The following is a 57,671-nucleotide window of genomic DNA, read 5'->3' on the forward strand; positions in this document are numbered from 1 at the left end:
TTCGGTTCGCGCGGCCTCGTATGGGCCGCACTCGGCGCCGAACTGATCGCATCGCAACTCGAAGGCGAGCCGTGGCCGCTCGAACGCGAACTCGCCGATGCCGTCGATCCCGCACGCTTCCTGATCCGCGCATTGCGCGCGCGCCGCGTCAGCCAGGCCGGCTGACCGGCCACTCCGGCCGATCACAGTTTCCCGATTTTTTCGCGCAAGGTTATCCACTCGACGCTGTGGATAACCGCGCGGAATCCGCGCGCACTTCGTGTGCAATCACAGTGGACGTAAACTGGGCAACTCGGCACAGCTGTGAAGCGGCCCGAAAGTTGCTCAATCGAAACTTCTGTGCACGAACAGCCTGTGCAACGGGTTATGGGCTCTCCAACGCCTTGATCCGTCGACGTAAACCGAAGTTATCCACAGAACTGTGTGCGCCTTGTTAACTTCTACTACGTATATATACAGGTAAACCTTTGAAACCAAAGACCTGAGGTGCCGCACAGCGCCGCGAGTCGAGTCAATGGGTTCCAGACCGAAAAAGCTGTGGCACAATCGGTTTCCTTCGCGTTCATCCGGCCAGGCGCCGGACATGCTTCAATGGAACGGTCGGCACGATTTCGAATCTGAATCTTCGAGACTGCGCAGTCCGTTCACACACCAGGCCGACAATCCAGATCGGCAACCTGAGCGACTTTCCGCCCTGTGGCGGAACAGGCGGATCCCATGTCCCGCCGTCGTCGACACAACAATCACATTCGGGGCGATACCCAGCCGGCGCGCATCCATTTCTGACGCTTGATCCTGTGTCGCTGGCGGTCGCTTCCAAAGGAGAAGTCACCACGATGAAGTCGGCGTTCTCATTCCTGCCCAACTGGCCGCTTACGCCGGATGCCGTGTTCTGGGCCGGGCTCGCGCTGTTCGCGGCCGGCCTGTGCGGCGAGCTGTGCTATCGCGCATGGCGGCTGCCGCGCATCACCGGTTATGCGGTGATCGGTCTTATCGCCGGATCGTTCGGATTCGGCGTGATCGATGCAAGCACCGACGAAACCTCTCGGCTGCTGATCGACGTCGCGCTCGGCCTGTTGCTGTTCGAGCTCGGCAGCCGTCTCGACCTGCGCTGGATCCGGCGCAATCCGTGGCTCGTCGCGTCGAGCCTCGCCGAAGCCACGCTGACGTTCGTGCTGGTGCTGTTCGTGATGCTGGCGCTCGGCGTATCGGGGATGGTCGCGCTCGTGCTGTCGGCGATCGCGATCGCGACATCGCCATCGATGGTGATCCAGCTGAAGACCGAACTGCGCGCGGAAGGGCAGGTGTCGCAACGCCTCATCACGCTCACCGCGCTCAACAGCGTCTATGCGATCGTGCTGACCAAGCTCGTGACGAGCTGGCTCCACCAGGAAGCGTACGGCAACGTTTTCGCGACGATCCTGCAGCCGCTCTACCTGCTCGCCGGTTCGTTCATCGTCGCGTATCTCGTCGCGCGTTCGTGCAATTTCCTGTTCCGCCACATGACGTCGACGATGCGCGACGAGCATTCGTTCGTCGCGCTGTTCGGGCTCGTGATGCTCGCGATCGCGGTGGCCCAGGCACTGAAGCTGTCGACGCTGCTCACGCTGCTGCTCGCCGGCATCATCGTGAAGAATCTCGAGGCCCGCCCGCAGCTGTGGCCCGAGCATTTCGGCACGGCCGGCTGGCTGCTGACGGTGGTCCTGTTCGTGCTCACGCTCACGTCGTTCACGTGGGGCGACATCGCGCTCGGCGGGTTGCTCGCGATCGTGCTGATCGTCACGCGGCTCGTCGCGAAGCTGGCCGGTGTCGTCGCGTTCGCGAAACCGAGCGGCATCGGGATGAAGCAGGGCATCGCGCTCGGCATCGCGCTCACGCCGATGTCCGCGCTGTCGTACCTGCTCGTCGACGACACCTACCAGCTCTATCCGAATTTCGACCCGCACCTGCGCGCGATCGTGATGTGCACGATCGTGATCCTGCAGCTCGTCAGCCCGTTCATCGTCTACCGCTGCCTGTCGGCGGTCGGTGAGCGCAGCGACAGCAACTGATTCCGGAACCTGCCATGGCACTCGAAACCTTCGTCAATTCCGAGCCGTTCACGTTCGGCGTCGAACTGGAGATCCAGGTCGTCAACACGCACAACTACGACCTGACCAAAGCGGCATCCGACCTGATGCGCCTGATCCAGGGCGAGACCTTTCCGGGCAACATCACGCCGGAAATCACCGAGAGCATGATCGAGCTGTCGACCGGCATCTGCCATTCGCACGAGCAGGCGGTGAGCGAGCTGCACGCGATCCGCGACGTGCTCGTGAAGGCGGCCGACCAGCTCAACGTCGGGCTGGCCGGCGGCGGCACGCATGCGTTCCAGCAATGGAGCGACCGGCAGATCTACGATGCGCCGCGCTTCCAGTACATCTCCGAACTGTACGGTTACCTGGCCAAACAGTTCACCGTGTTCGGCCAGCACGTGCACATCGGCTGCCCCGATCCCGACAGTGCGCTGTTCCTGCTGCACTCGATGTCGCGCTTCATTCCGCACTTCATCGCGCTGTCCGCGTCGTCGCCGTTCGTGCAGAACGTCGACACCGGTTTCCATTCGGCACGCCTGAATTCGGTGTTCGCGTTCCCGCTGTCGGGCCGCGCGCCGTTCGTGCTGACCTGGGACAGCTTCGAGGAGTACTTCACGAAGATGGTGAACACGGGTGTCGTCAACTCGATGAAGGACTTCTACTGGGACATCCGCCCGAAGCCCGGCTACGGGACGATCGAGGTGCGCGTGATGGACACGCCGCTGTCGGTCGACCGCGCGGCGGCGATCGCCTGCTACATCCAGACGCTCGCGCGCTACCTGCTGACCGACCGGCCGCTGAAGCTGTCGGAGGACGACTACCTCGTCTACACGTTCAACCGTTTCGAAGCGTGCCGCTTCGGGCTCGAGGGCACCTGCGTGAATCCTCAGACGGGTGAGCGCCGTACCATCGCCGAAGACATCCTCGATACGCTCGACCGGATCGCGCCGCACGCGGCCGCGCTCGGTTCGCGCGCGGCCCTCGACGAGATCGGCGCACTGGCCCAGGCGCGCGTGAACGACGCCTCGTGGTTGAGAACCGTTTTCAAACAGGAAAAATCGCTCAACGAGACGGTCCGCCAGCAGTGCTTACGTTGGCGCGAGTGAAAAAATGTTTTGCAGATTACGGGGTCGACCGAGTCGCGATTCACTGAATGGCTGGCGGCCTCGATTGACGCCGAAATCGTTGCCGGTTGTCCTGAAAATCTGTGGATAACCCGATATTCCGCTGCAAAGTCAACGATCTGTACACGGGATAACCCGGTGGATCATAGCGGTCGGCCCGATGGCCGATCCGAACAGGAAAATGTCCCGACACCCCGCCGCGCGGGCGTTCGGCATTGCAGGCACAACGAAAAATTTTGGTTATCCAGTGATTTTCCACAGAATGAAGGGGATAACTTAGCTGTGCGATTTTCCGCTCTCGCTTAGAATGTCGGCTTTGCGGACACCGGAACGATGCGTGTCTTACCGGTCGCCGCGAACGCGACCGCCGCGTGTGCCCTCGCGACGGCCGTGCTGACGCACTCGCAAGAGCGTGTCTGTTTTGAGATAGACATTCGATCTCCACACTACGGCCGCTCGGCAAACCGGGCGGCGGCAAAGCGAAAAGACTATGAGCGAAGGCGTTTACGGGAATCAGGCTTCGGGACGTGTGACCCACAGCCTGCTGCGGTTGAGTACGGCCATGCGAAGCCAGGCATGGGATTGGGCGGAAGGCGCTGGCCTCACGCCGACGCAGGGCGAGATTCTCGTGCTGCTGCTGCAACGCAAGGGCCCGATGCGGCTCGGCGAGATCGCGCGCGAGACGCAGCTGACCGCGGCGACCACGAGCGATGCGGTCAGCACGCTCGAGACGAAGGGTCTCGTCGAGAAGCGCCGCGCGCTGGACGACGGCCGTGCACTGGCCGTGCGCCTGTCGGCCCGTGGCCGCACGGCCGCGAAGAAGGCGCTGCAATGGCCTGAATTCCTGACGAAAGCCGTCGGCAAGCTTGGCGCGGACGAGCAGGGCGCACTGTATCGCGCGCTGCTGAAGACGCTGCGCGAACTGCAGGTGGCCGGTGCGACGCCGCCGCAGCGCATGTGCCTGACGTGCGCCCACTTCCAGCCGGGCAAGCTGTCGAAGAAGACCGTGCATCACTGCGCGGCGCTCGACATCTCGATGTCCGACAGCGATCTGCGTCTCGACTGCTCGGTGCAGGAAGAAGCCGACGCGGCAACGCAGAAGAAGACCTGGAAGATTTTCGCCGGCTGACGTCCGTCGATCGACCGGGAGGCCGATGATGAACGCTGAAGTCGTGGCGATCCGCCACGTGCACTTCGAGGATCTCGGGAGCTTCGAGCAGGTGCTCGGCGAACGGGGGCGGCGGGTGCGCTACGTCGACGTCGGGTCATCGCGCTTCGAGGTGCTCGACGTACTCGAACCGTCGCTCCTCGTCGTGCTCGGCGGGCCGCTCAGCGTGTACGACGACGCGCAGTATCCGACGATCGCGCCGCTCGCGGCGCTCGTGCGCACGCGCATCGACGCCGGGCTGCCGATCCTCGGCATCTGCCTGGGCGCGCAGTTCATCGCCCGGGCGCTCGGCGCGCGCATCTACCCGGCCGCTCAGCACGAACTCGGCTGGGCGCCGCTGACGCTCACCGATGCCGGCCGCGCATCGCCGCTGCGCCATCTCGATGGCGCGGCGACGTCGATGCTGCACTGGCATGGCGACACGTTCGACCTGCCGGGCGGTGCGATTCATCTCGCGTCGACACCGGCCTGCCGCCACCAGGCATTCGCGTGGGGCCAGCACGTGCTGGCGCTGCAATGCCATCCGGAAATCCGCACCGACCGCTTCGAACCGTGGCTGATCGCCAACGCCGGCGAAATCGCGGCCACGCCCGGCATCGACGCGCGCCAGTTGCGCGCCGATACCGCGCAGCACGGCCCCGCGCTCGAGGCGGCCGCGCGACGGATGTTCGCGGAGTGGCTCGACGGCGTCGGGCTCTGACGCGGCAAGCGGCGCCGCCGTTTGCCGCGAAGCGGTTGCCCGGCCCGCGTCCGTTGCAGGCCGGCGCATCGCCGTATGCGCGCGGTTTGCCGCGTCGCCGGCAACCCGCCTCGGGCCGTACCTGACCATCCGCTTACTGCCGCACGCGCCGTCAGCACGCTTGCGGCCTGCGTGCTACGCTCGTTCGCTCTTTCCTTTCCTGGCGAGCGGCCTCCATGACTGCGCTGTTTTCCCCGTTCACGCTGCGCGGCGTGACTCTTCCGAACCGGATCGTGATCTCCCCGATGTGCCAGTATTCGGCCGAGCGCGGTGAAGCGACCGACTGGCACATGATTCACCTCGGCCATCTCGCGCTGTCGGGCGCGGGGCTGCTCTGCATCGAGGCGACCGCGGTGGAACCCGACGGGCGCATCACGCATGGCGACCTCGGCCTCTGGGACGACGTGACCGAAGCCGCGCTGAAGCCCGTGCTGGCCGCGATCCGCAAGCATTCGCCGATCCGCGTCGCGATGCAGTTGTCGCACGCGGGGCGCAAGGCGTCGAGCAACGTGCCGTGGCAGGGCGGTCAGCTCGTGCCGGTCGCCGACGGCGGCTGGTTGCCGCACGCGCCGTCGGCGGTGCCGCACAAGGACGGCGAGACGCCGCCCCTCGCCCTCGATGCCGCCGGCCTTAACCGGATCCGTGAAGCGTTCGCGGCCTCGGCGAAGCGTGCCGCTCGGCTCGGCATCGACGCGATCGAGGTGCATGCGGCACATGGCTACCTGCTGCACCAGTTCCTGTCGCCGCTCGCGAACCAGCGCACCGACGAATACGGCGGCTCGCTCGAAAACCGGATGCGCTTTCCGCTCGAGATCTTCGAGATCGTGCGCTCGGCGTTTCCGGAAGACCGGCCGGTCGGCGTGCGCGTGTCGGCCACCGACTGGGTCGAAGGCGGCTGGGAGCTCGACGATACGATCGCGTTCGCGCACGAACTGAAGCGCCGCGGCTGCGACTGGATCGACGTGTCGTCCGGCGGCGTGTCGCCGTTGCAGAAAATTCCGCTGTCGCCCGGTTACCAGGTGCCGTTCGCGCAGGCGGTGAAGCGTGCGGTCGGTATGCCGACGGTTGCCGTCGGGCTGATCAACGAGCCCGCGCATGCGAACCGGCTGATCGAGGCCGGCGATGCCGATTTCGTCGCGATGGCGCGTGCGATGCTGTACGACCCGCGCTGGCCGTGGCACGCGGCGGCCGAGCTCGGTGCGCAGGTGACGGCGCCGCCGCAGTACTGGCGTTCGCAGCCGCGCGAGCACAAGGCGTTGTTCGGCGACGTCGCTTTCGGCCAGCGTTGAGCATCGCACGCGCAATATTGCGTGTGATGTTGAACGAAGCAATCGTGAACGTGTAGGATGCGGGTGATTCGCCGCATGCCCCGACGCGGCACCGACCGGTGCCGCGTTTTCGTTTTGCGCGGCGCGAGGCCGCGATCGCGGCCGCCCCCATTCAAGTCGTTTTCACAAGGATTCGGTCGATGAGTTCACGCAGGATCGCGGTGCGCCGCTCGGGAGTACACGGCAAGGGCGTGTTCGCCGTGGCGCCGATCAAGGCCGGCGAGCGCGTAGTGGAATACAAGGGCGAACGAATTTCGTGGAAGGAAGCGCTGCGTCGCCATCCGCACGACCCGAGCGAACCGAACCATACGTTCTACTTCGCACTGGACGAGGGCGGGGTGATCGACGGCAAGATCGACGGCAACAGCGCGCGCTGGATCAACCACTCGTGCGCACCGAACTGCGAAGCCGAGGAAGTCAAAGGCCGCGTGTACATCCACGCGCTGCGCGACATCGGGCCGGAAGAGGAGCTGTTCTACGACTACGGCCTCGTGATCGACGCGAAGCTGACGAAGTCGCTCAAGCGTGAATACGCGTGCCATTGCGGCGCAACGTCGTGCCGCGGCACGCTGCTCGCGACGCCCGACGACGGCGGCAAGAAGAAAAAGAAGAAGGACAAGAAGGACGGCAAGTCCGAGTCCCGTTCGAAGGACAAGAAAAACAGGAAGTGACGCAGGCGGCGGCGCATCGTGCGTTGCCGTTGCCGTTTCAGCGCCCGGCTGCCGCATCATGCGGCTTGCTGCCGGGTTTTCCGCCTTCGTCATCCGGCGCGCGGCCCGGCCAGGGGCCGCCCGCCGCGAATCGCTCAGTGCGTCGACTCGGCGGCCGGGGTTTCGCTGGCCGGCTTGTCCGTGCGTGCAGCCAGCGGCACCCTCACCACGAAGCGCGAGCCGCCTTCCGACGCATCCTCGTACGATACGGTGCCGCCGTGCATCGCGATGATGTCGTGCACGATCGCGAGGCCGAGCCCGGCGCCCGTCTCGACGCCGTTGCCGTTTTGCGCGTCGCCGCGGAAGAATCTCTTGAACAGGTCGGCCTGCTGGTTGGCGGGCACGCCGGGGCCGTTGTCCTCGACGACGATCTCGGCGGCCGGCTGGCCGCCCTCGAGCGCACCGCGCGCGACATTCACCGTGATCCGCGCACCGTCCGGCCGCGCGAGCGGCACGTACTTCAGCGCATTGTCGAGCAGGTTCGCGATCACCTCGCGCAACAGCACGGGGTTGCCGCGCACGACCAGCTTCTCGTCGTCACCCGGATCGTCGGTACGCTGGAAGCCGAGGTCGACGTGCGACGCGAGTGCGCGCGGCACCCATTCGGCGCCCGTCTCGAATGCCATCGCCGCGAGGTCGACGTCGACGAACCGCGCGGCCTGTTCGCCCGGTTCCGCGCGAGCGAGCGACAGCAACTGGTTCGACAGTCGCACCGCGCGGTCGGCGGCCGCGCGCAGCTCGCGCACCGCGGCGAAGGTCTGGTGCGGGTCGCGTGCAACGGCCGCTTGCTCCGCGTGCAGCTTCACGGCCGTGAGCGGCGTGCGCAACTGGTGCGCGGCGTCGGCGATGAACTTGCGTTGCGCGTCGAGCGCGGTTTTCAGGCGGCCGAGCAGGGCGTTCATCGCGCTCGTCAGCGGCCGGATTTCCAGCGGCACCTCGGTTTCGTCGACCGGTTCCAGCGACGTGTGGGTCTGCCGGTTCAGCGAATCGGCCAGATGCGTGAGCGGGCCGAGCTGCTGGTTGACGACGCGCCACACGATGCCCCAGCCCGCGAGCAGCAGCAGCAGCAGCGGCATCATGATCGCGACGAGGAATTCGGCCGCGATCCGGTAGCGGTGCCGCACCGGCTGCGCGACCTCGACGACCATCGGCTTGCCCCCCTCGACGTTGTCGACGCGCACCTGTGCGACCCGTACCGCGCGGTTGTCGTATTCGGCCTCGAACACGTATGCGTGATGCATGCGGCGCACGTTGATGCCCCGCAGCGGCAGCTTCGGATCGCCGGCGAGTTCCTGTTCGCCGTCGCTGATCCGGTAGATCAGCGCTTCGGCGGGATCGGAGAACATCGCCTGCGCGAGCGGCGGCACCGTGAACGGCGCGTCGGGGCCGGCGATCTGGATCTGTTTGGAAATGGCGGTCGCGAGATCGGCGAGCGAGCGGTCGATCACGTGCTGCGTGTATTGCCACGCGAGCCAGTAGGCGATCAGGCCGCTCATCAGTGCGAGCATCGACAACGGGGCGGCGAGGCGCCGAAGCAGCGAGCGGCGCAGGCTGGTGGTCACAGCCGGATCAGGTGACATTTCGACGGGCAAATGGATAAGCGCCGCTCACGGGGAGCGGCGCGGTCGTACGCCGGGCGGCGATGCGGGCAGGGTGGGCGCGCCGGCGGGCGAGGCCGGCCGGTGCGCCGCACCGCCGTTCAGACGCTCGCCGTCTGGCGGATTTCCTGCAGCAGGTAGCCGAAGCCGCGCACCGTGACGATTTCGACGCGGCACTGCTCGAGTTTCTTGCGCACGCGGTGCACGTAGACTTCGATCGCGGTGTCGCCGAGATCGCCGCCGAAGTGCGTGAGGTGATCCTGCAGCTGGGCCTTGCTGACGACGCGGCCGTGACGCAGCAGCAGCATTTCGAGCACCGCGAATTCACGCGGCGACAGTTCGAGCGGCTTGTCGTCGTTGAAGATGCGGCGATCGACGCCCGACAGGCGGACGCCGCCGAGCGACACTTCCGGGCGCGGCATGTCGCTGTGCGGGCCGCTGCGGCGCATCACCGCGCGGATGCGCGCTTCGAGCTCGGCCGGCTCGAACGGCTTGAGCATGTAGTCGTCGGCGCCGGAGTTCAGGCCCTGGATCCGGTCGTTCAGCTCGTCGCGTGCGGTCAGCACGATGACGGGCGTGTGGCGGTTGGTCTGGCGGAAGCGCGTGAGCAGCGTCATCCCGTCGATGCCCGGCAGGCCGAGGTCGAGGATCACGAGTTCGTGGCGGTTTTGTGCCAGCGCCTGTTCGGCAAAGATGCCGTCATGCACCATGTCGACGGTGAAGCCAGCCTGCTCGAGGCTGCTCTGGATACCGCGTGCGATGGGGCGGTCGTCTTCGATCAGAAGGAGTCGCATGAAGTTCGCTCAAGTACAATGGGTTGGCGGTTCAGGCACGCGGACAGCACGACGCCGTTTCCACAGGGGTGCCGCGACACCTGACATCAAGCATGGCGGCCAGCGAACGATTAAATCCAATCATGTCCGATATTTCGATCAACGACCTAGAAGCCGCGATCAATTTCTGGCGCGCCCGCTCGCCGTCGAGCGGCGACGAACTCAAACTCTGCGAAGAGGCCAGCGCGCTTTCCAAGCCGTATGCGCTGCTGATTGTACAGCGCCAAGGCGCGCTGCAACTGGAAGGTTTGGACCCCAAGGCACGGAATGCGTACGAGACTTACGTGCGCCTTAAGGATGGCTTGGAAAGCTGAAGGCTTTCGCTGACTACATCCTAGAAAACGTTCATCGAAATGAAAAGTTGACGCGCCGCGCATCGAAGGACGCGCGGCGGTAGAGGAAAGTGTCAGGCGGCCGGTTTCGCGTGCGCGCCGGCAAGGTCGATGAAAAGCGCCAGTTCGATGTCGCGTTCGGTCAGGCCGTCGGCGTCGTGGGTCGACAACGTGATGTCGACGCGGTTGTACACGTTGAACCATTCCGGATGGTGGTTCATTTCCTGCGCCTTGATCGCGACGCGCGTCATGAAGCCGAAGGCTTCGTTGAAATCGGCGAAGCGCAGGCTGCGCTGGATCGCGTCGCGGCCCGGTACGGCCGACCAGAGCGGCAGGCCTTCGAGCCGGGTCTTGCGTTCTTCTGATGTGAGCTTGTGGATCATCTTGCACCTCTCGTTCGGTAACGGCGCCCGCGCGCGGCTGCGCCGCGCGACGAAGCCGGCACCGGTCATTGTTTCATAGTTGTGGGACGGCCATCCGGCGACGGGCATCCGGGGACGGCCATCCGGGGACGGCCATCCGGCGACCATCGGCGCCCGCTCGCGGGTCACGCGTCGGCGTCGTCGGGCCAGCCTTCGCCGGTGCCGAGATGCAGTACGCGATCGGTATCGAGCACCGCGCCGGCCGCGAACTCGGGCAGCGCCGCCAGCCGGTCGGCCAGCGCGCGGCCGTCGACGTCGGCGAGCGCAAACAGCTGCGCGAAATCGTCGATCACGAAGTAGGTCTTCTGGAACGTGTCGATCCGGTACTTCGTACGCATCACGCGCACGAGGTCGAAGCCGAGCCGGTTCGGCGCCGCGCTTTCGAGGCTGTACAGGCTTTCGCCCTTGCTCGACACGATCCCGGCGCCGTAGATCGACAGGCCGTTCGTGCCGCGCGGATCGCGGATCAACCCGAATTCCACCGTATACCAGTAGAGTCGCGCGAGCCGCGCCAGCGCTGCTTCGTCGTCGGCGACCGCGAGCGCGGTGCGGCCGTACGCCTGCATGTAGTCGGCGAACACCGGGTCGATCAGCAGCGGCACGTGGCCGAAGAGATCGTGGAAGCAGTCGGGTTCCTGCAGGTAGTCGAGCTGGTCGGGGCGGCGCATCCACCAGGTGACCGGGAAGCGCCGGTTCGCGAGATGCTCGAAGAACACGCGGTCGGGCACGAGGCCCGGCACGGCGACGATCTCCCAGCCCGTTGCCGGCTTCAACTGGCGGTTCACGTCGGCGAACGACGGAACGCGATCGGCCGGCAGGTCGATCTTCCCGAGCCCCGCGACGAACGCGTCGCACGCGCGCCCGCGCAGCAGCGCCGACTGGCGTGCATAGAGCTGCTTCCACACCGCGTGGTCGACCTGGCCGTATCGCGCGAGCGGCTGGTCGATGGTGAAATCGGCGCGGGTTTCGAGGCCCGCATCGAACTGCTCCTGCAGTTTCGCGGTGACGACGGTGGACATGATCTGGCTCTGCACGTGGCGGTTGTGAACCATGCAAGTGTAGAGCGGGCTGCGCGCGGAATGGGCGCAATATTGGCGTCGATTCGCGTGATGATGCGATAATCGCGCATAAAATCAGGAATCAATGCGGAGAATGCTCATGCTGGAACTCGATCACTTCGATCTCGCGCTGCTGGACGTGCTGCAGCGCTTCGGCCGCGCGACGCATCAGCAGCTCGGCGAGGAGGTGCCGCTGTCGCCGTCGCAGATCGGCCGGCGGCTGCAGCGGCTCGAGGCGGCCGGCGTGATCGAAGGCTACCGCGTGATGCTCCGGCCCGAAAAGCTCGGGCTCGGCGTCACCGCGTTCACGAGCCTCAAGCTCAAGCACCACGGCGATTCGATCATCGAGCAGTTCCAGCAGCAGATCGACGTGCTGCCCGAAGTGCTCGAATGTCACGCGGTGGTGGGCGACGCGGACTACCTGCTGCGAATCGTCGCGCCCGACCTGAACGCGCTGTCGCAGTTCGTGATGAAGAAGCTGATGCGCGTGCCGGGCGTCGACAGCGTGCGCTCGAACATCGTGCTGACGACCTTCAAGCGCAACGGCGCGCTGCCACTCGCGCACCTGGCGCCCGGCGCGGCCTGACACGGCGACAGGACGGCGGCGGGGCGGCAGGGTCGAAGGCGGCGCGGGTTGCGCCGCCCCGGCGCAGGGCCGGATCAGGCCGCTTCGGGCTGCGTGTCGGCGTTCAGCAGGTCGACGTATGCGACCGCGACGAGATCGTCCGGCGACACGCCGAGCTTCGCGAACACGGCGTGCGCTTCGGCTTCGCCGCCGGCTTCGTCGTCGTCGGGGCCGAGCACGACTTCCAGTTCGATGAAATCGCCGAGGCCGTCGACGCGATCGAGATGGATGCGCGTGCGGCCCGCCAGGTACACGTGCCGTTCCTTCGTCACGATTCCGCGCGTGGTCAGCGCGGTGGCGAGCAGCGCGTGCATCGCGTCGGGGTTCGTCACCGGGCTGCGCGTGTAGTACGACGCCTTCGGGCCGTCGCGGTCGTCGCGCTGGTAGAAGATCAGTTCGGCCGGCGTGCCGTCCTCGAAGCGGCGCAGCTTCAGCCGGCCGCGCGGCACGTCATAGAAGAAATCCTGCTGCCGATAGAAGAGCGGCGCTTCGGTCGCGAGTTTGGCCGCCTGTTCGCGCAGCTGGTCGAATTCGCGGGCGCGGGCTTTGATCTCGATGTTGCGGGCCATGCGGGTCTCCTTCAATCGGGGTCTCGCGGTGTGCGAACGCACAATCTAGCAAAAACGCGGAGACGGTGGCGTGACGGCAGGGGCGGGGTGCGGCGCGATGACGCGTGTCGTGCCCGGCAGCGGGATGCCCGACGCCCGATGCCCGACGCTCGGCACGCGCACTTTCATCAGCGCCGCTCATATCGCCCATTGCGCTTCGATCAGCCGCAGCGCCGCCGCGATCGCCGGTTCGTCGCGCCGCTCGGCGAGCGTCACGAACGTCAGTTCGGTCGGCACCGTCACGCGTTCGACGATCGTCAGCGCATGCGCGTGCGCTTCGGCCAGCGCGGTCGAGTCGCGCGCGAGCGTCAATCCGATGCCCGATTTGACGAGATCGAGCATCGACTGCTCCTGGTCGACCTCGGCAACCTTGAGCGGCTGCGCGCCGGCGTCGGCGAAGCGCCGCGACAGCAGCCGGTGGTGCGCGGATGCCGGCGGCGTCCAGATCCACGGCAGCGTGGCCAGCGAGCGCCAGTCGTTTACGCGCTGGACGCGCTCCTTCCAGCCGGCCGGCGCGAGCACGCGGTACTCGAACTGCGTGAGCGTGACGGTGTGGAACAGTGCGCCGTCGAGCGGATCGTCCTCGCCCGGCCGGCCGATGTAGTAGCCGACGTCGAGCGCCTGCGTGCGCACCTGTTCGATGACCCACCCCGACATCCCGTGCCGCAGCGCGGTTTCGATCTGCGGATGGGTCTCGACGAGCGCGCGCAGGAAGCCGCCGAGCCGCAGGAAGCCCGGATCGAGGATCGTGCCGATCCGCAGCCGGCCGCGCACCTCGTGCCGCAGCGCAGCAGCGGCGCGCTGTACGTCGGCGGCCGCGGCGAGCGCGCGTTCCGCATGCGGCAGCAGGGTCTGGCCGTCGCGCGTCAGCGCGAGCCCGCGCGACGTGCGCGTAAACAGCGTGACGCCGAGCGTTTCCTGCAGATGCTTGATCTGCAGGCTGACGGCCGGCTGCGTCAGGTGCAGCTGCACGGCGGCGCGTGTCAGGTTGCCTTCGCGTGCGACCGTCGCGAACGCACGGAGCAGGGTGAGATCCATCGTCGTGATATGAGCGCGGCTTATAACGCAGTTCAGCATAACTCATTGGATCGCCAGCCGGCGGCGGGAGTACGCTTCATCGGTCGTGTCGGGCGGCCGCCAGCGCGGGCCGCGACGCACTATGCTGAAAATGCGCGCGGCACCGCGCCGCGCGGCGCACAACAACGAAGAAGGGGACACGCCGTGAGTACTCCACGCACGCTCGAAGGCGAATTCGACTACGTGATCGTCGGCGCGGGCACCGCGGGCTGCGTGCTCGCGAACCGCCTGACCGAGGATCCCGACATCCGCGTGCTGCTGCTCGAAGCGGGCGGCAAGGACGACTATCACTGGATCCACATCCCGGTCGGCTACCTGTATTGCATCGGCAACCCGCGCACCGACTGGCTGTACAAGACCCAACCCGAAGCGGCGCTCAACGGCCGGGCACTGTCGTATCCGCGCGGCCGCGTGCTCGGCGGCTGCTCGTCGATCAACGGGATGATCTACATGCGCGGCCAGCGCGAGGATTACGACAGCTGGGCGCAGGAAACCGGCGACGCCGGCTGGTCGTGGGACAGCGTGCTGCCGATCTTCAAGCGCAGCGAGGATCACCATGCGGGCGCGAGCGACGCACACGGCGCGGGCGGTTACTGGCGTGTCGAGAAGCAGCGGCTGCGCTGGGAGATCCTCGAATCGTTCGCGCAGGCCGCGCAGCAGACGGGCATCCCGGCAACCGACGACTTCAACCGCGGCGACAATTCCGGGGTCGGTTATTTCGAGGTGAACCAGAAGCGCGGCGTGCGCTGGAATACGTCGAAGGCGTTCCTGCGCCCCGCGATGGCGCGCCCGAACCTGACCGTGATCACCGGCGCGCACGCGCAGCGCGTGATTTTCGACGGGCGGCGCGCGGTCGGCGTCGAATATCGCGGCGGCGGCACCGATTACGTTGCGCGGGCGCGCGCGGAGGTGCTGCTGACGTCCGGCGCCGTGAATTCGCCGCAGCTGCTCGAACTGTCGGGCATCGGCGACGGCCGGCGGCTGCAGGCGCTCGGCATCGACGTCGTGCAGGATCTGCCGGGCGTCGGCGAAAACCTGCAGGATCACCTGCAATTGCGGATGGCGTTTCGCGTCGAAGGCGTGCGCACGCTCAACACGCTGTCCGCGCACTGGTGGGGCAAGCTGATGATCGGCGCGGAATATGCGTTGCTGCAGCGCGGGCCGATGTCGATGGCGCCGTCGCAGCTCGGCGCATTCGCGAAATCCGATCCCGACGATCCGGCACTCACGCGCCCCGATCTCGAATACCACGTGCAGCCGCTGTCGCTCGAACGTTTCGGCGAGCCGCTGCACAGCTTCAATGCATTTACGGCGTCCGTGTGCCATCTGCGGCCGACGTCGCGCGGCAGCGTGCATGTCGCGAGCGCCGATCCGGGTGTCGCACCCGCAATCGCGCCGAACTATCTGGCGACCGACCACGATCGCCACGTCGCCGCGAACGCGTTGCGCCTCACGCGCCGGATCGCGTCCGCGCCGGCGCTCGCGCGTTATCGGCCTGAGGAGATCCTGCCCGGCACGCAGTACCGCAGCGAAGCCGAGCTGATCGACGCGGCGGGCGCCGTCGGCACGACGATCTTCCACCCGGTCGGCACCTGCCGGATGGGGCGGGCCGACGACGAGCGTGCGGTCGTCGACAGCCGGCTGCGCGTACGAGGGATCGCCGGGCTGCGGATCGTCGATGCGTCGGTGATGCCCTTCATTACATCGGGCAATACCAATTCGCCGACGCTGATGATCGCCGAGCGCGCGAGCGACATGATCCGTGCCGATCGCCGCGCGGCGCGCGAAGCGACGACGGTGCGAACGGAGCCCGCGGCGACGGCCGCGTGACGGAACGCTGACACGCACGACAGCGGGCCGTCATGATGACGCCCGCTGATTCGATATGCGAAACAAGCTGCCGGTGCCGATCGTGTCGATTGCGTCGCTTCACCGGCAAGATCCATGCAAGCCGTGCAGTCGCACGGCTTTCGTGTTGAGTGCCTGCCGCGCCGCGCGAAGAGGCAACGGTCGATGATGCACGTGTCAAAAAAACGTGGCGAAAAACCGTGCACAGCCGCGTGCGACATGGCGGCCAGCCCTATAAGTGCAAATCCCGATGATTGCACTGCACCAACGGCGAGACAATGTGGCGCAGTGTGCATACGCGTCGGCGCGGGAGACCACCCTCGAGGCGTAACACGGCGCCCGGGGCAGCCTGCTCATCCGCTGACGTGTTTCGCGGCCGCTTCGCGCGAATCTTCCCGGTGCTTCGCCTGACTTCGTACGGAAGGGAACATGATTCTCGGCGACACGATTCTGGAAACACGCGGACTGACCAAGGAATTCAGGGGTTTCACGGCCGTCAACGGCGTGAACCTGCGTGTGCGTCGCGGTGCGATCCATGCGTTGATCGGACCGAACGGCGCGGGCAAGACGACCTGCTTCAACCTCCTCACCAAATTCCTGACGCCGACGGCCGGCCAGATCGTCTTCAACGGGATCGACATCACCGACGAGCGGCCCGCGCAGGTCGCGCGGCGCGGCATCATCCGTTCGTTCCAGATCTCGGCCGTCTTTCCGCACCTGACCGCACTGCAGAACGTGCGCATCGGCCTGCAGCGCGCGCTCGGCACCGAATTCCATTTCTGGCGCAGCGAACGCACGCTCAAGCGGCTCGACGACCGTGCGATGGATCTGCTCACGCAGGTCGGCCTCACCGATTTCGCGCAGGTGCCGACCGTCGAACTCGCATACGGCCGCAAGCGCGCGCTGGAGATCGCGACCACGCTCGCGATGGAGCCCGAGCTGATGCTGCTCGACGAGCCCACGCAAGGGATGGGCCACGAGGACGTCGATCGCGTGACCGCACTGATCAAGAAGGTCGCGAGCGGCCGCACGATCCTGATGGTCGAGCACAACATGAACGTGATCGCGGGCATCTCCGACACGATCACCGTCCTGCAGCGCGGCGAGGTGCTGGCCGAAGGCTCGTATGCGGAAGTGTCGAAGAATCCGCTCGTCATCGAAGCCTACATGGGCAGCGCCGACGCGGCGCTCGCGGGGGCGCACGCATGAAGCACAGCGAACGGGAGGAACGCGAATTGAGCGGCGTCGAAAGCGGTACGCCCGCGCTGGAGATCACGGGCCTGGAGGCCTGGTACGGGGAATCCCACATATTGCACGGTGTCGACCTGACGGTGCATCGCGGCGAGGTCGTCACGCTGCTCGGCCGCAACGGCGCGGGCCGCACGACGACGCTGCGCGCGATCATGGGCCTCACAGGCCGCCGCAGCGGGTCGATCAAGGTCGCGGGCAACGAGACGATCGGCCTCGCGACACACCGCATCGCGCATTTCGGTGTCGGCTACTGCCCGGAGGAGCGCGGGATCTTCTCGAGCCTGTCGTGCGAGGAGAACCTGATGCTGCCGCCGCCGATCGGGCCGCGCGATCACGCGATGTCGATCGACGAGATCTACGCGATGTTCCCGAACCTCGCATCGCGCCGGCAGAGCCAGGGCACGCGGCTGTCCGGCGGCGAGCAGCAGATGCTCGCGGTCGCGCGGATCCTGCGCACCGGCGCGAACCTGCTGCTGCTCGACGAGATCTCCGAAGGCCTCGCGCCGGTGATCGTGCAGTCGCTGGCGCGGATGATCGTCGCGCTGAAGGCGCGCGGCTACACGATCGTGATGGTCGAACAGAATTTCCGCTTCGCGGCGCCGCTCGCCGACCGGTTCTACGTGATGGAGCACGGCAGCATCGTCGAACATTTCCAGGCGGCCGAACTGGAAAGCAAGATGCCGACCCTGCACGACCTGCTCGGGGTGTGACGCCGCCCCGTCTCTCTCGCCGCTAGCCGTGGCGGCTTCGAACAACCACAACGCATCAGAACAACAGGAGACGTCAATGAAAATGAAGACCCTCGCACACGCCTGTCTCGCGCTCGCGGCCGCCGCGTTCACCACCGGCGCCGCGCAGGCCGCGGATACCGTGAAGATCGGCTTCATCACCGACATGTCGGGGCTTTACGCGGATATCGACGGGCAGGGCGGCCTGGAGGCGATCCGCATGGCGGTCGCCGATTTCGGCGGCAAGGTGCTCGGCAAGCCGATCGAGGTCGTCTATGCCGATCACCAGAACAAGGCCGACATCGCCGCGTCGAAGGCGCGCGAATGGATGGACCGCGGCGGGCTCGACCTGCTGGTCGGCGGCACGAACTCTGCCACCGCGCTGTCGATGAACCAGGTCGCGGGCGAGAAGAAGAAGGTCTACATCAACATCGGCGCGGGCGCCGACACGCTGACGAACGAGCAGTGCACGCCGTACACGGTCCACTACGCATACGACACGATGGCGCTCGCGAAGGGCACCGGTTCGGCGGTGGTGAAGCAGGGCGGCAAGAGCTGGTTCTTCCTGACCGCCGACTACGCGTTCGGCAAGGCGCTCGAGAAGAACACGTCGGATGTCGTGAAGGCGAACGGCGGGCAGGTGCTCGGCACGGTGCGTCACCCGCTGTCCGCGTCGGACTTCTCGTCGTTCCTGCTGCAGGCGCAGGCGTCGAAGGCGCAGATCCTCGGCCTCGCGAACGCGGGCGGCGACACGATCAACTCGATCAAGGCCGCGAAGGAGTTCGGCATCACGAAGACGATGAAGCTCGCCGCGCTGCTGATGTTCATCGACGACGTGCACAGCCTCGGCCTCGAGACGACGCAGGGGCTCGTGCTGACCGACAGCTGGTACTGGAACCGCGATGCGGCGTCGCGCCAGTGGGCGCAACGCTACTTCGGCAAGATGAAGAAGATGCCGTCGAGCCTGCAGGCGGCCGACTACTCGTCGGTCACGACCTACCTGAAGGCGGTCCAGGCTGCCGGCACGACCGATTCCGACAAGGTGATGGCCGAGCTGAAGAAGATCAAGATCAACGACTTCTACGCGAAGGGCTACATCCGCACGGACGGCAGCATGATTCACGACATGTACCTGATGGAAGTGAAGAAGCCTGCTGAATCGAAGGAGCCGTGGGATTACTACAAGGTGCTCGCGACGATTCCGGGCGAACAGGCGTTCGGGACCAAGCAGGAATCGCGCTGCGCGTTGTGGAAGTAAGCGGGGCTTGGCGGCGCGCGAGTTGCGCGCCGCACGGTGGCGGCCGCAGCGATGTGCCCCGCTGCGCCGCCCGCGTGCGTGTCCCTGGAAGGTTGCGCGCGCAACGAAACTCATACTGACGGCTAAGTCGATGGAAATCTTTGGCATTCCGTTGCCGGCGATGCTGAGCCAGTTGCTGCTCGGGCTCGTCAACGGCTCGTTCTACGCGATCCTGAGCCTCGGGCTCGCGGTGATCTTCGGGCTGCTCAACGTGATCAACTTCGCGCACGGCGCGCTGTTCATGCTGGGCGCGATGCTCGCGTGGATGGGCCTGTCGTACTTCGGGCTGCCGTACTGGGCGATGCTCGTGATCGCGCCGCTGGTCGCCGGTGCGTTCGGGATCCTGATCGAACGCTCGATGCTGCGCTGGCTGTACAAGCTCGATCACCTGTACGGGCTGCTGCTCACGTTCGGGCTCACGCTGGTCGTCGAGGGCGTGTTCCGGTCGATCTACGGCTCGTCCGGCCAGCCGTACGACGTGCCGTCGCAGCTGTCCGGCGCCACCAACCTCGGCTTCATGTTCCTGCCGAACTACCGCGCGTGGGTGGTCGTCGCGTCGCTCGCGGTGTGTCTCGTGACCTGGTTCGTGATCGAGAAGACGCGCCTCGGCGCCTACCTGCGCGCGGGCACCGAGAACCCGAAGCTCGTCGAGGCATTCGGCGTGAACGTGCCGATGATGATCACGCTCACCTACGGCTTCGGCGTCGCGCTCGCGGCGTTCGCGGGCGTGCTGGCCGCGCCGGTGATCCAGGTGTCGCCGCTGATGGGCCAGCCGATGATCATCACCGTGTTCGCGGTGGTCGTGATCGGCGGGATGGGGTCGATCCTCGGCTCGATCGTCACGGGCCTGATGCTCGGCGTGATAGAGGGTTTCACGCGCGTGTTCTACCCCGAAGCGTCGGCCACCGTCGTGTTCGTGATCATGGCGATCGTGCTGCTGTTCCGCCCGGCGGGCCTCTTCGGCAAGGAAAAATGATGCAGAGAAAAGTGCTCTACGGCGTGCTGCTTGCCGCACTGCTCGCCGCGCCGTTCATCGGCGCGTACCCGGTGTTCGTGATGAAGGTGCTCACGTTCGCGCTGTTCGCGGCCGCATTCAACCTGCTGATCGGCTATACGGGGCTGCTGTCGTTCGGCCATGCGATGTTCCTCGCGACCGCCGGTTATGCGACCGGTTATTCGATGCAGACGCTCGGCTTCACGCCGGAACTCGGGGTGCTCGTCGGCACCGTCGCCGCGACGCTGCTCGGGCTCGTCGTCGGGCTGTTCGCGATCCGCCGGCAGGGCATCTACTTCGCGATGATCACGCTCGCGTTCGCGCAGATGGTCTATTTCATCTACCTGCAGGCGCCGTTCACCCACGGCGAAGACGGGTTGCAGGGTGTGCCGCGCGGCCACCTGTTCGGGCTGCTCGACCTGTCGAACGACGTTGCGCTGTACTACGTCGTGGTGGCGGTGGTCGTCGCCGCGTGCGCGTTCATCGTGCGGGTCGTGCATTCGCCGTTCGGCCAGGTGCTCGTCGCGATCAAGGAGAACGAGGCGCGCGCGATCTCGCTCGGCTACGACACCGACCGTTTCAAGCTGCTCGCGTTCATCCTGTCGGCGAGCATCGCGGGGCTGGCCGGCTCGCTGAAGGTGCTCGTGCTCGGCTTCGAGACGCTGTCGGACGCGTACTGGACGATGTCGGGCCTCGTCGTGCTGATGACGCTCGTCGGCGGCATGGGCACGCTGTTCGGGCCGCTGCTCGGCGCCGCGCTGATCGTCGCGCTCGAAGACCGGCTCGGCGACATCGGCGAATGGCTCGCGTCGACGACGGGCGTCGCGTGGTTCCATTCGCTCGGCGAATCGGCGACGATCGTCACGGGGCTGATCTTCATCGTGTGCGTGCTCGCCTTCCGGCGCGGCATCGTCGGCGAGATGGTCGCGCGGATCAAGCCGCTCAGGGCCTCCTGAGCGCATGCCGCGCACGTCGCCGCGGGTTGATGCGAAGCACCATCCGGCATGCTCGTGAAGCGCGTCGCAGCGCGCTCGGGGCGGCATCGCGCGGCTGGCTGCTGCCCCATTTTCGTGCGGCGATGCACCATAGGGGTAAATGCTAAGTTGCCGTGGTGCTTAAGCCTCTTTAAGATTCACTTCAGTTCTGATGCACCGCGAAACGAATTTGCAGGTGGAGAACGAGGAGACAATCGAGGCACAAAGTGCCCGGACCCTAAAGCGCTGTTGGACGGAATCCAACAGCGCTTTTTCATTTGGTGCACGAATTTCCATCGACGGTGCAGGCGAATCGCGCTGCGTTCCGCGCGCCCGTGTTCTGCCTCGCGTCACTCGCGCGTCATCCCGTCCCCCGATTTCATCCATTCCTGCCGGTCGATCGCCGCCGGCGCGCAGCCGTGCGCATGCCGTCCGGGCTTACCCGGTTGGCGTGCGCAAAAAGCGTCCGTTACACTCAGCTTTCGCCGACCGTGCGGTCGGGAAAACGGTCGGCAGTTCTCCTACAAGCACAATGCAGAAGAGGGAGTGCGGTTGGATGAGAAGCGCGGGACGAAGGATCGGGGCGGGAGGGGCGGCTGGCGCCGCTCGTTCGGGGGCGGACGTGCATCGGTATGCCGCGGCTTTCACGAGCCGCCCTGCGGCCGGCATGTGCGTTCCGATGCAATTTGCCGGCACGATGGTCTGTCCGGTCGTTGCGTTCGCATCCGATGTGTCGTTCGCATTCGCATGAACGGCCGTTTTTCCGATCCTGCATTGCCCGCGCGTGGAGCCGTATCAGGCCCGGCCGGCCGACCTTCCGGCGATCGTTGCGCCCGCATCGATCGCGTTTCGCGCAGCGCCGCTTTTCTCCGTTCCCTTCATCCTGACGACATTGCCGCCGCGCATCGTGGCGGTCGAACGACCGTTTCGGCACGCGCCGCGACGCGCGCATGTGCGGTATCGCCGGGGCTCGATGGCGGCGCCGGCGTGTCACGGGAAAACGAGTGTAGGCGGGGCAAGACGAGATAGTTAAATTATTAACTTGTTTGGAGACCGGGAGCCGCCCGAGCGACCCGAGGCTTTTTCGAGCAGCGTTTGGAGACGACATAAATGAAGATGAATCGATGGATGGAAGTTCTGCTTGCCGCGGGCCTCGTGTGCGCGGCCGCCACGGCGTCGGCGCAGGTGAAGATCGGCGTGACGCTGTCGGCCACCGGGCCGGCCGCGTCGCTCGGGATTCCGGAAAAGAACACGATCGCGCTGCTGCCGAAGGAAATCGCGGGCAAGAGCGTGCAGTACATCGTGCTCGACGACGCATCCGACACGAGCCGCGCGGTGCAGAACGTGCGCAAGCTGATCGACGAGGATCACGTCGACGCGATCATCGGTTCGTCCGTCACGCCGAACTCGCTCGCGATGCTCGATCCCGTGTCGCAGGGCAAGACGCCGACGATCTCGCTCGCGGCGAGCGCGCAGATCATCTCGCCGATGGATGCGAAGCGCGCCTGGATGTTCAAGGTGCCGCAGAACGACCAGCTGATGGCCGACGCGATCGCCGGCTACATGGCGAAGCACGGCGTGAAGACGGTCGGCTTCATCGGCTTCGCCGATGCGTACGGCGACAGCTGGTACAACACGTTCAACGCGGCGGCCGCGAAGAACGGCCTGAAGGTCGTATCGAACGAGCGCTTCAACCGGACCGACGCGTCGGTGATGGGGCAGGTGCTGAAACTGATGGGCTCGAATCCCGATGCGGTGCTGATCGCCGGCTCGGGCACGCCGGCGGCGCTGCCGGCGAAGACGCTGAAGGAGCGCGGCTACAAGGGCAAGGTGTACCAGACGCACGGCGTCGCGAACAACGACTTCCTGCGTGTGTGCGGCAAGGACTGCGAAGGCGAGATCCTGCCGGCCGGCCCGGTGCTCGTGACCGACCAGCTGCCCGATTCGAATCCGGTGAAGAAACCGGCGCTCGGGTACAAGGCCGCGTACGAGAAGGCCTACGGCGCGGGCTCGCTGGCGACGTTCGGCGGCCATGCGTGGGATGCGGGGCTGCTGCTGCAGCGTGCGATTCCGGAAGCGCTGAAGAAGGGCCAACCGGGCACCGAGGCGTTCCGCGAAGCGCTGCGCGCGTCGCTCGAAAGCGTGAAGGACCTGCCCGTGTCGCACGGCGTGATCAACATGACGCCGACCGATCACAACGGCTTCGATACGCGTGCGCGCGTGATGGTGCAGATCGTCGACGGCAAGTGGAAGCTGCAGGCCGAGTAAGCATCACGTGAAACCGGCGTGCGCGGCGCGAACGGCGCCGTGCGTGCCGTCGGCAGGTGCGGGGCCCGACGGGTCGCGCCCGTGCCGCCTGGAACCGCCGGGGCCCGTCGCCGGGTGCCTGCGCACCGGTCTTGCCGTCCGCGCGCCCCGGCCGTTTCCGTCTTTCGTTTCTCCGCAGCATTCTCGATACACGAAACGTATGGATCTCTCGATTGCAGCGATCCTCGCGCAAGACGGCATCACGACCGGCGCCATATATGCATTGCTGTCGCTGGCGCTCGTGCTGGTATTTTCCGTCACGCGGGTGATCTTCATTCCCCAGGGCGAATTCGTCGCCTACGGTGCGCTGACGCTTGCCGCGTTGCAGGCGCAGAAATTTCCCGCCACCTGCTGGCTGTTGTTCGTGATGGGCATCGCGTGCTTCCTGCTCGAAGTCGGCGGCCTGATCCGGCATCGCGAACGGCGCCATCAGCTCGGCCGCACACTCGCGACACTCGGCAGCCGCTACATCCTGCTGCCGCTCGCGGTGTTCGCGATCACGCGCAGCTTTGCCGCGCAGCCGCTGCCGATGCTCGCGCAGATCGCGCTGACGCTCGCGATCGTCGTGCCGATGGGGCCGTTCGTCTACCGGCTCGTGTACCAGCCGATCGCCGAAGGCACGACGCTGCTGCTGCTGATCGTGTCGGTCGCCGTCCACTTCGCGATGGTCGGCCTCGGGCTCGTGATGTTCGGCGCGGAGGGTTCGCGCACCAATGGGTTCTCGGATGCGTCGCTCGCGATCGGCAGCATGACCGTGTCGGTGCAGAGCATCCTGGTCGTCGTGACGGCACTCGTGCTGATCGGCGCGCTCTACGTGTACTTCGGCCGCACGATCGCCGGCAAGGCGCTGCGCGCGACGTCGGTGAACCGGCTCGGCGCGCGGCTCGTCGGCATCGGCACGACCGAGGCAGGGCGGCTCGCGTTCACGTTCGCGGCGGGGCTCGGCGTGCTGTCCGGGATCCTCGTCGGCCCGCTGACGACGATCTACTACGACTCGGGCTTCCTGATCGGCCTGAAGGGCTTCGTCGGCGCGATCATCGGCGGCCTCGTCAGCTATCCGCTCGCGGCCGCCGGCTCGCTGCTCGTCGGCGTGCTCGAATCGTATTCGTCGTTCTGGGCGAGCGCGTACAAGGAGGTGATCGTGTTCACGCTGATCATTCCGGTGCTGCTGTGGCGGAGTTTCGCGACGCCGCACGCGGAAGAGGAAGAGGAGTGACACGATGAAGACGATGGTACGCAACAAGACCTTCTGGGTGTTTCTCGTGGTGCTGTTCGCGCTGCCGGTGCTGCCTGGTGCGCTGCAGGTGCCCGAATACTGGATCACGCTGCTGAACTACATCGGCCTCTACGCGATCGTCGCGATCGGGCTCGTGCTGCTGACGGGCGTCGGCGGGATGACGAGCTTCGGGCAGGCCGCGTTCGTCGGCATCGGCGCCTATGCGACCGCGTTCCTGACGACGCGATACGGCGTGTCGCCGTGGCTCGCGCTGATCGTCGGCGTCGTACTGACGGCGCTCGTCGCGTTCGTGCTCGGCGCGGTCACGATGCGGCTGTCCGGCCACTTCCTGCCGCTCGGCACGATTGCGTGGGGCCTCGCGCTGTTCTACCTGTTCGGCAACCTCGAACTGCTCGGCAAGTACGACGGCATCAATGGGATTCCGGCGCTGAACCTGTTCGGCATCGAGCTTGGCAGCGGGCGCAGCCTGTATTTCCTGATCTGGGCCGTCGTGCTGGCCGCGATCGTGTCGGTGCAGAACCTGCTGAACAGCCGCCCGGGCCGTGCGATCCGCGCGCTGCGCGGCGGCGGCGTGATGGCCGAGGCGATGGGCGTGAACACCGCGTGGATGCGCGTCGTGATCTTCGTCTATGCGGCCGTGCTCGCGGCCGTGTCGGGCTTCCTGTACGCGCACCTGCAGCGCGCGGTGAACCCGACGCCGTTCGGGCTGAACCACGGAATCGAGTTCCTGTTCATGGCCGTGGTCGGCGGCGTGTCGCACGTGTGGGGCGCGGTGCTCGGCGCAGCGATCCTGACCGTGCTGCAGGACTATCTGCAGACGCTGCTGCCGAAGCTGCTCGGCTCGGAAGGCAACTTCGAGATCATCGTGTTCGGCGTGCTGATGGTGCTGCTGCTGCAGTACGCGCGCCAGGGCGTGTGGCCGTTCGTCGCGAGGCTGTTCCCGCGCGGGCCGCGCGCGCATGCGCCCGAGCACGCCGATCCGTTGCCGCAGCGCGCGAAGCCGACGGCCGGCGAGCCGCTGCTCGTCGTCGACAACGCGCGCAAGCAGTTCGGCGGGCTCGTGGCCGTCAACGACGTCAGCTTCGACGTGAAAGCGGGGCAGATCATCGGGCTGATCGGCCCGAACGGCGCCGGCAAGTCGACCACGTTCAACCTCGTGACGGGTGTGCTGAAGCCGACCGGCGGCACGATCACGTTCCGTGGCGAGCGTATCGACGGGCTCACATCGCGCCAGATCGTCCGCCGCGGCATCGGCCGGACGTTCCAGCACGTGAAGCTGTTGCCGGCGATGACGGTGCTCGAAAACGTCGCGATCGGTGCGCACCTGCGTGGCCGTACGGGCGTGTGGCGCAGCGTCGCGCGGCTCAATGCCCATGAGGAAGCGCAGCTGCTGGCTGAGGCCGCACGCCAGATCCGCCGCGTCGGGCTCGAAAAGCACATGTACGACGAAGCGGGCAGCCTTGCGCTGGGGCAGCAGCGGATTCTGGAAATCGCGCGGGCGCTGTGCTGCGATCCGACGCTGTTGCTGCTCGACGAGCCGGCCGCCGGGCTGCGTTACCAGGAGAAGCAGCAACTCGCCGATCTGCTGCGGCGGCTGAAGGCGGAAGGCATGAGCGTGTTGCTCGTGGAACACGACATGGATTTCGTGATGAATCTCACCGATCGTTTGGTGGTGATGGAGTTTGGCACGCGGATCGCGGAAGGACTGCCGCAGGACGTGCAGCAGGATCCGGCGGTGCTGGAAGCGTATCTGGGCGGGGTGGAGTGATGACGGACACGATGATGCCGATTCTCGAAGTGCGCGGGCTGGCGGTCCGGTACGGGAAGGTGGAGGCGCTGCACGGCGCGGCGATCAAGGTTGGCGCGGGGCAGATCGTCAGCGTGATCGGCCCGAACGGCGCCGGCAAATCGACGCTGCTGAACGCGATCATGGGCGCGCTGCCGGTGACCGGGCATGCATCGGGTGCGATCGTGTACCGCGGTCATGACGTCGGTGCATTGCCGGTCGAGCAGCGCGTCGCACGCGGGATGTGCCTCGTACCGGAGAAGCGTGAGCTGTTCAGCACGATGACGGTCGAAGACAACCTCGTATTGGGCGCGTATCGGCGCAAGCAGGCCGGTGAAGCGAACTTTCTCGACCAGCTCGATCACGTGTTCGCCCTGTTTCCGCGGCTGAAGGAGCGCCGCAAGCAGGCGGCCGGCACGCTATCCGGCGGCGAGCGGCAGATGCTTGCGGTTGGACGCGCGCTGATGGGCAAGCCCGATCTGCTGATGCTCGACGAGCCCAGCCTCGGGCTGGCGCCGCTGATCGTGAAGGAGATTTTTCATATCATCAGCGCGTTGCGCGGTACGGGCGTGGCGACGCTGCTGATCGAGCAGAACGCACGGGCTGCCCTGCAGATCTCCGATTACGGTTATGTACTGGAGACAGGCGAATTTGCGCTGGAAGGGCCGGCGGCCGAACTCGCGCAGAATCCACGCGTGATCGAGACGTACCTCGGGTTGGCGAAGAAAACGGCCTGATCGGTGGCGTGGTGGGCGGGAAACGGGCGGCGTGTTTCACGTGAAACACGCCGTTTTTGTTTTTGGGTGAGATGCGACCTCGACACACGACGGCTAGCAACCGGGGGGATAAGTGCCACGGAAACAGTCGGAAGCTCTGTGCAAGCGGATGACGATCCGGAGCATCGTTCGCGGGTGGCTGCCGCCTGATTCACACACTGGGGATGTTGTGCCGGGTCACAGGGGATAAGTGTCGGGCGAGCCGACCGAAATTCTGTGAGGAAGAGGGTGGGCGCGGTCGCACAGGGTGTTCCGTCCAGATTGCCGCGTGGGGCACAGGCATCGAACGGGTATGTGTTCCACGTGAAATTTCCCGGCAAGCGAATTTTTTGCACAGGTGTAACGATGTGCTGCCGGCGGGCCGGAAACGTTGCCGGAGCGGGCTCTGCGCCACGGATTCGGCGTCTGAGCACAGAAAAATCGCCGAAATGCACAGACCCTACCATTCGGACGGCCTTCGGGTGAAAAGCGAACCCGCTATAATTCGGCCCATACATTTCTCAGATAGGTTCGTGCGCCGTCCTGCGTACGGAATCCACCATGCTTTTTCCCACAGAATTTGACGTCATCGTCGTCGGTGGCGGTCATGCCGGCACGGAAGCCGCGCTGGCGTCCGCCCGCATGGGCGCAAAGACATTACTGCTGACCCACAACATCGAAACGCTTGGGCAGATGAGCTGCAATCCGTCGATCGGCGGCATTGGCAAGGGCCATCTGGTCAAGGAAGTCGATGCGCTGGGCGGCGCAATGGCAGCCGCAACCGACGAGAGCGGTATTCAGTTCCGGATCCTCAATTCGTCGAAGGGGCCGGCCGTGCGTGCGACGCGTGCGCAGGCCGATCGCATCCTGTACAAGGCCGCGATTCGCCATCGGCTCGAGAATCAGCCGAACCTGTGGCTGTTCCAGCAGGCTGTCGACGACCTGATGGTCGAAGGCGACCGCGTGGTGGGCGCCGTCACGCAGATCGGCATCCGCTTCCGTGCGCGTGCGGTCGTGCTGACCGCCGGTACGTTCCTCGACGGCAAGATTCACGTCGGCCTGAACAACTATACGGGTGGCCGTGCGGGCGATCCGGCGGCCGTGTCGCTGTCGTCGCGCCTGAAGGAACTGAAGCTGCCGCAGGGCCGCCTGAAGACCGGTACGCCGCCGCGTATCGATGGTCGCTCGATCGACTTCTCGCAGCTGGATGAACAGCCGGGCGATCTCGATCCGATCCCCGTTTTCTCGTTCCTGGGCCGTGCGGAGCAGCATCCGCAGCAACTGCCGTGCTGGGTCACGCATACGAACGAGCGCACGCACGACATCATTCGTGGCGGCCTCGACCGTTCGCCTATGTATACAGGCGTGATCGAAGGCGTCGGGCCGCGCTATTGCCCGTCGATCGAGGACAAGATTCACCGGTTCGCCTCGAAGGAATCGCATCAGATCTTCCTGGAGCCGGAAGGGCTGACGACCAACGAGTTCTACCCGAACGGGATCTCGACGAGCCTGCCGTTCGACGTCCAGCTCGAGCTCGTGCACTCGATGCGCGGCCTCGAGAACGCGCATATCCTGCGCCCCGGCTACGCGATCGAGTACGACTACTTCGACCCGCGTGCGCTGAAGGCGTCGCTCGAAACGAAGGCGATCAACGGGCTGTTCTTTGCGGGCCAGATCAATGGGACGACGGGCTATGAAGAAGCGGCCGCGCAGGGGCTGCTGGCCGGTCTCAACGCTGGCCGCTACGTGCAGGAGAAGGACGCATGGTGCCCGCGCCGTGACCAGGCCTACCTTGGCGTGCTGGTCGACGATCTCGTGACGCGCGGGGTGGCCGAGCCGTACCGGATGTTCACGAGCCGCGCCGAGTATCGCCTCAGCCTGCGTGAAGACAATGCCGACATGCGCTTGACCGAGATCGGCCGCGAACTGGGGCTCGTCGACGACGCGCGCTGGGACGCATTCAGCCGGAAGCGCGACGCTGTTTCACGTGAAACCGAACGTCTGAAGTCGACGTGGGTCACGCCGAAGACGTTGCCGCCGGAAGAGGCGACCGCGCTCCTCGGCAAGGCGATCGATCACGAATACAGCCTCGCCGAACTGCTGCGCCGTCCGGGTATCAGCTACGACGGTGTGTGCGGACTGAAGAGCGGCGAGTGCGGCCCCGCAGAGCCGCTGGCCGACGATCCGGTGCTGCTCGAGCAGATCAAGGAGCAGGTCGAGATCGGCATCAAGTATCAGGGCTACATCGAGCGGCAGGCATCGGAAATCGAACGCAACGATGCGAACGAGAACACGCGTCTGCCCGACGGTATCGATTACCGCGAAGTCCGCGGCCTGTCGTTCGAGGTGAGCCAGAAGCTCAACGAGTTCCGGCCGGAAACGATCGGGCAGGCGTCGCGCATCTCGGGTGTCACGCCGGCGGCAATCTCGCTGCTGATGGTGCACCTGAAGCGTCGCGGCCTGGGCCGTCGTAATGGCACGGCCGAAGCGGCAGCGGAGCAGGGGGACGGCGCCGTCCCGACGCAACAATGACGGCGCGTCGCGCGCCGGCGGTTAATCGGGACGTACTGGAACAGATGCTCGTCGAAGGCACGACGGCGCTCGACCTCACGCTGACGGATGCACAACGCAACCAGCTGCTCGACTACGTCGCGCTGCTCGGCAAGTGGAACGCGGTCTACAACCTGACCGCGATCCGCGACCCGAAGCAGATGCTGATCCAGCACATCCTCGATTCGCTTTCCATCGTTCCGCATCTGCGTGGCCGTGCATCGGCTCGCGTGCTCGACGTCGGCTCGGGCGGCGGGTTGCCCGGTATCGTGCTGGCGATCGTCGAGCCGGATTGGCAGATCACGCTGAACGATATCGTGCAGAAGAAGTCTGCATTCCAGACCCAGATGCGTGCGGAGCTGAAGCTCGCGAACCTGTCGGTGGTCACGGGGCGGGTCGAATCGCTGCAGCCGGGTGTCGAAGTGCCGGAAAAATTCGACATGATCGTCTCCCGCGCTTTCGCGGACCTGTCCGACTTCGTTAAACTTGCTCGTCACCTGGTTGCGCCGGGCGGATCGATCTGGGCAATGAAGGGTGTTCATCCGGACGACGAGATTGCGCGGTTGCCGGAAGGCAGCCGCGTGAAGCAGACGATACGGCTGGCGGTGCCGCTGCTCGATGCCGAACGGCATCTGATCGAAGTGGCCGTCGACGAAGCGAATTGAAGGGCCGGCGCGCGATGGCGCGCCGTTTGTTTGAAGGTAAAGGGAACACACCAACGATGGCAAAGATCTTCTGCGTTGCGAACCAGAAGGGGGGCGTCGGCAAGACGACGACATCGGTCAATCTCGCCGCAAGCCTTGCAGCGCAGGAGCAACGAGTCCTGCTGATCGATCTCGACCCGCAGGGTAACGCGACGATGGGCAGCGGGATCGACAAGGCTGCTTGCGAAGCGACCGTGTACGAGGTGCTGGTCGACGGCGTGTCGGTGACCGACGCGCGCATCCGGCCGGACGGCGTCACCTATGACGTGCTGCCCGCGAACCGCGAGCTGTCCGGTGCCGAGATCGAACTGATCAGCATCGACAACCGCGAGCGCCGGCTGAAGGCCGCGCTCGAGCACGTGGCCGACGACTACGATTTCGTGCTGATCGATTGCCCGCCGACGCTGTCGCTGCTGACGCTGAACGGCTTGTGCGCGGCGCATGGCGTCGTGATCCCCATGCAGTGCGAGTACTTCGCACTGGAGGGGTTGTCTGACCTCGTCAACACGATCAAGCAGGTTCACGCGAACATGAACCGCGACCTGAAGATCATCGGCTTGCTGCGTGTGATGTTCGATCCGCGCATCACGCTGCAGCAGCAAGTCTCCGATCAACTGAAAGCGCACTTCGGCGACAAGGTGTTCGACGCGGTGATTCCGCGCAACGTGCGCCTGGCGGAAGCGCCGAGTTACGGGCTGCCGGGCGTCGTGTTCGACCGCAGCTCGCGCGGTGCGCAAGCGTATCTCCAGTTCGGTGCCGAGATGATCGACCGCGTACGCGCGTTCGAGGTGTCGTGATCCGGACATGAGCGAAGCGAGGAAGAAAGACATGAACGCGGTACCAAAGAAGAAGGGCTTGGGACGTGGCCTCGAAGCGCTGCTCGGCGGCAGTGCCGATATCACCGAAGCGGTGAAGATCGAAGGGGCACCGAACACGCTCGCGCTCGGCAAGCTGCAGGCCGGCAAGTACCAGCCGCGGACGCGGATGGACGAAGGCAGCCTGCAGGAGCTCGCGGCGAGCATTCGCGCACAGGGCGTGATGCAGCCGATCCTCGTACGGCCCATTTCATCAGACAAATACGAGATCATCGCGGGCGAGCGCCGTTTCCGCGCGGCGCGCCTGGCGGGCCTCGATGAAGTGCCGGTGCTCGTGAAGGATGTGTCCGACCAGGCCGCCGCGGCGATGGCGCTGATCGAGAACATCCAGCGCGAGGATCTGAACCCGCTTGAAGAGGCGCACGGTATCCAGCGCCTGCTCGACGAGTTCGGTTTCACGCACGAACAGGCGGCCGAATCGGTCGGCCGTTCGCGCAGCGCGGTGTCGAACCTGCTGCGCCTGCTGAACCTGGCTTCGCCGGTGCAGACGATGCTGCTGGCCGGTGATCTCGACATGGGGCACGCGCGCGCGCTGCTCGCCGTCGATGCGGCCACGCAGATCACGCTCGCCCATCAGGTCGTCAACAAGCGCATGTCGGTGCGGGAGACCGAGAAACTCGTCTCGCACACGACGAAGGAAGCGCCGGCCGTGAAGGCGCGCGCGAAGGACGACGGCGGCCGCGATACGCGACGTCTCGAGGAGGAGTTGTCCGACCTGCTCGCGTCGACGGTGAAGATCAAGCTCGGCCGCCGCGGGCGAGGGCAGGTCACGATCGACTTCGGCAACCTCGACGCGCTCGAGGGCATTCTCGTGCGGCTGCGCGGTAACGTCGCGACCGAAGAGTAACGCGGTGCCGATGGAGAAGACGGGCGCGCCGACGCCGCGCCGGTGGTTGGGATGGCTTGCGCAGGAGCCGGTGCTGTCGGTTCTCGTCCTTGGCCTGATCGTGCTGCAATGGGTGCGTCCGCAACCATTTTCCGTGTTGGCCGGTCGTGTCGACTGGCAGACGGTCGCGACGCTGGCGGGCCTGCTGATGCTGACCAAGGCGCTCGAGTTGTCCGGCTGCCTGATGTGGCTCGCACACCGCATCGTGCATCACGTGCATTCCGAACGCGGGCTCGCGTTGTTGCTCGTGGGGTTCGCCGCGTTGTTGTCGATGTGGCTCACCAACGACGTCGCGCTGTTCGTCGTCGTGCCTTTGATGGTCTCGTTGCGTGCGCTGACGCCACTGCCGTTCCGGCGGCTCGTGATCGTCGTCGCGCTGGCGGTCAACGCGGGGTCCGTCGCGACGCCGCTCGGCAATCCCCAGAATCTTTTCCTGTGGCAATTGAGCGGCGTGTCGTTCGGCCGCTTCGTCGTCACGCTCGGGCCGCTCGCGATCGCGCTGATGGCGCTGCTGCTCGTGCTGACCGCATGCGCGTTTCGCGCAAAGCCGCTCGACTTGTCCGGTGATGCCACTGCGCTGCCCGTGCAACGCATGCACGCGCTGATCGCGGCGGCGCTGTTCGCCGCGTTCGTGCTGCTCGCCGATGCGCATCATCCGCTGCCTGGTCTCGTCGGTGTCGCCATCGTGCTGCTCGCCGTCAAACGCGACGCAGTCCTGAAGATCGACTGGCTGCTGCTGCTGATCTTCGTACTGATGTTCGTCGTGCTGCGTACCGCGGCTGCGCTGCCCGTCGTGCACGACACGATTGCGAACGCGCAGCTCGATTCGCCGCTGCGCGTCTACGCGGCCGGCGCGCTGTTGTCACAGGTCATCAGCAATGTACCGGCCGCGATCCTGTTGTCGGAATTCACGCATGACTGGCGTGCGCTCGCGTTCGGCGTATCGGTCGGCGGCTTCGGCTTCGCGATCGGCTCGCTTGCGAACCTGATCGCGGTGCGTCTCGCGAAGGAGCCGCGCATGTGGCTGCCGTTCCATCTGGTCTCGATTCCGTTCGCACTCGCCAGCGCGGCGGTCGGCGCGTGGCTGCTCGTTCATGGTTGAGTGACGCGGCTGCGCGCGGCACAGCCGTGCGATTCGGGTGGTGGGGCGGGTGCACGGTATTCGCGCTGGTTGCGGGGCTGTTGATAAGTCCGGCAATTCACAGTCGATTCCCTGTGGTGGCATGACAACTGATTGGATGATCCGACGCGTCGACGTCGGCCCGGATTTCGTGCATCCGGTGCTGCTAGGTGGTCACAGGGTTTTGCCTGTCCGCTGCGTCGTGCCGGGCGCGAGCCCGGGGCCGCGTCACGGCGTGGATTCCGGACGGCGTTCGTGCCGTCCCGCCGGTACCCGCGTCGGGCCTCGTTTCCTTGCTATTTCCTCGTCGCCGGGTTTTTTCGAGCAAGAAATACCGGTGCAAAAAAGCGACCTTACAACTGTCATCGTACGTCGTCGAATCGCGTGTTTTTTCACATGATGAGGCGTCGTTTTACGCAGGTTTTTGTCGCGTCTAAAGCCTTGAATCACTTGCAACTATCGCTTACAATCGCCCGGATTTGTTAGCTAGGCACCCCTGAAAGCTTTCAGAAAGCTTGGGGCCGGGTTCAAGGATTTTGCGGAAGATTGCGATGGCGGGTCAGGCGCCGGACGACAGGCACGATGATCAGCGCACGCAACGCACCGCTTCGGCGGCCGGCGAGCGGCGCGAATCCGACGATGACTGGGACGCCGAGCAGCAAGATAACAACATCGTTCCGCTCACGCGGGCAGAAGCCGAAAAGCTGTTCGGCCCGAACGTGAGCAAGCCCTCGCGCGTGACCCCCTATAAGGTGGTATTCGCGCAAGTGGTTCTGTCCCTGGTTGCAACGCTGGCGTGGTGGCTGTTTTCGAAGTCGCCGGGCGCCGCTGCGCAATCCGCGTTTCTGGGCGGAGCGATCGGCTGGGTGCCCAGTGCGGTATTCGTGGCACGACTGAAGGCAGGTGGTTCGGCCACCGTGATGAGCTGGGTGATGGGCGAAGCCCTGAAGCTCGCTCTGACGATCGGGATGTTCACTGCAGTGGCGTTCGGCTGGGCCGGCGTGCACTGGGTGCCGTTTCTCGTCACATACCTCGTCGTGCTGAAGACGTACTGGATCGCGCTGGCCTGGCGGTAAGGAACAAGCAGCGTGCGGTTTCGACAACGAACCGCACCGGCCCGTTCCCGCAATAGCGTGTTGCGGAACGGGCAAAACGATTTTCGACAATTTGGGTGGCATTAACGATATGGCAGCTAGCGAAGGCACGCGCGGTCCGGATCCGTCCGAGTACATTGCGCACCACTTGCAGAATTTCTCCACCTCGCATCAGACGTCGATTTTCGACATCCACGTCTGGAATCTCGACACGCTGTTCTGGTCGATCGTTTGCGGCATCGTGACGATCGTCTTGCTGCGTCTGGCCGCCCGCAAGGCGACGTCGGGCGTGCCGGGCCGTTTCCAGTGCGCGATCGAGATGCTCGTCGAGATGGTCGAAGACCAATCTAAGGCCATCGTTCACGGCAATCGTACCTTCATCGCTCCGCTCGCGCTCACGGTGTTCGTGTGGGTCGCGCTGATGAACTCCCTCGACTTCCTCCCGGTCGACCTGCCGGGCCGCGTGATCGGCCTGCTCGGTCTGTCGGACGTGATTTCCCACCATCGCATCGTCCCGACGGCCGACCTGAACGGCACGCTCGGCATCGCGCTCGGCGTGTTCGTCCTGATGATCTACTACAGCATCAAGATCAAGGGCGCGGGCGGCTTTGTGCATGAGCTGCTGTCGGCACCGTTCGGCGCCCACCCGCTGCTGTGGATCCCTAACCTCGCGCTCAACATCGTCGAATATCTCGCCAAGACCGTCTCCCTCGGTATGCGGCTGTTCGGCAACATGTACGCGGGTGAGCTGTTGTTCCTGTTGATCGCCCTGCTCGGCAGCATGTGGAGCTTCGGTGGCGACGCAACGTTCCTCGGCTTCGTTGGCCACGTGATCGCGGGCAGCGTCTGGGCAATCTTCCACATCCTGATTGTTCTGTTGCAGGCATTCATTTTCATGATGCTGACGCTGGTGTATCTCGGCCAGGCGCACGACAAGCACTAAGCGCGGCGTGCAAAAAAGAGTTTCCGTTTTAGTTTTTTAAATCTCAGTTCCAAGTCTTTTCACAAAGGAGTGATCATGCAAGCTTACATCGCCAACATCCAGGGTCTGACCGCCATCGGTATCGGCATCATCATCGGCCTGGGTGCAATCGGCGCCTGTATCGGTATCGCGCTGATGGGTGGTAAGTACATCGAAGCCTGCGCACGTCAGCCGGAACTCATCAACCCGCTGCAAACGAAGATGTTCCTGCTGGCTGGTCTGATCGACGCGGCATTCCTGATCGGCGTGGGTGTTGCAATGCTGTTCGCGTTCGCGAACCCGCTCCTGTCGAAGCTCGTCGCAGGCTAAGGTTCCTCGGAAATATGCGTCCGGCGTGAGCCGGCGCAGGGCGGAACGGAGACTTGGGGCGCTGATCGAATGCAACTCGATGAGCGCCTTACCGTTTCATTTTTCCGGAATAGCAGATAAGGAAACACCGTGAATCTCAACGCAACTCTGTTTGCGCAAATGGTCGTGTTCCTGGTCCTCGCGTGGTTCACGATGAAGTTCGTGTGGCCGCCGTTGATCAACGCCCTCGACGAACGTTCGAAGAAGATCGCCGACGGCCTCGCCGCCGCCGAGAAGGGCAAGGCAGAACTCGACGCAGCGCACAAGCGCGTGGACCAGGAACTCGCGCAGGCCCGCAATGACGGCCAGCAGCGCATCGCCGACGCTGAAAAGCGTGCCCAGGCGGTCGCCGAGGAAATCAAGGCCAACGCCCAGGCTGAAGCCGCCCGCATCGTCGCCCAGGCGAAGGCGGAAGCAGAACAGCAAATCGTGAAGGCGCGCGAAGCGCTGCGTGGCGAAGTCGCTACGCTGGCCGTGAAGGGCGCCGAGCAGATCCTGAAGCGCGAAGTCGATCAAACGGCCCACGCCCAACTGCTGAATCAACTGAAAGCCGAGCTCTGATCATGGCCGAACTTGCAACCATCGCCCGCCCTTACGCAGAAGCGCTGTTCCGCGTGGCCGAGGGCGGTGACATCGCCGCCTGGTCCACGCTCGTGCAAGAGCTGGCCCAGGTTGCGCGTCTGCCGGAAGTGCTGTCGGTCGCGTCGAGCCCGAAGGTGACGCGCACGCAAGTAGCCGAGTTGCTGCTTGCTGCTGCGAAGTCGCCGCTCGCGGCCGGCGCCGAAGCGAAGAACTTCGTGCAGATGCTGGTCGACAATCATCGCATCGCGCTGCTGCCGGAAATTGCCGAGCAGTTCGAGGCGCTCAAGAACGAACGTGAAGGTGCAGCCGACGCCGAGATCGTGAGCGCGTTCCCGCTGAACGGCGCGGATCTCGACAGTCTCGTCTCGGGCCTCGAACGCAAGTTCAAGCGCAAGCTGAAACCGACGGTCGAAGTCGATTCGTCGCTGATCGGCGGCGTGCGCGTGACGGTCGGCGACGAAGTGCTCGACACCTCGGTTCGCGCGCGCCTCGCATCGATGCAGGCTGCCTTGACCGCCTGAGCGCCACGCCGGCACGCAACAGAATTGACTATCAGGAGCGAATAATGCAACTCAATCCCTCTGAGATCAGCGAGCTGATCAAGAGCCGGATCCAGGGCCTTGAAGCGAGCGCAGACGTTCGCAACCAGGGCACCGTGATCTCCGTGACCGACGGTATCGTGCGTATCCACGGCCTGTCGGACGTGATGCAGGGCGAAATGCTCGAGTTTCCGGGCAACACGTTCGGCCTCGCGCTGAACCTCGAGCGCGACTCGGTCGGCGCGGTGATTCTCGGCGAATACGAACACATCTCGGAAGGCGACATCGTCAAGACGACGGGCCGCATTCTCGAAGTCCCGGTTGGCCCGGAACTCGTCGGCCGCGTGGTCGATGCGCTCGGCAACCCGATCGACGGCAAGGGCCCGGTCAACGCGAAGCTGACCGACGCGATCGAAAAGATCGCCCCGGGCGTGATCTGGCGTAAGTCGGTGTCGCAGCCGGTGCAGACGGGCATCAAGTCGATCGACGCGATGGTGCCGATCGGCCGTGGCCAGCGTGAGCTGATCATCGGCGACCGTCAGTGCGGCAAGACCGCGGTGGCGCTCGACGCGATCATCAACCAGAAGGGCAAGGACCTGATCTGTATCTACGTCGCGATCGGCCAGAAGGCTTCGTCGATCATGAACGTGGTTCGCAAGCTCGAAGAAACGGGCGCGATGGAATACACGATCGTCGTCGCCGCTTCGGCTTCGGATTCGGCAGCGATGCAGTACCTCGCACCGTACGCCGGCTGCACGATGGGCGAATACTTCCGCGATCGCGGCCAGGACGCGCTGATCATCTATGACGACTTGACCAAGCAAGCCTGGGCATACCGTCAGATCTCGCTGCTGCTGCGCCGCCCGCCGGGCCGTGAAGCGTACCCGGGCGACGTGTTCTATCTGCACTCGCGTCTGCTCGAGCGTGCGGCTCGCGTGTCGGAAGAGTACGTCGAGAAGTTCACGAACGGCGAAGTGAAGGGCAAGAGCGGCTCGCTGACGGCACTGCCGGTCATCGAAACGCAGGCTGGCGACGTGACCGCGTTCGTTCCGACGAACGTGATCTCGATTACCGACGGCCAGATCTTCCTGGAAACCGACCTGTTCAACGCAGGCATCCGCCCGGCAATCAACGCCGGCGTGTCGGTGTCGCGAGTCGGTGGCGCCGCTCAGACGAAGGTCGTGAAGAAGCTGTCGGGCGGTATCCGTACCGACCTCGCGCAGTACCGTGAACTGGCGGCATTCGCGCAGTTCGCATCGGACCTCGACGAAGCGACCCGCAAGCAGCTCGAGCGCGGCCGCCGCGTGACGGAACTGCTGAAGCAGCCGCAGTACCAGCCGCTGCAGGTCTGGGAACTGGCCGTGTCGCTGTACGCCGCGAACAACGGCTACCTCGACGACCTCGACGTCAAGCAAGTGCTGTCGTTCGAGAAGGGCCTGCGCGAAAACCTGAAGACCAGCCACGCTGACCTCATCAAGCGCATCGAAGACACCAAGGATCTCTCGAAGGACGACGAAGGCGCACTGCGCTCGGCGATCGAATCCTTCAAGAAGTCCGGTGCCTATTGATCCGCGAGTGACACACTGAGGCCGCGCGGGTGCTGATGCGCCCGCGCCGCTTCGGTGAGCGATGCATGAGCCCCGAGTAAAGCGCTAAAGCGCTAACTCGGGGCGCAAAGGAGCAAGCTATGGCTGGAATGAAGGAAATTCGCGGGAAGATCAAGAGCGTGCAGAACACGCGCAAGATCACGAAGGCGATGGAGATGGTGGCCGCATCGAAGATGCGTCGCGCGCAGGAACGCATGCGCGCCGCTCGTCCTTATGCGGACAAGGTCCGTGCCATCGCCGCGCACATGAGCCGTGCGAACCCGGAGTACCGTCACCCGTTCATGGTGGCGAACGAAGGTGCGAACACGGCCGGCATCATTCTCGTTACGACGGACAAGGGTCTGTGCGGCGGTCTGAACACCAACGTGCTGCGTGCGACGGTTCAGAAGTTCAAGGAGCTGGAAGAGAAGGGCCAGAAGGTCGAAGCTACCGCGATCGGTAGCAAGGGCCTCGGGTTCCTGAACCGCTTCGGCGCGAAGGTGATGTCGCAGGTCGTGCACCTCGGCGACACCCCGCATCTGGACAAGCTGATCGGCGCCGTGAAGACGCAGCTCGATCTGTACTCGGAAGGCAAGCTGTCGGCGGTTTATATCGCTTACACGCGCTTCGTCAACACGATGAAGCAGGAAGCCGTGATCGAGCAGTTGCTGCCGCTGTCGTCGGAACACTTCGAAGCCGATGACGGTACGCCGGCCACGTCGTGGGACTACATCTACGAGCCGGACGCGCAGGCAGTCGTCGACGAACTGCTCGTGCGTTACGTCGAGGCGCTGGTGTACCAGGCCGTCGCGGAAAACATGGCGTCCGAGCAATCGGCGCGCATGGTCGCGATGAAGGCCGCGTCCGACAACGCGAAGACGGTGATCAGCGAACTGCAGCTCGTATACAACAAGAGCCGCCAGGCCGCGATCACGAAAGAACTGTCGGAGATCGTCGGCGGCGCAGCCGCTGTTTAAGCGCGCGCCACGGACGACAACTGCGCCTTTGCGCGAGTAAAGAATCAGGTATTTAAAGGAAAAGCGATGAGTACTGCTGCTTTGGTAGAAGGCAAGATCGTACAGTGCATCGGCGCCGTTATCGACGTGGAATTCCCGCGCGACAGCATGCCGAAGATCTACGACGCGCTCATTCTCGATGGCTCGGAACTGACGCTCGAAGTCCAGCAACAGCTGGGCGACGGCGTGGTCCGTACCATTTGTCTGGGTGCATCCGACGGCCTGCGCCGCGGCCTGACCGTGAAGAACACGAGCAAGCCGATTTCGGTGCCGGTCGGCAAGCCGACCCTCGGTCGTATCATGGACGTCCTCGGCCGTCCGATCGACGAAGCCGGCCCGATCGAAAGCGAACATACGCGTTCGATCCACCAGAAGGCTCCGGCGTTCGACGAACTGTCGCCGTCGACCGAACTGCTCGAAACGGGTATCAAGGTCATCGACCTGATCTGCCCGTTCGCAAAGGGCGGCAAGGTCGGCCTGTTCGGCGGTGCTGGCGTGGGCAAGACCGTCAACATGATGGAGCTCATCAACAACATCGCGAAGGAACACGGCGGTTACTCCGTGTTCGCGGGCGTGGGCGAGCGTACCCGTGAAGGGAACGACTTCTACCACGAAATGAAGGACTCGAACGTTCTCGACAAGGTCGCGCTGGTGTACGGCCAGATGAACGAGCCGCCGGGCAACCGTCTGCGCGTCGCGCTGACCGGCCTGACGATGGCCGAGCACTTCCGTGACGAAGGCCTCGACGTGCTGTTCTTCGTCGACAACATCTACCGTTTCACGCTGGCCGGTACCGAAGTGTCGGCACTGCTCGGCCGTATGCCGTCGGCAGTGGGCTATCAGCCGACGCTGGCTGAAGAAATGGGCAAGCTGCAAGAGCGCATCACGTCGACCAAGAAGGGCTCGATTACGTCGGTCCAGGCCGTGTACGTCCCTGCGGACGACTTGACCGACCCGTCGCCGGCTACGACCTTCGGCCACCTGGACGCAACCGTCGTTCTGTCGCGTGACATCGCTTCGCTGGGTATCTACCCGGCGGTCGACCCGCTCGACTCGACGTCGCGCCAGATCGACCCGAACGTGATCGGTGAAGAGCACTACTCGATCACCCGTCGCGTTCAGCAGACGCTGCAGCGCTACAAGGAACTGCGCGACATCATCGCGATTCTGGGCATGGACGAACTGTCGCCGGAAGACAAGCTGTCGGTCGCACGTGCGCGTAAGATCCAGCGTTTCCTGTCGCAGCCGTTCCACGTCGCTGAAGTGTTCACGGGCTCGCCGGGCAAGTACGTGCCGCTGAAGGAAACGATCCGTGGCTTCAAGATGATCGTCGACGGCGAGTGCGACCACCTGCCGGAACAGGCGTTCTACATGGTCGGCACGATCGACGAAGCCTTCGAAAAGGCCAAGAAGATCTCGTAAGGGTCAGGCGTAACGCAGCGGGCGCCGCTACGTCCGTGAGGGATACCTTGATGGTATCCGTTCGCGGACAGGCGCTCACGTAATACGCTCAACCCGCCGTGCATGGGATCGGAGCCGGCGCTGAAGCGCTCGTTCCGATCGACAGGAGTCGATATGGCAACCATCAAAGTAGACGTCGTCAGCGCGGAAGAGCAGATCTTCTCGGGCGAGGCGAAATTCGTCGCGCTGCCGGGCGAAACGGGTGAGCTGGGCATTCTGCCGGGTCACACGCCGCTGATCACGCGGATTCGTCCGGGTGCGGTGCGCATCGAAGTCGAGGGCGGCAACGACGAATTCGTGTTCGTCGCGGGCGGCATTCTCGAAGTGCAGCCGGGTGCCGTGACGGTGCTCGCCGACACCGCGATCCGCGGCAAGGACCTCGACGCGGCGAAAGCCGAGGAAGCACGCAAGCGTGCCGAGGAAACGCTGCAGAACGCGAAGTCGGATCTCGACCTCGCGAAGGCGCAATCCGAGCTCGCGACCGCGATGGCGCAGCTCGAAGCGATCCAGCGTCTGGCGAAGATCCGCAGCCGGCACTGAGCCGCGCCGCGTATCCCGCGAAAGAAAGCAGCCTTCGGGCTGCTTTTTTTTCGTCCGTCGTTTTCATCTGTTTTTACGGGTCGGATCATACCGTCCGGTCGTGCTATTTCACCCGTCCGTCGCGATTCGATGTCAGAGTGTCGTCAGCCGCGCACGGCATCATCCGCTCAGAGGCTATCCGTCGCGACGGCGGCGGAGCAGACACGCGTGAGCCGCATGTCGGGCCGGTCAGACAAAAACGGACGGAGACATTCATGGCAGCAGACCTTGGCGTGGGGGCGCTGATCGCGCCCGAAAACGGATTGTCGTACGTGCGCGGCACGACCGACGTGCCGCTCTCCGAAGCGACGATCGGTCGGTTCCTGCTCGACACGGCCGGCCGCTTTCCCGATCGGCCGGCCGTCGTGTTCCGCGAGCAGCAGGTGCGCTGGACCTGGCGCGAGTTCGCGAACGAGGTCGACGTGCTGGCGGCCGGGCTGGCCTCGCTCGGCATCGTGAAGGGCGATCGCGTCGGCATCTGGTCGCCGAACCGCAGCGAATGGCTGCTCACGCAGTTCGCGACCGCGCGGATCGGCGCGGTGCTCGTCAACATCAATCCGGCCTACCGGCTCGCGGAGCTCGAATACGCGCTGAACAAGGTCGGCTGTAAAGCCGTGATCGCCGCCGAGCGCTTCAAGACGTCCGCGTACGTCGAGATGCTGCAGACCATCGCGCCGGAACTCGCGACCGCGACGCCGGGCGACCTGCATGCGGCGCGTGTGCCGAGCCTGCGCACGGTCGTGTCGATGGGCGACGTTGCGCCGGCCGGCATGTTCCGCTTCGCGGACGTGATGGCCCGCGGCCGCCAGGCCGTCGATCCCGCGCTGCTCGATGCGATCGGCGCGACGCTCTCGGCCCACGAGCCGATCAACATCCAGTTCACGAGCGGCACGACGGGCAGCCCGAAGGGCGCGACGCTCACGCATCGCAACGTCGTCAACAACGGGCGCTCGATCGCGACCGCGATGCGGTTCACCGAGCAGGACACGCTGTGCATCCCGGTGCCGCTGTATCACTGCTTCGGGATGGTGCTCGCGGTGCTTGCATGCGTGTCGAAGGGCGCCGCGATGGTATTCCCCGGCGAAGCGTTCGACCCGGTCGCGACGCTCGCGGCGGTGGCCGAAGAGCGCTGCACCGCGCTGCACGGCGTGCCGACGATGTTCATCGCGGAGCTCGATCATCCGGCGTTCGCGCAATTCGACCTGTCGACGCTGCGCACCGGGATCATGGCGGGTTCTCCGTGCCCGATCGAGACGATGAAGCGCGTCGTGTCGCAGATGCACCTGTCCGAAATCACGATCGCATACGGGATGACGGAGACGAGCCCCGTGTCGTTCCAGAGCTCGACCGACGACCCGCTCGAGAAGCGCACGACGACGGTCGGCCGCATCCAGCCGCATCTCGAAGTGAAGATCGTCGATCCGAGTGGCGATATCGTGCCGGTCGGCGCGACGGGCGAGCTGTGCACCAAGGGCTATTCGGTGATGCTCGGCTACTGGGACGACGACACGAAGACGCGCGAGGTGCTCGTGGACGGCTGGATGCATACGGGCGACCTCGCGACGCTCGACGCGGACGGTTACTGCAACATCGTCGGCCGCCTGAAGGACATGGTGATTCGCGGCGGCGAGAACGTCTATCCGCGCGAGATCGAGGAATTCCTGTTTCGGCATCCGAAGATTCAGAGCGCGCAGGTATTCGGCGTGCCCGATGCGAAGTACGGCGAGGAGCTGTGCGCGTGGATCGTGCTGCGCGCGGACGAGCAGATGACCGAGGACGACGTGCGTGCGTTCTGCAACGGGCAGATCGCGCACTACAAGATCCCGCGCTACATCCGCTTCGTCGACGAGCTGCCGATGACGGTAACGGGCAAGGTGCAGAAGTTCGTGATGCGCGACCGGATGATCGAGGAGCTGAAGCTCGACGTGCAGAAGACCGCTTAGCGCGGCATGAAGAAGGGAAAACGCGCTGGAAAAACGCGGCGGCCTGCGGGCCGTTGCGTTTTCGATGGACGAAAAAAAGCGGGCTTATTAGCCCGCTAAAAACCACACGCTACGGGGTTAGCGCGAGGAGACCAAAGATGAAACCGAGTCCGGCGGGGGGCCGGAAACGACTCCAACAGGGATGCCCCTCGGAAGGGCTTCGGTACGTGACCGACTGGCTCGCAGCGCTTCGCGTCCGCTCACACTTGGCACACGAGACCGCATCCGTGTTGAAACCGTTGAGGCCATTGTGGGCGAATTAATGACCCCTCGCGGTAACAAAGTGTTTCAGGTTGTAACGCCCGCCAGATAAGGCTTTCCGGGATTTTTTGCTGTTTTTGAGGGCCCGAAAAAGGTCATTTTTACCCATATTTTCCGCAGCGTTTTCAGCGCGTGCGCACGATGCGTTTTTCATGCGTATCAGGCTCGACGAATTGCCGATTTGCACGCGAGAAAATGCGCGGTTCGGCAGATGCCGCGCATGACGATTCATTCGTCAGAAAGATTTTGAAACGTGATTGGCCGGCGCGAAAGTGACCGTTCGGCCAGTTCGCCGGTATCGGGCCGATTTTGCCGGCGCGTCGAAGTGTAACGGCGGCGATTCGGCCGCCGCCGCCCGGCGATTTTCGCGGCCGGCGGCCGCGGGGTCGGTGCCCGCTAAAGTCGCTGCGGGACGCCGCGTGCGAGCCCGCTTACTTCAGCCACTTGTCCGAAATCGCCTGGTATTCGCCGGTCGACAGCGCGAGATGCAGCCACTGGTCGACGTACTGCTGGAACGTGACGTCGCCGCGCGGCACCATGTACGCCTTCTCGCCGAACTGGAACGGCTTGTCCGGATGCACCGAGCACAGGCCCGGATTCAGCTTTTGCTGCAGCAGCGTCTCGGACGCATCCGTCACCATCACGTCCGCCTTGCCCGCGAGGATTTGCTTGAAGATCGTTACGTTGTCCGGATAGACCGTGAGGTTCGCGTGCGTGAAATACTGCTTCGCGAAACGCTCGTTGGTGCCGCCCGGGTTCACGATCACGCGCGTTTCCGGCCGGTCGATCTGCGCGACGGTCTGGTATTTGTCGGCGTCCGCGCAGCGCACGATCGGCGTCTTGCCGTCCACGACGTACGGCTGCGTGAAGAACACGCGCTTCTGGCGCTCGAGCGTCGTCGAGACGCCGCCCACCGCGATGTCGCATTTCGCGACGAAGTCGCCGGTGAGGTTCGGCCAGCTCGTCTTCACGTAGTCGGTCTTCACGCCGAGCGACTTCGCGAGCGATTCGGCCATGTCGATGTCGATGCCCTCGAAGCGGCCGTCCGCACGGTAGTACGAATACGGCTTGTAGTCGCCCGTCGTGCAAACGCGCAGCGTGCCGCGCGCGAGCACGTCGTCGAGCCGCGAGCCGGCGCCCGGTGCGGCGGCGGCTGCGCCCGCCGCGGTCTGCGCGTGCGCGGCGGCGCAGCAAAACAACGCGGCGGTGGCGAGCGTGGCGAATGGTTTCATCGGTCTCCTCCTTCGTTTCGTTCGATATGAGCGTCCGATCATAACGGAGCCATCGCGCGCGTCATATGGCCGCCATCGCGCCGGCATGCGCAGCCTTGCGGCGGCTGTCCGGTAAAATGCCGCTTTGCCTTCGCATCGTCGCTCCTACCGTGGCCCATACCCTGCTCAACGACACCTTCCTGCGTGCGCTTCTGCGCGAGCCGACCGACTACACGCCGATCTGGCTGATGCGCCAGGCCGGCCGCTACCTGCCCGAATACAACGCGACGCGCGCCCGCGCCGGCAGCTTCCTCGGTCTCGCGAAGAATCCCGACTACGCGACCGAAGTGACGCTGCAGCCGCTCGAGCGCTTTCCGCTCGACGCCGCGATCCTGTTCTCGGACATCCTGACGATTCCGGACGCGATGGGCCTCGGCCTCGACTTCCAGGTCGGCGAAGGGCCGAAGTTCGCGCATCCGGTGCGTACCGAGGCCGACGTCGCCAGGCTCGCGGTGCCGGACATCGAAGAGACGCTCGGCTACGTGACGGGCGCGGTGCGCGAGATCCGCCGCGCGCTCACCGACGGCCAGGGCCGCCAGCGCGTGCCGCTGATCGGCTTTTCGGGCAGCCCGTGGACGCTCGCGTGCTACATGGTCGAAGGCGGCGGGTCGGACGATTTCCGCACCGTGAAGTCGATGGCGTATTCGCGCCCCGACCTGATGCACCGGATTCTCGACGTGAACGCGCAGGCCGTGGCGGCTTACCTGAACGCGCAGATCGAAGCGGGCGCGCAGGCCGTGATGATCTTCGATACGTGGGGCGGCGCGCTGGCGGACGGCGCGTACCAGCGCTTCTCGCTGGACTACATCCGCCGCGTGGTGGCGCAGCTCAAGCGCGAGCATGACGGCGAGCGCGTGCCGGTCATCACGTTCACGAAGGGCGGCGGGCTGTGGCTCGAGGAGATCGCGGCGACCGGCGTCGACGCGGTCGGGCTCGACTGGACGGTCAACCTCGGCGCCGCGCGCGAGCGCGTCGCGGGGCGAGTCGCGCTGCAGGGCAACCTCGACCCGACGATCCTGTTTGCGCCGCCCGCCGCGGTGCGCGAGCAGGCGCGCGCGGTGCTCGACAGCTACGGCAACCATCCGGGCCATGTATTCAACCTCGGACACGGTATTTCGCAATTCACGTCGCCCGATCACGTCGCCGAACTCGTCGATGAGGTGCATAACCACAGCCGCGCGATCCGTAGCGGAGCCGCCGGCTGAACGCAAGCGCTGTCATGCTGCACTGCGGGGTGACAGCGTTTCGTTTTCGGCGCTAAACAGGGCGCAACCCCGCACCGGTTGCCGATTCAGTGCTTGTCAAGACTTGACTTATACACATTTTCCTCGTTGCAGCGCGGTAGAGCCCTGTGTCGGTCAAATTGCCTCGCTATGGTTCGGTAATTTGAATAGCAGCCTTATGGAATAAGGCTCCGCGGGGCACCGCAACAAGCGGTGAAAATCAGCGGAAAGCGCGGCCCCGCGTGCGTTGCGGCCGGTGAGCGGCGAGTTCTCAACAAAGTTATCCACAGGCTGGGCAGGGTATACGGCGATTCCTAATGCGAATCCAAAACTTAGCGCCGAATCTGAAGTTTTACTTTAAGTCCGCCGCCATGAGGCGGGCGCGGATGCCGGCCGCCCATCTCGATGCGGTGCGTGCCGCCGCCGGAGCGCCGCGATGAGCGGCACCTACCTGCGCGTCGCGCTCGACCATCCGCTCGCCACCCTGTTCGACTATCGCTGCGACGCGCAACCGGCGCCCGTGCCGGGCACGCTCGTGCAGGTGCCGTTCGGCAAGCGGCAGGCGGTCGGGCTCGTCTGCGAAGTGACGACTCACACCGACGTGCCGCCGTCCCGGCTGCGCGCGGTCGACGCGATCTGCACCGACCTGCCGCCGTTGTCGCCGGACTGGCTCGCGCTCGTGTCGTTCGCCGCCGATTACTACCAGCGCGGGCGCGGCGAGGTCGCGCTGCCGGCGCTGCCGCAGGCGCTGCGCGATGCGGGGCGCTGGGGGCGGCTGCTCGCGCCCGAGGTGCGCTACCGCCCGACGGAGGGCGGCCGCGCGGCGCTGCCCGATGCGTTGCCCGCACGCGGGGCCGCGCTGCGGCGGCTCGCGCAGGCGCTGGTCGACACCGGCTCGCTCGCGCTGCCCGATGCACGCGCGCTGCACCCGAAGGCGGCCGCGACGCTCGACGACTGGGCGGCGCGCGGCTGGGTCGACGTCGAGGAGATCGGCTGGGCCGATGCGCCTGTGCCCAAAGCTGTGGATAACCTGTTGGCAGCCGGTGGACGAACTGTGCCGCCGGCGCTCACGGACCAGCAGGCCGAGGCGCTCGACGCGATCCGCGCCGCGCAGGGCTTTGCGCCGTTCCTGCTGCACGGCGTGACGGGCAGCGGCAAGACCGAGGTCTATCTGCACGCGCTCGCGTCGCTGCTCGACGCCCGGCCGGACGCGCAGGCGCTCGTGCTCGTCCCTGAAATCAACCTGACGCCGCAGTTCGAGGCCGCGTTTCGCGCGCGCTTCGCGGGTGCGCTCGCCGACGACGCGATCGTCACGCTGCACAGCGGGCTCGCCGAGGGCGAGCGGGCGCGCAACTGGCTCGCCGCGCATACGGGGCGAGCGCGGATCGTGCTCGGCACACGCCTCGCGGTGCTCGCGTCGATGCCGGCGCTCGCGCTGATCGTCGTCGACGAGGAGCACGAGCCCGCGTACAAGCAGCAGGAAGGGCTGCGCTATTCGGCACGCGATCTCGCCGTGTGGCGCGCGAAGCAGCTCGGCATCACGGTCGTGCTCGGCTCCGCCACGCCGTCGCTCGAAAGCTGGTGGCAGGCGGAGCAGGGCCGCTACACGCGGCTCACGCTGTCGCGCCGCGCGGTGGCCGACGCGACGCTGCCGACCGTGCGGCTGATCGACCTTGAAGAGGAGCGGCGGCGCGGCCGCGCGTCGATGGGCGGGCTGTCGGGGCCGCTCGTCGCGGCGCTGAAGGCGCGGCTCGAACGCGGCGAGCAGAGTCTCGTGTTCCTGAACCGGCGCGGTTACGCGCCGCAGCTCGCGTGCGACGCATGCGGCTGGGTCGCGGGCTGCCCGCGCTGCAGCGCGTACGTCGTGCTGCACAAGCCCGAGCATGCGCTGCGCTGCCATCACTGCGGCTGGGAAGCTCGCATTCCGCGATCGTGCCCCGAGTGCGGGAACGTCGACATCGCGCCGCTCGGGCGCGGCACGCAACGCATCGAGGAGGCGCTCGCCGAGGCCGTGCCGGGCGCGCGCGTGCTGCGGATCGACGCGGACAGCACGCGCCGCAAGGGCAGTGCGCAGGCGCTTTTCTCCGATGTGCATGCGGGCGAGGTCGACATCCTCGTCGGCACGCAGATGATCGCGAAGGGGCACGACTTCCAGCGCGTGTCGCTCGTCGGCGTGCTCAATGCCGACACGGCGCTGTTCTCGCATGACTTCCGCGCGAGCGAACGGCTGTTCGCGCAACTGATGCAGGTGAGCGGCCGCGCCGGGCGCGCCGGGCTGCCGGGCGAGGTGCTCGTGCAGACGCGCTACCCGCGTCACGCGCTGTATCACGCGCTCGGGCGGCAGGACTACGTCGGCTTCGCGAATTCGACGCTCGGCGAGCGCCGCGACGCGCACCTGCCGCCGTTCGTCTACCAGGCGCTGCTGCGCGCCGAGGGGCGCACGCTCGACGCGGCGCTCGCGTTCCTGCTGCAAGCCGCGGCCGCATTGCCGGGGTTGCCGGGCGCCGATCGCGTGACCGTGTACGACGCGGTGCCGATGACGATCGTCAAGGTCGCGAACGTCCACCGCGCGCAATTGCTGCTCGAAAGCGCGTCGCGGGCGGCGCTGCAGCATGCGCTGCGCGCGTGGCAGCCGGAACTGCGCGCGCTGAAGGGCGTGCTGCGGTGGAGCGTCGAGGTCGATCCGCTCGATATCTGAGCGGCGCGCCATGCGGCCGTCGTGCCGAGTGCCGCACACCGCACACCGCACACCGCACACCGCACACCGCACACCGCACACCGCACACCGCACACCGCACACCGCACACCAGTGCTGCTGCGTCGACACCCGGGCCGTCGGGCAGCCCCGAACCGTCTCTTGCCGCACGGCCATCCCCGGGCGCGCCACCCGCTGCCACCCCAGTGCAACCCGTTTTCGTCCGCCGCCGCGCGCGGGGAAGATTGCGCACGCATGTCAAATCGGCCTGCTCAGGGAAAACACCGATCCCCCGACCACGGGCAACTCCTAGGTTGCAACCGCATAAGTGGCTGATTATATTGACTAACCCAAGGGTGCAACCCATCTCGCAATTTGGTTGCACCTTTTTATTGCGTGCCGTAGGATTTCGCGCATCCTCTCACACCACATTGCCGGGCTCGCACCGGCGCACGAACCCACCATGGCAAGCACGACTCTCGGCGTCAAGGTCGACGACCTTCTCCGCTCGCGCCTCAAGGACGCAGCCGCGCGTCTCGAGCGCACTCCCCACTGGCTGATCAAGCAGGCGATCTTCGCGTATCTCGAGCGGATCGAGCACGGCCAGTTGCCGCCCGAGCTGTCGGGCCACAGCGGCGTCACCGAGCTCGCCGACGGCCAGGCTGCGGACGGCGACGACGACAACTCGCCGCATCCGTTCCTCGAATTCGCGCAGAACGTGCAGCCGCAATCGGTGCTGCGCGCGGCGATCACGGCCGCGTACCGCCGCCCCGAGCCGGAATGCGTGCCGTTCCTGCTCGGCCAGGCGCGCCTGCCCGCGAACCTGCAGGCGGACGTGCAGGCGCTCGCGACGAAGCTCGTCGAGGCGCTGCGCGAGAAGAGCTCGGGCGGCGGCGTCGAAGGGCTGATCCACGAATTCTCGCTGTCGAGCCAGGAAGGCGTCGCGCTGATGTGCCTCGCCGAGGCGCTGCTGCGCATTCCCGATCGCGCGACGCGCGATGCGCTGATCCGCGACAAGATCAGCAAGGGCGACTGGCGCTCGCACGTCGGCCACGCGCCGTCGCTGTTCGTGAACGCGGCGACCTGGGGGCTGATGATCACCGGCAAGCTCGTGACGACCAACAGCGAAGCGGGGCTGTCGTCGGCGCTCACGCGCCTGATCGGCCGCGGCGGCGAGCCGCTGATCCGCAAGGGCGTCGACATGGCGATGCGCCTGATGGGCGAGCAGTTTGTCACCGGCGAGACGATTTCCGAAGCGCTCGCGAACAGCCGCAAGTACGAAGCACGCGGCTTCCGCTACTCGTACGACATGCTCGGCGAAGCGGCGACGACCGAAGAGGACGCGCAGCGCTACTACGCGTCGTACGAACAGGCGATCCACGCGATCGGCAAGGCGGCCGGCGGCCGCGGCATCTACGAAGGCCCGGGCATCTCGATCAAGCTGTCGGCGCTGCACGCGCGCTACTCGCGCTCGCAGCAGGACCGCACGATGAGCGAGCTGCTGCCGCGCGTGCGCGCGCTCGCGCTGCTCGCGCGCCGCTACGACATCGGCCTGAACATCGACGCGGAAGAAGCCGACCGCCTCGAACTGTCGCTCGACTTGCTCGAGGCGCTGTGCTTCGATCCGGATCTCGCGGGCTGGAACGGCATCGGCTTCGTGGTGCAGGGCTACCAGAAGCGCTGCCCGTTCGTGATCGACTACCTGATCGATCTCGCGCGCCGCAGCCGTCACCGCCTGATGATCCGTCTGGTCAAGGGCGCGTACTGGGATACCGAGATCAAGCGTGCGCAGGTCGACGGCCTCGAAGGTTATCCGGTCTATACGCGCAAGATCTACACGGACGTGTCGTATCTCGCGTGCGCGAAGAAGCTGCTCGCCGCACCCGACGCCGTCTATCCGCAGTTCGCGACGCACAACGCGTACACGCTCGCCGCGATCTACCAGCTCGCGGGCCAGAACTACTACCCGGGCCAGTATGAATTCCAGTGCCTGCACGGGATGGGCGAGCCGCTGTACGAGGAAGTCACCGGCCGCGACAAGCTGAACCGGCCTTGCCGCGTGTACGCACCGGTCGGCACGCACGAGACGCTGCTCGCGTACCTGGTGCGCCGCCTGCTGGAAAACGGCGCGAACACGTCGTTCGTGAACCGCATCGCGGACAAGACCGTGTCGGTGAAGGAACTGGTCGCCGATCCGGTCGACGAAGCGTCGAAGGTCGTGCCGCTCGGCGCGCCGCACGCGAAGATCCCGCTGCCGCGCAACCTGTACGGCGACGAGCGTCCCAACTCGATGGGCCTCGACCTGTCGAACGAACACCGCCTCGCGTCGCTGTCGTCCGCGCTGCTCGCGAGCGCGCACTTCCCGTGGCGCGCGGCGCCGATGCTCGCCGACGACACGCTCGCCGACGCGCCGGCCCGCGACGTGCGCAACCCGGCCGACCAGCGCGACACGGTCGGCACCGTCAGCGAAGCGACGGCCGAACACGTGAGCGCGGCACTCGCGCATGCGGTGGCCGCCGCGCCGATCTGGCAGGCGACGCCGGTCGACGCACGCGCCGATTGCCTGGTGCGCGCGGCCGACCTGCTCGAAGCGCAGATGCACACGCTGATGGGCCTGATCGTGCGCGAAGCCGGCAAGTCGCTGCCGAACGCGATCGCCGAGATCCGCGAAGCGGTCGACTTCCTGCGCTACTACGCCGCGCAGATCCGCGACGAATTCTCGAACGACACGCACCGTCCGCTCGGTCCCGTGGTCTGCATCAGCCCGTGGAACTTCCCGCTCGCGATCTTCATGGGCCAGGTGGCCGCCGCGCTCGCGGCCGGCAATACGGTGCTCGCGAAGCCGGCCGAACAGACGCCGCTGATCGCCGCCCAGGCCGTGCGCCTGCTGCGCGAGGCCGGCGTGCCGGCCGGCGCGGTGCAGCTGCTGCCGGGCGACGGCGAGACCGTCGGTGCGGCGCTGGTCGCCGATCCGCGCACGCGTGCGGTGATGTTCACCGGTTCGACCGAAGTCGCGCGCCTGATCAACAAGACGCTGTCGGCGCGCCTCGACCCGGACGGCAAGCCGATCCCGCTGATCGCGGAAACGGGCGGCCAGAACGCGATGATCGTCGACTCGTCGGCGCTCGCGGAGCAGGTTGTCGCGGACGTGATGCAGTCGTCGTTCGACTCGGCCGGTCAACGGTGTTCGGCGCTGCGCGTTCTGTGTCTGCAGGACGATGTCGCGGACCGCACGCTGACGATGCTGAAGGGCGCGATGCACGAGCTGGCGCTCGGCAACCCCGACCGGCTGTCGACGGACGTCGGCCCGGTGATCGACGGTGAAGCGAAGCAGACGATCGATACGCACGTCGCGGCGATGAAGGAGAAGGGCCACGCGGTCACGCAGCTGCCGGCGCCGGAAGCCTGCGCGCACGGCACGTTCGTGCCGCCGACGCTGATCGAGATCGGCAGCATCGACGAGCTGAAGCGCGAAGTGTTCGGCCCCGTGCTGCACGTGGTGCGCTACCGCCGCAGCCAGCTCGACAAGCTGCTGGAGCAGATCCGCGCGACCGGCTACGGCCTGACGCTCGGCATCCACACGCGGATCGACGAGACGATCGCGCACGTGATCTCGAATGCGCACGTCGGCAACATCTACGTGAACCGCAACGTGATCGGCGCGGTGGTCGGCGTGCAGCCGTTCGGCGGCGAAGGGCTGTCGGGCACGGGCCCGAAGGCCGGCGGCGCGCTGTACCTGCAGCGCCTGCTCGCGACGCGTCCGTCGGGCCTGCCGCGTTCGCTCGCACAGACGCTGATCGCGGACGGCGCGGTCGAAGGCGATGCGCGCGGCAACCCGGCGGCAGCGCTCACGACGCTGCGCGACTGGCTGATCGAGCAGCGCGAGCCGGCACTGGCCGCGCGTTGCGACGGTTACCTGGCGCAGGTGCCGGCCGGTGCGACCGCCGTGCTGACCGGCCCGACGGGCGAGCGAAACACGTATACACTCGGCCCGCGCGGCACGGTGCTGTGTGTCGCGGCGACGCCGGGCGGCGCGCGCGCGCAGTTCGCGGCGGTGCTGGCGACCGGCAACCGCGCGCTGTTCGCGGGCGCGGCCGGCGAGGCGCTGGTCGCCGCGCTGCCGGCGTCGCTGAAGGCGCATGCGACCGTGCGCAAGCAGGCCGATACGCCGTTCGACGCGGTGCTGTTCGAAGGCGACAGCGACGAACTGCAGACGCTCGTGAAGGACGTCGCGCAGCGGCCGGGCCCGATCGTGTCGGTGCAGGGCGTGTCGGTGGGTGCGTTCGAGAACGGTGATGCGGAAGATTACGCGCTGGAACGGCTGCTGACGGAGCGCTCGGTGAGCGTGAACACGGCCGCGGCGGGCGGCAATGCGAATTTGATGACGATCGGCTGATCATCCTTGCCGTTCGGATCAAACAAAGGAAGCGGCCAGGCGATCCCGAAGCCGCTCCATTTACCCTGGTACCAAGGAGATGCTATGCAACACACGATGAAAAAGGTGGCAGGCGCGACGTTCGTCGCGGTCATGTCGCTGGCGGGGACGGCCCATGCGGATGACGTGAAGATCGGTTACGCAGGGCCGATGACGGGCGCGCAGGCGCACTACGGCAAGGATATGCAGAACGGGATCGTGCTCGCGATCGAGGATTTCAACGCGACGAGCCCGAAGATCGGCGGCAAGCCGGTGAAGTTCGCACTCGACACGCAGGACGACCAAGCTGACCCGCGCACCGGCACGACGGTCGCGCAGAAGCTCGTCGACGACGGCATCAAGGGCATGCTCGGCCACTTCAACTCGGGCACGACGATTCCGGCCTCGCGCATCTACGCGAACGCGGGCATTCCGCAGATCGCGATGGCGACCGCACCGGAATACACGCAGCAGGGTTACAAGACGACCTTCCGCATGATGACGTCCGACACGCAGCAGGGCTCGGTGGCCGGCACGTTCGCGTCGAAGGATCTCGGCATGAAGAAGATCGCGATCGTCGACGACCGCACGGCCTACGGCCAGGGTCTCGCCGACCAGTTCGAGAAGGCCGCGAAGGCCGGCGGCGCGACGATCGTCGACCGTGAATTCACGAACGACAAGGCGGTGGACTTCAAGGCGATCCTGACCAAGCTGAAGGCGGCGAAGCCGGATCTCGTCTACTACGGCGGCGCGGATTCGCAGGCTGCACCAATGGTCAAGCAGATGAAGACGCTCGGCATCACCGCCCCGCTGATGAGCGGCGAAATGGTGAAGACGCCGACGTTCCTGAAGATCGCGGGCAACGCGGCCGACGGCACGATCGCTTCGCTGGCAGGCCTGCCGCTCGAAGAAATGCCGGGCGGCAAGACGTACGCCGACAAGTACAAGAAGCGCTTCGGCGAAGACGTGCAGACCTACTCGCCGTATGCGTACGACGGCGCGATGGCGCTGTTCAACGCGATGAAGAAGGCCGATTCGACCGATCCGGCGAAGTACCTGCCGGTGCTCGCGAAGACCGACATGGCCGGCGTGACGTCGACGCACGTCGCGTATGACGCGAAGGGCGACCTGAAGAACGGCGGCATCACGATGTACAAGGTCGAGAAGGGCGAGTGGAAGCCGCTGAAGAGCATCGGCGGCAAGTAAGCAGCCTGATGTGACGCGCGGGCGGCGTTGCAATGCGTCGTCCCGCTCCTCGTGCGAAAAAGCCACCTGGCCGTCGGGCCGGGTGGCTTTTTCTTTGGTGGGACACACCCGACAGGGCATAGGGATGTTGCAGGCAGTGGTGCGGCAGGGTCGCCGCATGTGTACGTAGATACCGCATCGCCGTGATCGGCGGCAGCATGACGTTACTAGCCGTCGCAGCACTTGTTAGGGCAATCGGGCAGGAAGGAAATTTCCACACGTCGCCCATTTTCCACGTCGCCATGCGAATAGACGCGGGCGCTCTTCTTGATGGTTCCGCGCAAAAAGCCGAGTTGCTCCAACAGCGCATACGCGACTTGCAATCTTGATTGCGCAAGGGCCAGTGCTCCCGGCTCACTTTCCTCGGCATGGCCGCTGATCAGTGTTGTCTCTTTGGTCAGGTGATTTGCGTAATTGAGCCTTTGGTCGGCTGTCCATTTTGCAATGCGGACGATCTCTGCATTTGATAGGTGCGAGCTGTCTCTCGAAAAGTAGATGTCGAAGTTCTCGCTGGCGATGCATGCGAATACCGGATTGGAGACGAGAAGGCTTAGGGCAAGAATAAATTTAAGCATTGTAAATGACGTATCCTGCAATGCTGTCGGCATTGTTGATTGCTTGATTCGGGTTTTCGGCTCCAAACGTCAAACACTCCTCCATGAAATATCTGTGATCCCGGGTTCCCATTGTGTCGTCGAAATGACTCGCCTCATGAATCAGGGTGGAAACTACGGAATCTTTTTCCCATGAGAAGTCTCGCATTGTACAAAAATCGGGATGTATTGCGATCGTATGGGTTGCGGTATCCGGCGAACACACTGATGCCGCGACTCCCGATTTGTTCGGATTTGGAACGCATCCAATATGTTTGAATCGATCGCTATCCCATCGCGTGAAATTGTATCCGGTGAGTGCCTTTAGTACGCGGACGTTTGCAGTCAGACCTGTTAATAGCGTTATGCGAGTGCCTTCATCATTTCTGCCGAACCACTGTAATACGCGTGCCTTATCAGTGTTGGACCAGCGCTGCAGATCCTTGATTCTTTTGTCGACGAGAAAAACGGCTCGATCGCGTTTGCTCAATACCATTTCCCGGAATTCCTTGTTTGTCATGTTGTGACATATTCTTTCGGTATTGATCGTTACTTCCACCGTCGACCCAGGATTGGTATTGGTGACGGCGCCTGAGTGTACGAGGAACCATTCTCCGCCGTCATTCGCATCAAAATTTTTCATTGCTTCAATGTTCCGTCGTATAGATTTTCAGAGTTGCCGAGGCGTCGGTGGCGATTCGATGTGTTTGCCCGGCCGTGTCCGTGGTGCCCGTGAAAATCTGCCCGGTGTCGGTAACGATTCGGTAGCGAATGTTCGCGAGCGGGCGGCGGGAGTCATCGAGCAAGGTGAATTGCTCGTCGTGTACGACAGCCGATCGAGCAAACGACCGCTCGGCTGCATCAGGTTGGTGCCCATTCAGCGTTGCAGTCTCTCCCGCAGTAAAAATCATCCGCATGCCGCGCTCAGCGTGGAAGATCGGCGGTGGGTTGCATCCGCAGACATTGATATCCCCGCTCAATGCCCACTGTTTGCCGTTCGGACCGGTACCTGGCCAGCGCGGACCTTGCGGTGCGATGTACCCTTCACGCTTGCAGGCAGAACAGTAGGTCTTCATATCCAGCGTGGCGATATGAACCCTCGGCGGCGGATTGGAGCAGGTCACGGTGTCGAGGCCTTCGACAATCACCGCTTCCCCGGCGCGGTCGCCTTTGGCAAGAAAGTAGCGGATCATGGACGCTACCTCAGCGGGGCATGGACGAGCGGGTGACGACGCGAAATACAACGGATGAAGCTACGCCTTGTCGCTCGGGACTATCGGTGATCATGTCGCCGTTATCGAGTTCGCTGCCAACGAATGCGAGCGGTGCGAAGTCGGGCCTGTCGACCAAACCCAGACCGCTCGTCACGCGCGCGGTTGAACCGTCCGGATAGTGGATCAGGTCGCCCACCGTGGCAGCCCTGCCCAAGTGCGGCGCTACTTCCCATGTGCCGGACGGCTCGCGCAATGCGCCGCCGCGCGCGGTTGTTGCGCCACGTACCGCCAATCTGTAGGCGGGCGGCGCGGGCGGCGGCACATAGGTCGGATCGAACAGGCCCGCAGCGCTTTGCCCATCCCGCACGTGCATGCCCCATGAGGTGCGCAGCGTTTCGGTAATGCGGTCACCGTTGCTCAATCGGCTGCCGACCAACGCGAACGGTTTGCCTCCGCTGTGGTTGTTTCCCGCGCCGTCGACAATCGCGGCCTCGCTGCCGTCGTCATAGGTCACTACGTCGCCGACGCAGGCGACTTCTAGTCCAGCCAGGGTCAGGCCGCTGGTTGCGGTGGTGACGCGTCCGCCGCGTTCCGTGAGCGCACCAACAGTGGCGAAAAGATAGGTCGGTGCTTTGAGTTCGTCTTTCATCCGGCTTCCCTGTCTCAGTAAATGGAATGGCTGCCTAGAGACGCTATTCCAGATGGGAAACGTCGAACAATCGGACGAATATGATTCAGGGTTGCTAACTTCTACTACTTGTTCCGTTCTGCCTTTTGCATTGACCGCACGTGCGCGAGTGCGTTGGTCAGGTGACGTGGATAAGGAGTGATGTCGTATCTCGCTTTGCGGTTCGCAAGGGGAATATGAGTACGTGAGTGCGCTGGTGCACTCGTGGATACTTAGTCTTCGCGACGCACACGCAGCAGGAACTTCTGCAGCTTGCCCGTAGGCGTGCGCGGCAGCGCCTGCACGAACGTGAACTCACGCGGAATCTTGTACGCGGCGAGCCGCTCGCCGCAGAACGCGCGCAGCGCGTCCGCGTCGGGCACCGTGCCCGCGCGCGGCACGACGTGCGCGACGACCGTCTCGCCCCAGTCGGGATGCGGGACACCGACGACGGCCGCCTCGGCGATGTCCGGGTGCGCGCCGAGCACGTCCTCCACTTCCTTCGAATAGACGTTCTCGCCGCCCGTCACGATCATGTCCTTCAGCCGGTCGACGATGAACAGGTAGCCATCCTGATCGATCCGCGCGATGTCGCCGGTGCGATACCAGCCGTGCGGCGCGAACGCGGCGCGGGTCGCGGCCGCATCGTCGAGATAGCCGAGCATCATGCTGTCGGTCTTCAGCCAGATCTCGCCGGTCTCGCCCGGCTGCGCGTCGATGCCGTCCATCCGCACGACGCGCAGGTCGACGCCCGGGCCGCCGTGGCGGCCGATCGAACCGGCCTTCGCGATCTGCTCGTCCGGATACAGCGTCGTGCCGGCCGGGCCCGCTTCCGTCATGCCGTACACCTGGAAGAACGCGTCGCTGCGATACGCGCGCGCGAGCCGTTCGGCCTGCGCGGCGCCGATCG

The 57,671-nt window shown here is 65.3% G+C and carries 50 protein-coding genes (2 of these 50 cut by a window edge); 38 read left to right on the top strand and 12 right to left on the bottom strand.

The window, feature by feature from the left end:
- The 7 genes from mnmC to VK92_RS04425 form a co-directional block, all read left to right on the top strand.
- A protein-coding gene (mnmC, locus tag VK92_RS04395; protein WP_048023991.1) for a bifunctional tRNA (5-methylaminomethyl-2-thiouridine)(34)-methyltransferase MnmD/FAD-dependent 5-carboxymethylaminomethyl-2-thiouridine(34) oxidoreductase MnmC crosses the window boundary here: on the top strand, nucleotides 1-165 show its 3' portion. 1,806 nt of this gene lie to the left of the window's left edge; only the last 165 of its 1,971 coding nucleotides appear in the window; the start codon falls outside the window, past its left edge; the stop codon is at nucleotides 163-165.
- 671 nt (nucleotides 166-836) lie between these two features.
- On the top strand, nucleotides 837-2,051 hold the full coding sequence (locus tag VK92_RS04400) for a cation:proton antiporter (protein ID WP_021160412.1): 1,215 nt from the start codon (nucleotides 837-839) through the stop codon (nucleotides 2,049-2,051).
- A 14-nt stretch (nucleotides 2,052-2,065) separates the two neighbouring features.
- Nucleotides 2,066-3,181, top strand: a complete 1,116-nt coding sequence (locus tag VK92_RS04405; protein WP_021160413.1) for a YbdK family carboxylate-amine ligase — start codon at nucleotides 2,066-2,068, stop codon at nucleotides 3,179-3,181.
- Nucleotides 3,182-3,689: 508 nt separating this feature from the next.
- The gene (locus VK92_RS04410) at nucleotides 3,690-4,328 is read left to right on the top strand and encodes a MarR family winged helix-turn-helix transcriptional regulator (RefSeq protein ID WP_027788730.1); all 639 of its coding nucleotides are present in this window, start codon (nucleotides 3,690-3,692) and stop codon (nucleotides 4,326-4,328) included.
- Between the two features lie 28 nt (nucleotides 4,329-4,356).
- Nucleotides 4,357-5,067: a glutamine amidotransferase gene (locus tag VK92_RS04415; protein ID WP_048024053.1), complete on the top strand. Its 711-nt coding sequence runs from the start codon at nucleotides 4,357-4,359 to the stop codon at nucleotides 5,065-5,067.
- Nucleotides 5,068-5,282: 215 nt separating this feature from the next.
- Nucleotides 5,283-6,395: an NADH:flavin oxidoreductase/NADH oxidase gene (locus VK92_RS04420; RefSeq protein ID WP_048023990.1), complete on the top strand. Its 1,113-nt coding sequence runs from the start codon at nucleotides 5,283-5,285 to the stop codon at nucleotides 6,393-6,395.
- A gap of 179 nt (nucleotides 6,396-6,574) precedes the next feature.
- The gene (locus VK92_RS04425; RefSeq protein WP_042975626.1) at nucleotides 6,575-7,105 is read left to right on the top strand and encodes an SET domain-containing protein; all 531 of its coding nucleotides are present in this window, start codon (nucleotides 6,575-6,577) and stop codon (nucleotides 7,103-7,105) included.
- A 134-nt stretch (nucleotides 7,106-7,239) separates the two neighbouring features.
- Here the strand turns inward: VK92_RS04425 and VK92_RS04430 are convergent, their stop codons facing one another.
- Complete coding sequence (locus VK92_RS04430; RefSeq protein WP_048023988.1) at nucleotides 7,240-8,724, bottom strand: sensor histidine kinase; 1,485 nt, start codon at nucleotides 8,722-8,724, stop codon at nucleotides 7,240-7,242.
- Nucleotides 8,725-8,843: 119 nt separating this feature from the next.
- Complete coding sequence (locus tag VK92_RS04435) at nucleotides 8,844-9,536, bottom strand: response regulator (RefSeq protein WP_006401494.1); 693 nt, start codon at nucleotides 9,534-9,536, stop codon at nucleotides 8,844-8,846.
- A 122-nt stretch (nucleotides 9,537-9,658) separates the two neighbouring features.
- Between VK92_RS04435 and VK92_RS04440 the strand changes: the two genes are divergently transcribed.
- A complete protein-coding gene (locus VK92_RS04440; RefSeq protein WP_021160419.1) occupies nucleotides 9,659-9,889 on the top strand; it encodes a DUF3717 domain-containing protein in 231 nt (76 codons plus the stop codon).
- Between the two features lie 92 nt (nucleotides 9,890-9,981).
- On the opposite strand, the gene VK92_RS04445 is transcribed toward VK92_RS04440, so the two are convergent.
- Nucleotides 9,982-10,359, bottom strand: coding sequence for a 4a-hydroxytetrahydrobiopterin dehydratase (locus VK92_RS04445; protein ID WP_255221837.1), 378 nt, complete (start codon nucleotides 10,357-10,359; stop codon nucleotides 9,982-9,984).
- Nucleotides 10,360-10,454: 95 nt separating this feature from the next.
- Entirely contained in the window at nucleotides 10,455-11,348 is an 894-nt protein-coding gene (phhA, locus tag VK92_RS04450) for a phenylalanine 4-monooxygenase (protein WP_048024051.1), read from the bottom strand.
- A 139-nt stretch (nucleotides 11,349-11,487) separates the two neighbouring features.
- On the opposite strand from phhA, the gene VK92_RS04455 reads away from it, so the two are divergent.
- Nucleotides 11,488-11,973 carry an Lrp/AsnC family transcriptional regulator gene (locus tag VK92_RS04455; RefSeq protein WP_006408082.1) on the top strand — a complete coding sequence of 162 codons (486 nt, stop codon included), beginning with the start codon at nucleotides 11,488-11,490 and terminating at the stop codon, nucleotides 11,971-11,973.
- A gap of 74 nt (nucleotides 11,974-12,047) precedes the next feature.
- Here the strand turns inward: VK92_RS04455 and VK92_RS04460 are convergent, their stop codons facing one another.
- Together VK92_RS04460 and VK92_RS04465 are read right to left on the bottom strand one after the other, a co-directional pair.
- Nucleotides 12,048-12,581, bottom strand: coding sequence for a class IV adenylate cyclase (locus VK92_RS04460; RefSeq protein WP_048023987.1), 534 nt, complete (start codon nucleotides 12,579-12,581; stop codon nucleotides 12,048-12,050).
- 177 nt (nucleotides 12,582-12,758) lie between these two features.
- Complete coding sequence (locus VK92_RS04465) at nucleotides 12,759-13,658, bottom strand: LysR family transcriptional regulator (RefSeq protein WP_042975630.1); 900 nt, start codon at nucleotides 13,656-13,658, stop codon at nucleotides 12,759-12,761.
- Nucleotides 13,659-13,841: 183 nt separating this feature from the next.
- Between VK92_RS04465 and VK92_RS04470 the strand changes: the two genes are divergently transcribed.
- From VK92_RS04470 to VK92_RS04590, 25 genes are all read left to right on the top strand, one after another.
- Nucleotides 13,842-15,527: a GMC family oxidoreductase gene (locus VK92_RS04470; protein WP_048023985.1), complete on the top strand. Its 1,686-nt coding sequence runs from the start codon at nucleotides 13,842-13,844 to the stop codon at nucleotides 15,525-15,527.
- 447 nt (nucleotides 15,528-15,974) lie between these two features.
- Nucleotides 15,975-16,754, top strand: a complete 780-nt coding sequence (locus tag VK92_RS04475; protein ID WP_021160426.1) for an ABC transporter ATP-binding protein — start codon at nucleotides 15,975-15,977, stop codon at nucleotides 16,752-16,754.
- Nucleotides 16,751-17,506: an ABC transporter ATP-binding protein gene (locus VK92_RS04480; RefSeq protein ID WP_048023984.1), complete on the top strand. Its 756-nt coding sequence runs from the start codon at nucleotides 16,751-16,753 to the stop codon at nucleotides 17,504-17,506. Before VK92_RS04475 ends, VK92_RS04480 begins: the two co-directional genes overlap by 4 nt.
- Before the next feature lie 76 nt (nucleotides 17,507-17,582).
- On the top strand, nucleotides 17,583-18,782 hold the full coding sequence (locus VK92_RS04485; protein ID WP_048023983.1) for an ABC transporter substrate-binding protein: 1,200 nt from the start codon (nucleotides 17,583-17,585) through the stop codon (nucleotides 18,780-18,782).
- A gap of 130 nt (nucleotides 18,783-18,912) precedes the next feature.
- Nucleotides 18,913-19,797 (top strand): branched-chain amino acid ABC transporter permease, encoded by an 885-nt coding sequence (locus tag VK92_RS04490; RefSeq protein ID WP_048023982.1) that lies wholly within the window; start codon nucleotides 18,913-18,915, stop codon nucleotides 19,795-19,797.
- Nucleotides 19,797-20,771 carry a branched-chain amino acid ABC transporter permease gene (locus tag VK92_RS04495; protein WP_048024050.1) on the top strand — a complete coding sequence of 325 codons (975 nt, stop codon included), beginning with the start codon at nucleotides 19,797-19,799 and terminating at the stop codon, nucleotides 20,769-20,771. Before VK92_RS04490 ends, VK92_RS04495 begins: the two co-directional genes overlap by 1 nt.
- Before the next feature lie 1,128 nt (nucleotides 20,772-21,899).
- The gene (locus VK92_RS04500; protein WP_021160432.1) at nucleotides 21,900-23,057 is read left to right on the top strand and encodes an ABC transporter substrate-binding protein; all 1,158 of its coding nucleotides are present in this window, start codon (nucleotides 21,900-21,902) and stop codon (nucleotides 23,055-23,057) included.
- A 199-nt stretch (nucleotides 23,058-23,256) separates the two neighbouring features.
- The gene (locus VK92_RS04505; RefSeq protein WP_021160433.1) at nucleotides 23,257-24,312 is read left to right on the top strand and encodes a branched-chain amino acid ABC transporter permease; all 1,056 of its coding nucleotides are present in this window, start codon (nucleotides 23,257-23,259) and stop codon (nucleotides 24,310-24,312) included.
- A 4-nt stretch (nucleotides 24,313-24,316) separates the two neighbouring features.
- Nucleotides 24,317-26,101 (top strand): branched-chain amino acid ABC transporter ATP-binding protein/permease, encoded by a 1,785-nt coding sequence (locus tag VK92_RS04510; protein ID WP_053076281.1) that lies wholly within the window; start codon nucleotides 24,317-24,319, stop codon nucleotides 26,099-26,101.
- Entirely contained in the window at nucleotides 26,101-26,856 is a 756-nt protein-coding gene (locus VK92_RS04515) for an ABC transporter ATP-binding protein (RefSeq protein ID WP_048023980.1), read from the top strand. Before VK92_RS04510 ends, VK92_RS04515 begins: the two co-directional genes overlap by 1 nt.
- A gap of 579 nt (nucleotides 26,857-27,435) precedes the next feature.
- Nucleotides 27,436-29,406, top strand: coding sequence for a tRNA uridine-5-carboxymethylaminomethyl(34) synthesis enzyme MnmG (gene mnmG / locus VK92_RS04520; protein WP_048023977.1), 1,971 nt, complete (start codon nucleotides 27,436-27,438; stop codon nucleotides 29,404-29,406).
- Entirely contained in the window at nucleotides 29,403-30,089 is a 687-nt protein-coding gene (gene rsmG, locus VK92_RS04525) for a 16S rRNA (guanine(527)-N(7))-methyltransferase RsmG (RefSeq protein ID WP_048023976.1), read from the top strand. The genes mnmG and rsmG overlap by 4 nt, the downstream gene beginning before the upstream one ends.
- 56 nt (nucleotides 30,090-30,145) lie before the next feature.
- Complete coding sequence (locus VK92_RS04530; protein WP_027788714.1) at nucleotides 30,146-30,925, top strand: ParA family protein; 780 nt, start codon at nucleotides 30,146-30,148, stop codon at nucleotides 30,923-30,925.
- Between the two features lie 31 nt (nucleotides 30,926-30,956).
- Complete coding sequence (locus VK92_RS04535; RefSeq protein WP_021160439.1) at nucleotides 30,957-31,850, top strand: ParB/RepB/Spo0J family partition protein; 894 nt, start codon at nucleotides 30,957-30,959, stop codon at nucleotides 31,848-31,850.
- 10 nt (nucleotides 31,851-31,860) lie between these two features.
- Nucleotides 31,861-32,991: an SLC13 family permease gene (locus tag VK92_RS04540; protein WP_048023974.1), complete on the top strand. Its 1,131-nt coding sequence runs from the start codon at nucleotides 31,861-31,863 to the stop codon at nucleotides 32,989-32,991.
- 569 nt (nucleotides 32,992-33,560) lie between these two features.
- Entirely contained in the window at nucleotides 33,561-34,085 is a 525-nt protein-coding gene (locus tag VK92_RS04545) for an ATP synthase subunit I (RefSeq protein ID WP_021160441.1), read from the top strand.
- 109 nt (nucleotides 34,086-34,194) lie between these two features.
- The gene (gene atpB, locus VK92_RS04550; protein WP_012492242.1) at nucleotides 34,195-35,046 is read left to right on the top strand and encodes a F0F1 ATP synthase subunit A; all 852 of its coding nucleotides are present in this window, start codon (nucleotides 34,195-34,197) and stop codon (nucleotides 35,044-35,046) included.
- A gap of 75 nt (nucleotides 35,047-35,121) precedes the next feature.
- Complete coding sequence (gene atpE / locus VK92_RS04555; protein ID WP_021160442.1) at nucleotides 35,122-35,394, top strand: F0F1 ATP synthase subunit C; 273 nt, start codon at nucleotides 35,122-35,124, stop codon at nucleotides 35,392-35,394.
- A gap of 129 nt (nucleotides 35,395-35,523) precedes the next feature.
- Nucleotides 35,524-35,994 (top strand): F0F1 ATP synthase subunit B, encoded by a 471-nt coding sequence (locus tag VK92_RS04560; protein ID WP_021160443.1) that lies wholly within the window; start codon nucleotides 35,524-35,526, stop codon nucleotides 35,992-35,994.
- Nucleotides 35,995-35,996: 2 nt separating this feature from the next.
- Entirely contained in the window at nucleotides 35,997-36,536 is a 540-nt protein-coding gene (locus VK92_RS04565; protein WP_006482713.1) for a F0F1 ATP synthase subunit delta, read from the top strand.
- A 44-nt stretch (nucleotides 36,537-36,580) separates the two neighbouring features.
- On the top strand, nucleotides 36,581-38,122 hold the full coding sequence (gene atpA / locus VK92_RS04570) for a F0F1 ATP synthase subunit alpha (protein ID WP_021160444.1): 1,542 nt from the start codon (nucleotides 36,581-36,583) through the stop codon (nucleotides 38,120-38,122).
- 119 nt (nucleotides 38,123-38,241) lie between these two features.
- Nucleotides 38,242-39,117: a F0F1 ATP synthase subunit gamma gene (gene atpG, locus VK92_RS04575; RefSeq protein WP_021160445.1), complete on the top strand. Its 876-nt coding sequence runs from the start codon at nucleotides 38,242-38,244 to the stop codon at nucleotides 39,115-39,117.
- 66 nt (nucleotides 39,118-39,183) lie between these two features.
- Entirely contained in the window at nucleotides 39,184-40,578 is a 1,395-nt protein-coding gene (atpD, locus tag VK92_RS04580) for a F0F1 ATP synthase subunit beta (RefSeq protein WP_021160446.1), read from the top strand.
- Between the two features lie 153 nt (nucleotides 40,579-40,731).
- Nucleotides 40,732-41,157 carry a F0F1 ATP synthase subunit epsilon gene (locus VK92_RS04585; RefSeq protein WP_006477288.1) on the top strand — a complete coding sequence of 142 codons (426 nt, stop codon included), beginning with the start codon at nucleotides 40,732-40,734 and terminating at the stop codon, nucleotides 41,155-41,157.
- A gap of 254 nt (nucleotides 41,158-41,411) precedes the next feature.
- Nucleotides 41,412-43,139 (top strand): AMP-binding protein, encoded by a 1,728-nt coding sequence (locus VK92_RS04590; protein ID WP_048023969.1) that lies wholly within the window; start codon nucleotides 41,412-41,414, stop codon nucleotides 43,137-43,139.
- A gap of 731 nt (nucleotides 43,140-43,870) precedes the next feature.
- Here VK92_RS04590 and VK92_RS04595 read toward each other — a convergent pair.
- Nucleotides 43,871-44,671, bottom strand: coding sequence for a transporter substrate-binding domain-containing protein (locus VK92_RS04595; RefSeq protein ID WP_048023967.1), 801 nt, complete (start codon nucleotides 44,669-44,671; stop codon nucleotides 43,871-43,873).
- A 149-nt stretch (nucleotides 44,672-44,820) separates the two neighbouring features.
- Here VK92_RS04595 and hemE point away from each other — a divergent pair, with 149 nt between their 5' ends.
- From hemE to VK92_RS04615, 4 genes are all read left to right on the top strand, one after another.
- Nucleotides 44,821-45,915, top strand: coding sequence for a uroporphyrinogen decarboxylase (hemE, locus tag VK92_RS04600; protein ID WP_034195829.1), 1,095 nt, complete (start codon nucleotides 44,821-44,823; stop codon nucleotides 45,913-45,915).
- 454 nt (nucleotides 45,916-46,369) lie between these two features.
- Nucleotides 46,370-48,631 (top strand): primosomal protein N', encoded by a 2,262-nt coding sequence (locus VK92_RS04605; protein WP_048023965.1) that lies wholly within the window; start codon nucleotides 46,370-46,372, stop codon nucleotides 48,629-48,631.
- Nucleotides 48,632-49,091: 460 nt separating this feature from the next.
- Nucleotides 49,092-53,024, top strand: a complete 3,933-nt coding sequence (putA, locus tag VK92_RS04610; protein WP_048026158.1) for a trifunctional transcriptional regulator/proline dehydrogenase/L-glutamate gamma-semialdehyde dehydrogenase — start codon at nucleotides 49,092-49,094, stop codon at nucleotides 53,022-53,024.
- 84 nt (nucleotides 53,025-53,108) lie between these two features.
- Nucleotides 53,109-54,248, top strand: coding sequence for a branched-chain amino acid ABC transporter substrate-binding protein (locus VK92_RS04615; RefSeq protein WP_027788703.1), 1,140 nt, complete (start codon nucleotides 53,109-53,111; stop codon nucleotides 54,246-54,248).
- Nucleotides 54,249-54,454: 206 nt separating this feature from the next.
- Here the strand turns inward: VK92_RS04615 and VK92_RS04620 are convergent, their stop codons facing one another.
- From VK92_RS04620 to VK92_RS04635, 5 genes are all read right to left on the bottom strand, one after another.
- Complete coding sequence (locus VK92_RS04620; protein ID WP_048028327.1) at nucleotides 54,455-54,862, bottom strand: hypothetical protein; 408 nt, start codon at nucleotides 54,860-54,862, stop codon at nucleotides 54,455-54,457.
- Nucleotides 54,855-55,523 carry a M35 family metallo-endopeptidase gene (locus VK92_RS39455; RefSeq protein WP_082160931.1) on the bottom strand — a complete coding sequence of 223 codons (669 nt, stop codon included), beginning with the start codon at nucleotides 55,521-55,523 and terminating at the stop codon, nucleotides 54,855-54,857. Before VK92_RS39455 ends, VK92_RS04620 begins: the two co-directional genes overlap by 8 nt.
- 4 nt (nucleotides 55,524-55,527) lie before the next feature.
- Nucleotides 55,528-56,073 carry a hypothetical protein gene (locus VK92_RS04625; protein ID WP_081057204.1) on the bottom strand — a complete coding sequence of 182 codons (546 nt, stop codon included), beginning with the start codon at nucleotides 56,071-56,073 and terminating at the stop codon, nucleotides 55,528-55,530.
- A 10-nt stretch (nucleotides 56,074-56,083) separates the two neighbouring features.
- The gene (locus tag VK92_RS04630) at nucleotides 56,084-56,743 is read right to left on the bottom strand and encodes a PAAR domain-containing protein (protein WP_048026159.1); all 660 of its coding nucleotides are present in this window, start codon (nucleotides 56,741-56,743) and stop codon (nucleotides 56,084-56,086) included.
- A 251-nt stretch (nucleotides 56,744-56,994) separates the two neighbouring features.
- Nucleotides 56,995-57,671 carry the 3' portion of a class I adenylate-forming enzyme family protein gene (locus VK92_RS04635; RefSeq protein WP_048026160.1) on the bottom strand. 835 nt of this gene lie beyond the right edge of the window, so only the last 677 of its 1,512 coding nucleotides appear in the window; its start codon lies off the right edge, out of view; its stop codon occupies nucleotides 56,995-56,997.

The sequence above is a fragment of the Burkholderia sp. LK4 genome (assembly GCF_001043615.1).
Classification (GTDB): Bacteria; Pseudomonadota; Gammaproteobacteria; order Burkholderiales; family Burkholderiaceae; genus Burkholderia; species Burkholderia cepacia.

Bases quoted from the DNA above. Each gene is read 5' to 3' on its own strand.
- VK92_RS04530 (WP_027788714.1), top strand. From the start codon at position 30,146: ATGGCAAAGATCTTCTGCGTTGCGAACCAGAAGGGGGGCGTCGGCAAG.
- VK92_RS04435 (WP_006401494.1), bottom strand. From the start codon at position 9,536: ATGCGACTCCTTCTGATCGAAGACGACCGCCCCATCGCACGCGGTATC.
- VK92_RS04440 (WP_021160419.1), top strand. From the start codon at position 9,659: ATGTCCGATATTTCGATCAACGACCTAGAAGCCGCGATCAATTTCTGG.
- VK92_RS04475 (WP_021160426.1), top strand. From the start codon at position 15,975: ATGATTCTCGGCGACACGATTCTGGAAACACGCGGACTGACCAAGGAA.
- VK92_RS04505 (WP_021160433.1), top strand. From the start codon at position 23,257: ATGGATCTCTCGATTGCAGCGATCCTCGCGCAAGACGGCATCACGACC.
- mnmG (WP_048023977.1), top strand. From the start codon at position 27,436: ATGCTTTTTCCCACAGAATTTGACGTCATCGTCGTCGGTGGCGGTCAT.
- VK92_RS04595 (WP_048023967.1), bottom strand. From the start codon at position 44,671: ATGAAACCATTCGCCACGCTCGCCACCGCCGCGTTGTTTTGCTGCGCC.
- VK92_RS04545 (WP_021160441.1), top strand. From the start codon at position 33,561: ATGGCGGGTCAGGCGCCGGACGACAGGCACGATGATCAGCGCACGCAA.
- VK92_RS04485 (WP_048023983.1), top strand. From the start codon at position 17,583: ATGAAAATGAAGACCCTCGCACACGCCTGTCTCGCGCTCGCGGCCGCC.
- VK92_RS04605 (WP_048023965.1), top strand. From the start codon at position 46,370: ATGAGCGGCACCTACCTGCGCGTCGCGCTCGACCATCCGCTCGCCACC.
- phhA (WP_048024051.1), bottom strand. From the start codon at position 11,348: ATGTCCACCGTCGTCACCGCGAAACTGCAGGAGCAGTTCGATGCGGGC.
- rsmG (WP_048023976.1), top strand. From the start codon at position 29,403: ATGACGGCGCGTCGCGCGCCGGCGGTTAATCGGGACGTACTGGAACAG.
- atpB (WP_012492242.1), top strand. From the start codon at position 34,195: ATGGCAGCTAGCGAAGGCACGCGCGGTCCGGATCCGTCCGAGTACATT.
- atpD (WP_021160446.1), top strand. From the start codon at position 39,184: ATGAGTACTGCTGCTTTGGTAGAAGGCAAGATCGTACAGTGCATCGGC.
- VK92_RS04420 (WP_048023990.1), top strand. From the start codon at position 5,283: ATGACTGCGCTGTTTTCCCCGTTCACGCTGCGCGGCGTGACTCTTCCG.
- VK92_RS04535 (WP_021160439.1), top strand. From the start codon at position 30,957: ATGAACGCGGTACCAAAGAAGAAGGGCTTGGGACGTGGCCTCGAAGCG.
- VK92_RS04590 (WP_048023969.1), top strand. From the start codon at position 41,412: ATGGCAGCAGACCTTGGCGTGGGGGCGCTGATCGCGCCCGAAAACGGA.
- VK92_RS04405 (WP_021160413.1), top strand. From the start codon at position 2,066: ATGGCACTCGAAACCTTCGTCAATTCCGAGCCGTTCACGTTCGGCGTC.
- VK92_RS04565 (WP_006482713.1), top strand. From the start codon at position 35,997: ATGGCCGAACTTGCAACCATCGCCCGCCCTTACGCAGAAGCGCTGTTC.
- VK92_RS04500 (WP_021160432.1), top strand. From the start codon at position 21,900: ATGAAGATGAATCGATGGATGGAAGTTCTGCTTGCCGCGGGCCTCGTG.
- putA (WP_048026158.1), top strand. From the start codon at position 49,092: ATGGCAAGCACGACTCTCGGCGTCAAGGTCGACGACCTTCTCCGCTCG.
- VK92_RS04480 (WP_048023984.1), top strand. From the start codon at position 16,751: ATGAAGCACAGCGAACGGGAGGAACGCGAATTGAGCGGCGTCGAAAGC.
- VK92_RS04625 (WP_081057204.1), bottom strand. From the start codon at position 56,073: ATGATCCGCTACTTTCTTGCCAAAGGCGACCGCGCCGGGGAAGCGGTG.
- VK92_RS04510 (WP_053076281.1), top strand. From the start codon at position 24,317: ATGAAGACGATGGTACGCAACAAGACCTTCTGGGTGTTTCTCGTGGTG.
- VK92_RS04515 (WP_048023980.1), top strand. From the start codon at position 26,101: ATGACGGACACGATGATGCCGATTCTCGAAGTGCGCGGGCTGGCGGTC.
- VK92_RS04400 (WP_021160412.1), top strand. From the start codon at position 837: ATGAAGTCGGCGTTCTCATTCCTGCCCAACTGGCCGCTTACGCCGGAT.
- VK92_RS04430 (WP_048023988.1), bottom strand. From the start codon at position 8,724: ATGTCACCTGATCCGGCTGTGACCACCAGCCTGCGCCGCTCGCTGCTT.
- atpE (WP_021160442.1), top strand. From the start codon at position 35,122: ATGCAAGCTTACATCGCCAACATCCAGGGTCTGACCGCCATCGGTATC.
- VK92_RS04445 (WP_255221837.1), bottom strand. From the start codon at position 10,359: ATGACCGGTGCCGGCTTCGTCGCGCGGCGCAGCCGCGCGCGGGCGCCG.
- VK92_RS04490 (WP_048023982.1), top strand. From the start codon at position 18,913: ATGGAAATCTTTGGCATTCCGTTGCCGGCGATGCTGAGCCAGTTGCTG.
- VK92_RS04585 (WP_006477288.1), top strand. From the start codon at position 40,732: ATGGCAACCATCAAAGTAGACGTCGTCAGCGCGGAAGAGCAGATCTTC.
- VK92_RS04425 (WP_042975626.1), top strand. From the start codon at position 6,575: ATGAGTTCACGCAGGATCGCGGTGCGCCGCTCGGGAGTACACGGCAAG.
- VK92_RS39455 (WP_082160931.1), bottom strand. From the start codon at position 55,523: ATGAAAAATTTTGATGCGAATGACGGCGGAGAATGGTTCCTCGTACAC.
- atpA (WP_021160444.1), top strand. From the start codon at position 36,581: ATGCAACTCAATCCCTCTGAGATCAGCGAGCTGATCAAGAGCCGGATC.
- VK92_RS04615 (WP_027788703.1), top strand. From the start codon at position 53,109: ATGCAACACACGATGAAAAAGGTGGCAGGCGCGACGTTCGTCGCGGTC.
- atpG (WP_021160445.1), top strand. From the start codon at position 38,242: ATGGCTGGAATGAAGGAAATTCGCGGGAAGATCAAGAGCGTGCAGAAC.
- VK92_RS04460 (WP_048023987.1), bottom strand. From the start codon at position 12,581: ATGGCCCGCAACATCGAGATCAAAGCCCGCGCCCGCGAATTCGACCAG.
- VK92_RS04630 (WP_048026159.1), bottom strand. From the start codon at position 56,743: ATGAAAGACGAACTCAAAGCACCGACCTATCTTTTCGCCACTGTTGGT.
- VK92_RS04410 (WP_027788730.1), top strand. From the start codon at position 3,690: ATGAGCGAAGGCGTTTACGGGAATCAGGCTTCGGGACGTGTGACCCAC.
- VK92_RS04465 (WP_042975630.1), bottom strand. From the start codon at position 13,658: ATGGATCTCACCCTGCTCCGTGCGTTCGCGACGGTCGCACGCGAAGGC.
- VK92_RS04620 (WP_048028327.1), bottom strand. From the start codon at position 54,862: ATGCTTAAATTTATTCTTGCCCTAAGCCTTCTCGTCTCCAATCCGGTA.
- VK92_RS04540 (WP_048023974.1), top strand. From the start codon at position 31,861: ATGGAGAAGACGGGCGCGCCGACGCCGCGCCGGTGGTTGGGATGGCTT.
- VK92_RS04415 (WP_048024053.1), top strand. From the start codon at position 4,357: ATGAACGCTGAAGTCGTGGCGATCCGCCACGTGCACTTCGAGGATCTC.
- VK92_RS04495 (WP_048024050.1), top strand. From the start codon at position 19,797: ATGCAGAGAAAAGTGCTCTACGGCGTGCTGCTTGCCGCACTGCTCGCC.
- VK92_RS04455 (WP_006408082.1), top strand. From the start codon at position 11,488: ATGCTGGAACTCGATCACTTCGATCTCGCGCTGCTGGACGTGCTGCAG.